General features: G+C 42.0%; 64 protein-coding genes, 1 tRNA gene and 1 other RNA gene (2 of these 66 only partly in view). 50 read left to right on the forward strand and 16 right to left on the reverse strand.

Annotated features, from left to right (window positions below; genetic code table 11):
- Nucleotides 1-523 carry the 5' end (the start) of an extracellular solute-binding protein gene (locus NF418_RS02245; RefSeq protein ID WP_256778259.1) on the reverse strand. The gene continues 734 nt to the left of window position 1, outside the view, so 523 of the gene's 1,257 nt are visible here — the first part of the coding sequence; it begins with the start codon at nt 521-523; the stop codon falls past the left edge of the window.
- A gap of 327 nt (nt 524-850) precedes the next feature.
- Here NF418_RS02245 and malQ point away from each other — a divergent pair, with 327 nt between their 5' ends.
- The 7 genes from malQ to NF418_RS02280 all read left to right on the forward strand — a co-directional run bounded on the left by malQ (nt 851) and on the right by NF418_RS02280 (nt 7,065).
- Nucleotides 851-2,389, forward strand: coding sequence for a 4-alpha-glucanotransferase (gene malQ / locus NF418_RS02250; protein WP_256778260.1), 1,539 nt, complete (start codon nt 851-853; stop codon nt 2,387-2,389).
- Nucleotides 2,390-2,468: 79 nt separating this feature from the next.
- Nucleotides 2,469-3,380, forward strand: a complete 912-nt coding sequence (locus NF418_RS02255; protein WP_256778261.1) for a helix-turn-helix domain-containing protein — start codon at nt 2,469-2,471, stop codon at nt 3,378-3,380.
- A gap of 13 nt (nt 3,381-3,393) precedes the next feature.
- Nucleotides 3,394-4,293 (forward strand): helix-turn-helix domain-containing protein, encoded by a 900-nt coding sequence (locus NF418_RS02260; RefSeq protein WP_256778262.1) that lies wholly within the window; start codon nt 3,394-3,396, stop codon nt 4,291-4,293.
- Between the two features lie 375 nt (nt 4,294-4,668).
- On the forward strand, nt 4,669-4,932 hold the full coding sequence (locus NF418_RS02265; RefSeq protein ID WP_306172649.1) for a hypothetical protein: 264 nt from the start codon (nt 4,669-4,671) through the stop codon (nt 4,930-4,932).
- 54 nt (nt 4,933-4,986) lie between these two features.
- Nucleotides 4,987-5,601 (forward strand): ABC transporter ATP-binding protein, encoded by a 615-nt coding sequence (locus NF418_RS02270; RefSeq protein WP_256778263.1) that lies wholly within the window; start codon nt 4,987-4,989, stop codon nt 5,599-5,601.
- Nucleotides 5,601-6,752: a hypothetical protein gene (locus NF418_RS02275; RefSeq protein ID WP_256778264.1), complete on the forward strand. Its 1,152-nt coding sequence runs from the start codon at nt 5,601-5,603 to the stop codon at nt 6,750-6,752. The genes NF418_RS02270 and NF418_RS02275 overlap by 1 nt, the downstream gene beginning before the upstream one ends.
- Nucleotides 6,753-6,765: 13 nt before the next feature.
- Nucleotides 6,766-7,065, forward strand: a complete 300-nt coding sequence (locus NF418_RS02280) for a hypothetical protein (RefSeq protein WP_256778265.1) — start codon at nt 6,766-6,768, stop codon at nt 7,063-7,065.
- A 39-nt stretch (nt 7,066-7,104) separates the two neighbouring features.
- On the opposite strand, the gene NF418_RS02285 is transcribed toward NF418_RS02280, so the two are convergent.
- Nucleotides 7,105-7,299, reverse strand: a complete 195-nt coding sequence (locus tag NF418_RS02285; protein ID WP_256778266.1) for a hypothetical protein — start codon at nt 7,297-7,299, stop codon at nt 7,105-7,107.
- A 128-nt stretch (nt 7,300-7,427) separates the two neighbouring features.
- Here NF418_RS02285 and NF418_RS02290 point away from each other — a divergent pair, with 128 nt between their 5' ends.
- Complete coding sequence (locus tag NF418_RS02290; RefSeq protein WP_105108747.1) at nt 7,428-7,949, forward strand: ABC transporter permease; 522 nt, start codon at nt 7,428-7,430, stop codon at nt 7,947-7,949.
- A gap of 49 nt (nt 7,950-7,998) precedes the next feature.
- Here the strand turns inward: NF418_RS02290 and NF418_RS02295 are convergent, their stop codons facing one another.
- Nucleotides 7,999-9,783 carry an SH3 domain-containing protein gene (locus tag NF418_RS02295; RefSeq protein WP_256778267.1) on the reverse strand — a complete coding sequence of 595 codons (1,785 nt, stop codon included), beginning with the start codon at nt 9,781-9,783 and terminating at the stop codon, nt 7,999-8,001.
- A gap of 139 nt (nt 9,784-9,922) precedes the next feature.
- Nucleotides 9,923-11,611 carry an arginine--tRNA ligase gene (gene argS / locus NF418_RS02300; protein ID WP_256778268.1) on the reverse strand — a complete coding sequence of 563 codons (1,689 nt, stop codon included), beginning with the start codon at nt 11,609-11,611 and terminating at the stop codon, nt 9,923-9,925.
- Between the two features lie 106 nt (nt 11,612-11,717).
- Here argS and argR point away from each other — a divergent pair, with 106 nt between their 5' ends.
- Both argR and mutS read left to right on the forward strand, forming a co-directional pair.
- On the forward strand, nt 11,718-12,158 hold the full coding sequence (gene argR, locus NF418_RS02305) for an arginine repressor (protein ID WP_256778335.1): 441 nt from the start codon (nt 11,718-11,720) through the stop codon (nt 12,156-12,158).
- Nucleotides 12,159-12,172: 14 nt separating this feature from the next.
- Nucleotides 12,173-14,713, forward strand: coding sequence for a DNA mismatch repair protein MutS (gene mutS, locus NF418_RS02310; protein WP_256778269.1), 2,541 nt, complete (start codon nt 12,173-12,175; stop codon nt 14,711-14,713).
- 78 nt (nt 14,714-14,791) lie between these two features.
- Here the strand turns inward: mutS and NF418_RS02315 are convergent, their stop codons facing one another.
- On the reverse strand, nt 14,792-15,229 hold the full coding sequence (locus NF418_RS02315) for a MarR family winged helix-turn-helix transcriptional regulator (RefSeq protein WP_256778270.1): 438 nt from the start codon (nt 15,227-15,229) through the stop codon (nt 14,792-14,794).
- 134 nt (nt 15,230-15,363) lie between these two features.
- Between NF418_RS02315 and NF418_RS02320 the strand changes: the two genes are divergently transcribed.
- From NF418_RS02320 to NF418_RS02390, 15 genes are all read left to right on the forward strand, one after another.
- Nucleotides 15,364-16,044 (forward strand): type 1 glutamine amidotransferase domain-containing protein, encoded by a 681-nt coding sequence (locus NF418_RS02320; RefSeq protein ID WP_172080956.1) that lies wholly within the window; start codon nt 15,364-15,366, stop codon nt 16,042-16,044.
- A 12-nt stretch (nt 16,045-16,056) separates the two neighbouring features.
- Nucleotides 16,057-17,400: a dihydrolipoyl dehydrogenase family protein gene (locus tag NF418_RS02325; protein WP_256778336.1), complete on the forward strand. Its 1,344-nt coding sequence runs from the start codon at nt 16,057-16,059 to the stop codon at nt 17,398-17,400.
- 15 nt (nt 17,401-17,415) lie between these two features.
- Complete coding sequence (locus NF418_RS02330; protein WP_256778271.1) at nt 17,416-18,042, forward strand: nitroreductase family protein; 627 nt, start codon at nt 17,416-17,418, stop codon at nt 18,040-18,042.
- A gap of 45 nt (nt 18,043-18,087) precedes the next feature.
- Nucleotides 18,088-18,741 carry a DUF998 domain-containing protein gene (locus NF418_RS02335; protein ID WP_256778272.1) on the forward strand — a complete coding sequence of 218 codons (654 nt, stop codon included), beginning with the start codon at nt 18,088-18,090 and terminating at the stop codon, nt 18,739-18,741.
- Nucleotides 18,742-18,862: 121 nt separating this feature from the next.
- Nucleotides 18,863-19,306, forward strand: coding sequence for a LytTR family DNA-binding domain-containing protein (locus NF418_RS02340; protein WP_256778273.1), 444 nt, complete (start codon nt 18,863-18,865; stop codon nt 19,304-19,306).
- A complete protein-coding gene (locus tag NF418_RS02345) occupies nt 19,303-19,743 on the forward strand; it encodes a DUF3021 domain-containing protein (RefSeq protein ID WP_256778274.1) in 441 nt (146 codons plus the stop codon). The genes NF418_RS02340 and NF418_RS02345 overlap by 4 nt, the downstream gene beginning before the upstream one ends.
- Before the next feature lie 33 nt (nt 19,744-19,776).
- Nucleotides 19,777-19,950 (forward strand): hypothetical protein, encoded by a 174-nt coding sequence (locus NF418_RS02350; protein WP_029179621.1) that lies wholly within the window; start codon nt 19,777-19,779, stop codon nt 19,948-19,950.
- Nucleotides 19,951-20,092: 142 nt separating this feature from the next.
- Nucleotides 20,093-22,264 carry an anaerobic ribonucleoside-triphosphate reductase gene (gene nrdD, locus NF418_RS02355; protein WP_256778275.1) on the forward strand — a complete coding sequence of 724 codons (2,172 nt, stop codon included), beginning with the start codon at nt 20,093-20,095 and terminating at the stop codon, nt 22,262-22,264.
- A 103-nt stretch (nt 22,265-22,367) separates the two neighbouring features.
- Nucleotides 22,368-22,502 (forward strand): hypothetical protein, encoded by a 135-nt coding sequence (locus NF418_RS02360; protein ID WP_256778276.1) that lies wholly within the window; start codon nt 22,368-22,370, stop codon nt 22,500-22,502.
- 1 nt (nt 22,503) lies between these two features.
- Nucleotides 22,504-23,850: a bifunctional metallophosphatase/5'-nucleotidase gene (locus tag NF418_RS02365; protein ID WP_256778277.1), complete on the forward strand. Its 1,347-nt coding sequence runs from the start codon at nt 22,504-22,506 to the stop codon at nt 23,848-23,850.
- Nucleotide 23,851: 1 nt separating this feature from the next.
- A complete protein-coding gene (locus tag NF418_RS02370; RefSeq protein ID WP_256778278.1) occupies nt 23,852-24,343 on the forward strand; it encodes a GNAT family N-acetyltransferase in 492 nt (163 codons plus the stop codon).
- Nucleotides 24,344-24,357: 14 nt separating this feature from the next.
- Nucleotides 24,358-24,930 carry an anaerobic ribonucleoside-triphosphate reductase activating protein gene (nrdG, locus tag NF418_RS02375; RefSeq protein WP_256778279.1) on the forward strand — a complete coding sequence of 191 codons (573 nt, stop codon included), beginning with the start codon at nt 24,358-24,360 and terminating at the stop codon, nt 24,928-24,930.
- A 166-nt stretch (nt 24,931-25,096) separates the two neighbouring features.
- Entirely contained in the window at nt 25,097-25,999 is a 903-nt protein-coding gene (locus NF418_RS02380) for an ABC transporter ATP-binding protein (protein ID WP_256778280.1), read from the forward strand.
- 2 nt (nt 26,000-26,001) lie between these two features.
- Complete coding sequence (locus NF418_RS02385; RefSeq protein ID WP_256778281.1) at nt 26,002-27,234, forward strand: hypothetical protein; 1,233 nt, start codon at nt 26,002-26,004, stop codon at nt 27,232-27,234.
- Entirely contained in the window at nt 27,225-28,307 is a 1,083-nt protein-coding gene (locus NF418_RS02390) for a hypothetical protein (protein ID WP_105128634.1), read from the forward strand. The genes NF418_RS02385 and NF418_RS02390 overlap by 10 nt, the downstream gene beginning before the upstream one ends.
- A 212-nt stretch (nt 28,308-28,519) precedes the next feature.
- On the opposite strand, the gene NF418_RS02395 is transcribed toward NF418_RS02390, so the two are convergent.
- The 5 genes from NF418_RS02395 to NF418_RS02415 all read right to left on the reverse strand — a co-directional run bounded on the left by NF418_RS02395 (nt 28,520) and on the right by NF418_RS02415 (nt 31,953).
- Nucleotides 28,520-28,592, reverse strand: a tRNA-Lys gene (locus tag NF418_RS02395).
- Between the two features lie 7 nt (nt 28,593-28,599).
- Nucleotides 28,600-28,793: non-coding RNA, 6S RNA (ssrS, locus tag NF418_RS02400), on the reverse strand.
- Nucleotides 28,794-28,935: 142 nt separating this feature from the next.
- Nucleotides 28,936-29,958, reverse strand: coding sequence for an IS30 family transposase (locus NF418_RS02405; protein ID WP_079851277.1), 1,023 nt, complete (start codon nt 29,956-29,958; stop codon nt 28,936-28,938).
- A gap of 221 nt (nt 29,959-30,179) precedes the next feature.
- Nucleotides 30,180-30,596, reverse strand: a complete 417-nt coding sequence (locus NF418_RS02410) for a hypothetical protein (protein WP_105108732.1) — start codon at nt 30,594-30,596, stop codon at nt 30,180-30,182.
- 76 nt (nt 30,597-30,672) lie between these two features.
- Nucleotides 30,673-31,953, reverse strand: coding sequence for a replication-associated recombination protein A (locus tag NF418_RS02415; RefSeq protein WP_256778282.1), 1,281 nt, complete (start codon nt 31,951-31,953; stop codon nt 30,673-30,675).
- A 69-nt stretch (nt 31,954-32,022) separates the two neighbouring features.
- Here NF418_RS02415 and NF418_RS02420 point away from each other — a divergent pair, with 69 nt between their 5' ends.
- The 7 genes from NF418_RS02420 (at nt 32,023) to NF418_RS02450 (ending at nt 37,486) form a co-directional block, all read left to right on the forward strand.
- A complete protein-coding gene (locus NF418_RS02420) occupies nt 32,023-32,358 on the forward strand; it encodes a MazG nucleotide pyrophosphohydrolase domain-containing protein (RefSeq protein WP_256778283.1) in 336 nt (111 codons plus the stop codon).
- 1 nt (nt 32,359) lies between these two features.
- The gene (locus tag NF418_RS02425) at nt 32,360-32,830 is read left to right on the forward strand and encodes a DUF3013 family protein (protein ID WP_256778284.1); all 471 of its coding nucleotides are present in this window, start codon (nt 32,360-32,362) and stop codon (nt 32,828-32,830) included.
- 1 nt (nt 32,831) lies between these two features.
- Entirely contained in the window at nt 32,832-33,185 is a 354-nt protein-coding gene (locus NF418_RS02430) for an ASCH domain-containing protein (RefSeq protein ID WP_256778285.1), read from the forward strand.
- Nucleotides 33,186-33,782: 597 nt separating this feature from the next.
- Nucleotides 33,783-34,736, forward strand: coding sequence for a 50S ribosomal protein L11 methyltransferase (gene prmA, locus NF418_RS02435; protein ID WP_256778286.1), 954 nt, complete (start codon nt 33,783-33,785; stop codon nt 34,734-34,736).
- 1 nt (nt 34,737) lies between these two features.
- Entirely contained in the window at nt 34,738-35,484 is a 747-nt protein-coding gene (locus NF418_RS02440) for a 16S rRNA (uracil(1498)-N(3))-methyltransferase (RefSeq protein WP_256778287.1), read from the forward strand.
- 13 nt (nt 35,485-35,497) lie between these two features.
- Nucleotides 35,498-36,757: a hypothetical protein gene (locus tag NF418_RS02445; RefSeq protein WP_256778288.1), complete on the forward strand. Its 1,260-nt coding sequence runs from the start codon at nt 35,498-35,500 to the stop codon at nt 36,755-36,757.
- A gap of 12 nt (nt 36,758-36,769) precedes the next feature.
- Nucleotides 36,770-37,486 carry a DUF554 domain-containing protein gene (locus tag NF418_RS02450; RefSeq protein WP_256778289.1) on the forward strand — a complete coding sequence of 239 codons (717 nt, stop codon included), beginning with the start codon at nt 36,770-36,772 and terminating at the stop codon, nt 37,484-37,486.
- Nucleotides 37,487-37,508: 22 nt separating this feature from the next.
- Here the strand turns inward: NF418_RS02450 and NF418_RS02455 are convergent, their stop codons facing one another.
- Nucleotides 37,509-38,033 carry a GNAT family N-acetyltransferase gene (locus NF418_RS02455; protein WP_256778290.1) on the reverse strand — a complete coding sequence of 175 codons (525 nt, stop codon included), beginning with the start codon at nt 38,031-38,033 and terminating at the stop codon, nt 37,509-37,511.
- Between the two features lie 59 nt (nt 38,034-38,092).
- Complete coding sequence (locus NF418_RS02460) at nt 38,093-40,588, reverse strand: bifunctional 2',3'-cyclic-nucleotide 2'-phosphodiesterase/3'-nucleotidase (protein WP_256778291.1); 2,496 nt, start codon at nt 40,586-40,588, stop codon at nt 38,093-38,095.
- Between the two features lie 263 nt (nt 40,589-40,851).
- Between NF418_RS02460 and NF418_RS02465 the strand changes: the two genes are divergently transcribed.
- The 16 genes from NF418_RS02465 to NF418_RS02540 all read left to right on the forward strand — a co-directional run bounded on the left by NF418_RS02465 (nt 40,852) and on the right by NF418_RS02540 (nt 51,262).
- Entirely contained in the window at nt 40,852-43,053 is a 2,202-nt protein-coding gene (locus tag NF418_RS02465; RefSeq protein ID WP_256778292.1) for a RelA/SpoT family protein, read from the forward strand.
- Nucleotide 43,054: 1 nt separating this feature from the next.
- The gene (gene dtd / locus NF418_RS02470) at nt 43,055-43,498 is read left to right on the forward strand and encodes a D-aminoacyl-tRNA deacylase (protein WP_256778293.1); all 444 of its coding nucleotides are present in this window, start codon (nt 43,055-43,057) and stop codon (nt 43,496-43,498) included.
- A gap of 62 nt (nt 43,499-43,560) precedes the next feature.
- Nucleotides 43,561-43,746, forward strand: a complete 186-nt coding sequence (locus NF418_RS02475; protein ID WP_002941993.1) for a hypothetical protein — start codon at nt 43,561-43,563, stop codon at nt 43,744-43,746.
- Between the two features lie 301 nt (nt 43,747-44,047).
- On the forward strand, nt 44,048-44,122 hold the full coding sequence (locus NF418_RS02480; RefSeq protein WP_238596331.1) for a hypothetical protein: 75 nt from the start codon (nt 44,048-44,050) through the stop codon (nt 44,120-44,122).
- Nucleotides 44,123-44,337: 215 nt separating this feature from the next.
- Nucleotides 44,338-45,075, forward strand: coding sequence for a response regulator transcription factor (locus tag NF418_RS02485; protein WP_256778294.1), 738 nt, complete (start codon nt 44,338-44,340; stop codon nt 45,073-45,075).
- Nucleotides 45,075-46,409, forward strand: coding sequence for a sensor histidine kinase (locus NF418_RS02490; RefSeq protein ID WP_256778295.1), 1,335 nt, complete (start codon nt 45,075-45,077; stop codon nt 46,407-46,409). Before NF418_RS02485 ends, NF418_RS02490 begins: the two co-directional genes overlap by 1 nt.
- A gap of 161 nt (nt 46,410-46,570) precedes the next feature.
- Nucleotides 46,571-46,729: a hypothetical protein gene (locus NF418_RS02495; RefSeq protein ID WP_002942002.1), complete on the forward strand. Its 159-nt coding sequence runs from the start codon at nt 46,571-46,573 to the stop codon at nt 46,727-46,729.
- Between the two features lie 40 nt (nt 46,730-46,769).
- Nucleotides 46,770-46,931, forward strand: a complete 162-nt coding sequence (locus tag NF418_RS02500; RefSeq protein WP_002942006.1) for a hypothetical protein — start codon at nt 46,770-46,772, stop codon at nt 46,929-46,931.
- 73 nt (nt 46,932-47,004) lie between these two features.
- Entirely contained in the window at nt 47,005-47,172 is a 168-nt protein-coding gene (locus NF418_RS02505) for a hypothetical protein (RefSeq protein WP_172043978.1), read from the forward strand.
- A gap of 483 nt (nt 47,173-47,655) precedes the next feature.
- On the forward strand, nt 47,656-47,838 hold the full coding sequence (locus NF418_RS02510; RefSeq protein ID WP_256778296.1) for a hypothetical protein: 183 nt from the start codon (nt 47,656-47,658) through the stop codon (nt 47,836-47,838).
- Between the two features lie 957 nt (nt 47,839-48,795).
- Complete coding sequence (locus NF418_RS02515; RefSeq protein WP_256778297.1) at nt 48,796-49,005, forward strand: hypothetical protein; 210 nt, start codon at nt 48,796-48,798, stop codon at nt 49,003-49,005.
- Nucleotides 49,006-49,115: 110 nt separating this feature from the next.
- Nucleotides 49,116-49,346: a hypothetical protein gene (locus NF418_RS02520; RefSeq protein ID WP_256778298.1), complete on the forward strand. Its 231-nt coding sequence runs from the start codon at nt 49,116-49,118 to the stop codon at nt 49,344-49,346.
- A 27-nt stretch (nt 49,347-49,373) separates the two neighbouring features.
- A complete protein-coding gene (locus NF418_RS02525; protein ID WP_024377601.1) occupies nt 49,374-49,556 on the forward strand; it encodes a hypothetical protein in 183 nt (60 codons plus the stop codon).
- A gap of 34 nt (nt 49,557-49,590) precedes the next feature.
- On the forward strand, nt 49,591-49,800 hold the full coding sequence (locus NF418_RS02530; protein ID WP_172046304.1) for a class IIb bacteriocin, lactobin A/cerein 7B family: 210 nt from the start codon (nt 49,591-49,593) through the stop codon (nt 49,798-49,800).
- Nucleotides 49,801-50,344: 544 nt separating this feature from the next.
- Nucleotides 50,345-51,046 (forward strand): CPBP family intramembrane glutamic endopeptidase, encoded by a 702-nt coding sequence (locus NF418_RS02535; RefSeq protein ID WP_256778299.1) that lies wholly within the window; start codon nt 50,345-50,347, stop codon nt 51,044-51,046.
- Between the two features lie 21 nt (nt 51,047-51,067).
- Nucleotides 51,068-51,262, forward strand: coding sequence for a hypothetical protein (locus NF418_RS02540; protein WP_172099169.1), 195 nt, complete (start codon nt 51,068-51,070; stop codon nt 51,260-51,262).
- Between the two features lie 94 nt (nt 51,263-51,356).
- Here NF418_RS02540 and NF418_RS02545 read toward each other — a convergent pair whose 3' ends face one another.
- Nucleotides 51,357-51,698: a type II toxin-antitoxin system RelE/ParE family toxin gene (locus NF418_RS02545; RefSeq protein ID WP_024377605.1), complete on the reverse strand. Its 342-nt coding sequence runs from the start codon at nt 51,696-51,698 to the stop codon at nt 51,357-51,359.
- Entirely contained in the window at nt 51,688-51,975 is a 288-nt protein-coding gene (relB, locus tag NF418_RS02550) for a type II toxin-antitoxin system RelB/ParD family antitoxin (RefSeq protein ID WP_024398776.1), read from the reverse strand. Before relB ends, NF418_RS02545 begins: the two co-directional genes overlap by 11 nt.
- A gap of 225 nt (nt 51,976-52,200) precedes the next feature.
- Here relB and NF418_RS02555 point away from each other — a divergent pair, with 225 nt between their 5' ends.
- Together NF418_RS02555 and NF418_RS02560 are read left to right on the forward strand one after the other, a co-directional pair.
- Nucleotides 52,201-52,851, forward strand: coding sequence for a CPBP family intramembrane glutamic endopeptidase (locus tag NF418_RS02555; protein WP_256778300.1), 651 nt, complete (start codon nt 52,201-52,203; stop codon nt 52,849-52,851).
- Nucleotides 52,852-53,112: 261 nt separating this feature from the next.
- A complete protein-coding gene (locus NF418_RS02560; protein ID WP_256778301.1) occupies nt 53,113-53,787 on the forward strand; it encodes a CPBP family intramembrane glutamic endopeptidase in 675 nt (224 codons plus the stop codon).
- A 624-nt stretch (nt 53,788-54,411) separates the two neighbouring features.
- Here NF418_RS02560 and NF418_RS02565 read toward each other — a convergent pair.
- The gene (locus NF418_RS02565) at nt 54,412-54,921 is read right to left on the reverse strand and encodes a hypothetical protein (RefSeq protein WP_256778302.1); all 510 of its coding nucleotides are present in this window, start codon (nt 54,919-54,921) and stop codon (nt 54,412-54,414) included.
- A 7-nt stretch (nt 54,922-54,928) separates the two neighbouring features.
- Nucleotides 54,929-55,252, reverse strand: partial view of a hypothetical protein gene (locus tag NF418_RS02570; RefSeq protein WP_172021755.1) — the 3' portion only. The gene runs 195 nt beyond the window's last position; 324 of the gene's 519 nt are visible here — the last part of the coding sequence; its start codon lies beyond the right edge, outside the window; it ends in the stop codon at nt 54,929-54,931.

The raw sequence follows: 55,252 nt of genomic DNA on the forward strand, positions 1-55,252 counted from the left end.
ATGCATACTTGCTATCTTTAGCCAACTCTTCCAATTCAGCAAATGTTTTTGGTGCTGCAGAAACAAGGTCTTTGTTGTAGTAAGCAACCAATGTTTCGATAACAGCAGGTGAACCGTAGACTTTACCACCAGTAGTTACCAGTGTCTCAGTAGTGTCATCTGTCTTGCTTGTTTCAGCGAGTTTCACTTCTGAAAGTTGACCTTCTGAACCAAGGCTACCTACGCGGTCGTATGGTGCCATCATAACGTCTGGAGCTGAACCGGATTGGTTATCAAGTGACAAGTTGTCCAAACCTGTAAGAGCGTCACCAGTTTTAACGGTAACAGTAACGCCTTCATTTTCTTTTTCAAAGGCAGCTTTTGCTTCGTTGACGTATGCTTCGTATTGTGCATCGATATAGATTGTCAACTCTTGACCAGCATCCGTAGATGAGCTTGAGTCAGATGATGAGTTTGAGCAAGCAGCCAATACAGCAGTAGACGCAGCTAGAAGAGCAACGCTCTTAAGTAGTTTGTGTTTCATATTCTTCCCTCCAAGAATAAATGGTTTATTGTGAAACGCTCACTAGCGCAAACGTTTTCCTAAGTTGAATATATTATACACCATTATGAATCCGTTTGCAAGCGTTTTTATAAAAAATATTAAAAAAATTTTTAGGTCAATATAAACTGTATAAAAGCATTTTTGATAAATTTTTGATATATAATGAAGAAACCTGTAAAAATTGCTGAAATTGTCTGATATTTTTGTGAAAAAAACTTGATTTGTTACCGTTTTCATTATATAATGATAAAAAGCAATCGTTTGCATCCTATTTATGATTAATTAGAAAGATATGGGGAAGATTTTATGAAAGAACGCCAAAGTGGAGTGCTTATGCACATTTCATCTTTACCTGGAAAATACGGCATTGGTTCTATGGGACAGGCTGCCTATGACTTTGTTGATTTTTTAGAAAGAACCAAGCAACGCTACTGGCAGATTTTGCCTTTGGGAACGACTAGTTATGGTGACTCGCCTTACCAGTCTTTCTCTGCCTTTGCGGGTAATACTCACTTTGTCGACTTTGATTTTCTGATTGAAAAGGGCTGGTTGACCGAGGAAGATCTAGCTGGAATTGACTTTGGCGAAAAGGATACAGAAGTGGATTATGCCAAGGTCTTTTACGGTCGACGTCCTGTCTTGGAAAAGGCTGTAAGGGCGATAAAGGCAGAGGGGTTGCCAGAGGATTACTGGTCTTTTGCTGAGGAAAATGGCTTTTGGTTGCACACTTTTGCAGAGTACATGGCTATCAAAGAGCATTTTGACAATAAGCCCTGGATTGATTGGGAGGATCAAGGAGCTCGCCTGCGCTATCATGATACATTAGAGTATTACCGTCAGCTCTTGGCGGAGCAGATGGATTACCACCGCATCACCCAGTATTTGTTCTTCAGTCAGTGGCATGCTTTGAAGGCTTACGCCAATGCCAAAGGTGTTGAGTTTGTTGGGGATATGCCGATTTATATAGCGGCTGATTCTGCGGATATGTGGGCCAATCCACACTTCTTCAAGACAGACGAAGAAGGCAAGCCAAGTGTGGTTGCCGGCTGTCCACCAGATGCCTTTTCAGAAATTGGTCAGCTCTGGGGCAATCCAATTTATGACTGGGAAGCTATGAAGCATGATGGTTTTACTTGGTGGGTGGCTCGTTTGCGTGAGTCCTTCAAGATTTATGATATGGTGCGGATTGACCACTTTATTGGCTTTGCTTCTTTCTGGGAAATTCCAGCAGGGGAGGAAACAGCGGTTAATGGCTACCGTGTGGAAGCACCAGGTTTCGAACTCTTTGAAACTATCAAGTACCACTTGGGCGACCTGAATATCATCGCGGAAGATTTGGGAACTGTGACAGATAAAGTTATTCAATTGCGTGAAAGGACTGGTTTCCCAGGCATGAAAGTCTTGCAGTTTGCCTTTGACCCTGAGGGTGACAGCATTGAAATGCCGCACAACCACCGCAACAATGTCGTAGCCTATACTGGCACCCATGATAATGATACCATTCTAGGTTGGTATGAGAGCGAACTGTCTGACGAAGGTAAGGAATTCTTAGACAAGTACAGCAATCGCCGTGAGGATGAAGGGGTTAGCCATGCTCTGTTCCGTTTGCTTTTCGGCTCACCTGCCTTTATGGCTGTGGCTACCATGCAGGACTTGCTTGGTCTGGATGGGTCAGCTCGTATGAACCTGCCAAACACCCTTGGTGGTAACTGGACTTGGCGGATGACTGCCGACCAGCTCACCCCTGCCATTGAGGCAGACTTGCTTGATTTGACAGTGACCTACCGCCGTGAGAATGCCATTGTCAAAGCAAAAGAACAAGAAATGACAGAACCATCAGCCTAGGCTGGTGGTTTTTTGTAAAGGCTTGCAAGATGTGGTATACTGTTTAGGTAAGGATAAATAGGTGCAGTGGGGGACTGGTATGGATTTAGGACAAAAAATCGAACGCTTACGATTAGAAAAGGGACTGAGCCGTCCAGATTTTTGTGGAGATGAATCCGAGTTGACGGTACGGCAATTAGCTCGGATAGAAAGTGGTCAATCGCAACCTTCTATTCCAAAGCTAGAGTACATTGCCCAGCGTTTAAGCATTCCAGCCTATAGCCTGATGCCAGACTATAAGGAACTGCCACAGGGCTATCTGGAACTCAAGTACAAGTTGCTGCGGGAACCGATGTATAATAAGGTTGAGGTGTTGGATAAAAAGGATGGGTATATCGAAACCATATATAATACCTATTTTGAAGAACTACCTAAGACTGAGCAGCTTATCTGTGAGGCTATGCAGGCTATAGTGGACATGGTGCGGACCAATCAACCAGATTATGCAGTAGCTCTATTGACAGAAAACTTGCCACTTCTTATGGCAAAGGAAGTATGTGATGTCAACGATTTGATACTGATTCGGCTCTTTTTTGTCCAGCAAACAATAGGAGAGAATACAGTCAGTAGAGTTCAAAACAACTTTGAATCTATCTCCTATTTAATGAAAAAACTAGCCAGCAGTCAGACATTTGTTCGATTAGAAGATACTTTTTATTTAAGAGATGCGATTATCTCAGGGCTTGCCTGCTTTGAACTGATAGAATATTATGACGATGCCCCTATCTATATTGATTGTCTTCGTGGAATAATGGAAGAGACGCAAGATTATCAAAAGAAACCTCTCTTGTTTATGCTGGAATGGAAAGCGGCTTTGAAATTAGAGGGGAATTATGAAAAAGCTGAAAAAGTCTACCAGTCAGCCAAATCGTTTGCTCAGGTCATTGGAAATGACTATCTGGCACAGAAATTGACAGAAGAGTGGCAAGAAGATTTGAAAAAATATTTGTAGGAGGAGGGGTGACATGACTTTAGGACAAAAAATCGAACGCTTACGATTAGAAAAGGGACTGAGCCGTCCAGATTTTTGTGGAGATGAATCCGAGTTGACGGTACGCCAATTAGCTCGGATAGAAAGTGGTCAATCGCAACCTTCTATTCCAAAGCTAGAGTACATTGCCCATCGTTTAGGCATTCCAGCCTATAGCTTGATGCCAGACTATAAGGAATTGCCACAGGGCTATCTGGAACTCAAGTACAAGTTGCTGCGGGAGCCGATATATCAAAAAGAAGGTATTATTGAACAAAAAGACACCTATATAGAGAAAATTTATGCTCTATACCATGATGAATTGCCAGAGGAAGAGCAACTTACTTGTGAGATTATACAGGCAATGCTAGATACGATTAAAACAGGTCGACCGGAATATGCTGTTCCATTACTGGAAGAATACCTCCCAAGCCTTGAAAGTAAGTCTGTTTATTTTATGAGCGATGTCTTATTGGCTAGGCTATATTTTCTGCAAGCATCAAGAAAAAGTACCAATGCATCAAATGTAGATAATGTGGAAAAATTGATGTTAAAAGTAATGGAACAAATTCCAATCAACCGAATTGAAGATTACTTTATTATAAGAGATACTTTGGTAGTAGGTTTGTGTTTTTTTGAAAAAATTGGGCACTATGATTACTTTGATACCTATCTTGATTGTCTACATGCTATCATGGAAAAAACAGAAGATTATCAGAAGAAACCTTTAATTTTAATGCTGTCATGGAAGCAAGCTTTACGGAAAGAGGGGGGATTTGAATTCGCTGAGCCGATGTTCCAATCAGCTAAAACTTTTGCACAAATTATCGGAAATGACCATCTGGCACAGAAATTGACAGAGGAATGGCAGAAGGATTTGAAAAAATATTTGTAACTATAATTTATCGATGACATAAATGTCATCGCTGAAAGACCTAAGAGATATGATTGTTCGTCTTTTAGGTCTTTTTTTTTTATCTCTTTATTGCTTTTTAGGGGCTAAAGACTATATTTTGATGACATTGCTGTCATTGGTGATTTTGTGAAAAGAGGATATACTAGGCACATAAAAAGTTATATGTAAGAAGGAGATAAGAGATGCTTAAATATTTTTTTGGCAAGCTAGGCGATGTTTGGTGGACATTTTAATCACTTTTAGAAAGGTAGGTAAGTAACATGAGATGCATTTTGAAAAGGTCTATATTCCGTGAAAGGAATCAGACCTAAAAAATAAACAATAACATATAAGAAACAAAAGGAGAAAATTAAAATGAAAAAAATTGGTAAATGGTTGGCACTTGGTGCTGTTGTCGCTGGTATTGCAGTAGCTCCTTCAGCATCTGCTGTTACAGTTGTAAAATCGTATCGCTATGATGTAAACAAGTATACTGGTGGTGGAAGTAATTACCATGGTTATCAATATGTAAATATTCCAAACTGGTCACGTTACACTGGTTCTAGCCGTATCTTTGTCAGTCAAGGTTGGAACTACACAAGGTATCAACACATTAACTACTATTCAGGTAGATACTAAGATTTTCGGCAGGAGAGAAAATCTCTCCTGCACTTTTTATGAGAGGTGAGGATAATGACTTTAGAGATTAAAAACATGACCATTGCGACACGGCATCCTGTTTTGACGAATTTTTCCTATCAATTCCACAAGGGGAACCTGTACGGCATTGTAGCTACCAACGGTTCTGGAAAGACAACATTTTTCAGAACGGTGGCAGGCTTGCTGGCTCCACTTGCTGGTCGGTCGAGTTGGTCTAGCACTGCTGGTCATCCAAATAGGGACTTGTTTTACTATGAAACGAGCGAATGGTTTGAGGGAAATCTTTCTGGTCTGGACTATTTACGATTTGTCAAACAAACTTGGCAGTCTTCGGTGGACATTGATGCGGTTATTTCCTATTGGGAAATGGAGGATTATGCCCACCTACCTATTCGCCAGTATTCACTGGGGATGAAACAGCGGGTCTTGATTGCCATGTATATGGTCAGCGACGCGACCTATCTCTTGATGGACGAGATTACCAATGGTTTGGATGAAACAAGTCGGAAGCTTTTCTTTAAAGCCTTGCACCAACTTTGCCAAGAAGACAAAATGATTATTTTGACCTCTCATTATAAAGAGGATATTGAAGAATATTGCCATGTGACCTTGAAACTGGTCAATGAAACCATGCAGGAGGTAGACTGATGACTTACAAGAAATTTCTATTTGCTCAATTAGTAAAAAATAAGTTGACCTATGTACCTCTAGTGCTATTGTTGTTTGCTTGTTTGGGAACCTTGTTCCTCAATCATCAGGCTTCACAAACCAATAACCTAGGGGCACAAATTCGACAGAATCAACGGACCAATGCCCAAGCTATCGAGGAAAATCAGGCTCGTTTGGAGAGTTTGGAACCAGAATCGGAGGAATACCTTTATGTTTCAAAAAGTATAGAAGATGGGCAAGCAATTATTGCCTCGGATGAAGAGTTTCTAAAGGCTTTTACAGCTGGTCAATGGGACCAAGTCTATGACCGTCAGCTAGATTATCTGTCGTCTGCCAAGGCTTCCTTGGAAGCTCATAGTCCTGAAAAGGATGTTTTGGAGGCATTGGATAGGGAGATTGCGTATTATACGGCTCTTTCTAAGATTGATTTACCGTTTGAGGACACCCATTTCCCACATACAGCCTTTCAATTTCTCCCGTCCTTGTTTACCTACATCTTCCCTGCCCTTCTTCCTGTTGGAATCGCCTTTGTCTTGACCAATGTTTATGGAGGTGCCTATGCTGGAAAATTGGACAAGTATCGGATGTTGCCCCTGTTTAGAGGACAACGTATGGTGCAGGAATTAGCAGTTGGCTTTGTTTTTTCTCTTTTGCTATTTGCCTTGGTTTCTCTAACGTCTTTCTTAGTGGCAGGTTTGGTATTTGGTTTTGGAAGTCTTCACTATCCGACACTTTCTTATAGTTTGAATAGTTTCCAGCTTTCCTTTGTTAGTATTGGCTCTGTCCTCCTGCCGACCTTGCTTCTCCAAGTCCTCTCCCTTGTCTTCATTAGTAGTCTTGTCTATCTGATTAGCTTGGTGACTAAGAATCGCATGACAGCCCTCTTTTTGTCCACAGTTACCTTGTTTTCGATGGTCTGGCTACCAAGTCTGCTCAATCCCCTCTTCAAAATTGCTCATCTGCTCCCGACGACCTATATGAGAAGTTTTGAAATTGCAACAGGTGTCTTCCAAAAAAGCATTGAAAACCATACATTGAGCTGGGGCATGGGAATTCCTGTTATTCTAGTCTGGACTGGACTTATTATTGGTCTGTCCTATGTGTTTTTGGGAAGAACAGATAAGATATAGAAGGAGATTGGACATGGATAAAAAATTTAGGTATTATCGCAATCCAGACTATACGATTGGGCGTAGAAAGCTGGACATGTTGGTCATTGAAAATTTGACGGATAAGTTGATGCTGTATCAAGTTCGGGTAAATGGTTACTTGCTGGACTTTGTCAGTGCAGAGGGGCACGTAATCAGACGTTATAGACTGAAGGATTTGCCCTTGGATGTCGAATTAACCGTGGCAGATGTGGAAGACGATGTGGATTTGACCTTACCAGAAAATCTGACCTATCGCCAATTTGACTTTTTCCAAAATCTTGCCTCTAAATAAAAATGATCTCCTCTAGGTCGAACTTAGAGGAGATTGTTCTTATTTCTTCTGTTTACGGACATAGAGCCAGTAGGAAATCCAGTAGTAGATAGTATAGAGCAGGGCGACAACAAGGCTCCAAAAACCGATAGCAGCTAGGATATCAGTGAGGTCAGGGAAGAGTAATTTTGCAAATTGATAGAAAAGCAGATACAGGAAACAGTATTGCCAGTAGTATTTTTTGAAATGTTTCATCACTTTTCCTCCTTGTTACTTTTCTTTATTATAGCATTTTAATATATATTTTTCAATTTGTTCACAAAATCACATTGACAAAGCATGTTTTTTGGAGTAGAATAAGACTAAAATTAGGAGGTGTTTATATGAAAAGACCAATTCATCTGTATATTTTTGTGATACTATCTAGTATTGCCAGTATCTTGAGGCTATTCAGTGCCTTTGTTTCGACCTTTAACGAGGAGCAACTTCGTGCGTCTATGCAGGGAGCTGCAGGGATTAATGTGGAAGAGTTAATTCTTGTTTCGCGCGAAACAGCCAATCTCCAGACTAGCATGATTCAGAAGATAGCAGCTATAGTCATGTTTGGTCTACTGATTGCAGTCATTGTTTTCCTATTCATGAAGAAAAATGAGCTGGCCTCCTATCTTTACATTGGCTATCTATTTTCAACCTTGCTACTGAACACCTATAACTACCTAGCAGGTAAAGGTGTTGCTCAACTCTACTCAGATGCAGCCTTTCGTGATGTGACAGCAGCAACTATGTTAGGGGGCTACATCATCAATATTGTCTTATTTGCTATTTATTTTGGTGTGACGGTGTTCTTCCATTTACGTAAGCCAAAGGAGCAGCCAAGTACTGCTATTAATTCCACAGATATTTAATCATCTAAAAAACTGCACGGTTCATAGTGACCCTGCAGTTTCTTTGTTTTTATGGAATGGCAATGTAGCGACGGGCTCCTGAATAGCTGACATAGCTGATCCATTGGCGTCCCTCAGCAGACACAATACTATCATAGCGTACACTTTGTCCAATACCATAGTAGGCTAAAATGGGAGCTGAGCTACTTGGATTACTACGAATAGCTAGTCTTGATTTAAAAGTATAGGTTCCAGATTTAGGTAGATTGCTCGTTGGAGTAGTTGGTGTAGGAGCTGCGGAAAGTTGAGTTGTTGTCCCGGTTACAAAATCAAGTTTACCTGAGGAATCTGTGTAATAGACATGGATGTGGTAGAGCCCTCGGTCATTTTTATGTTTACTTGCTTGGAGGTTTACCTTGTAACTGCCATCACTTTGCCGCTGAGCAGCATACCAGATAATGTCATCTTGTCCGTTATTGTCGGACCAAATTGGTACTTGTACAGTCTTGATATCTTTTGGTGCTGCTACACCTGTTAGAACAACATCAAAACTTCCATTGGACTGGTTGATATTGCGAATGTGTATAGTGCCTTCTGGTTTGGTAATTGGGGTTGTAGGAGTATTTGGAGTTTGTGGAGTAGTAGGTTTGGCGACTGGTGCAATCGGGATGTATCGGCGATTGCCTGCAAAAGTTAGATAGCTAAGCCATCTATAACCATCAGCTTCTACAATACTATCATAGTTTACTGTGTTTCCAGCTTGATAGTAGGCTAAGGTGGTGCTAGCTTGTTTTGGCTCCGCCTTAATGGCTGCTTGTCCAGTAAAGGTGTAAGTACCACTTGAAGGGAGGCTGTTATTTGCTGTTTGGTTTGTAGGAACAGTATTGCTTGGGCTAGTTGTTGTTCCGCCTGCTAGGTCTTTAAAGTGGATATAGCCGCTGACAGAATTTTTAGGAATCCAACGTCTATTGTAATTTGTTGTATAGTTAAAATTATATTCTTCGATTTCAACGCGATCGCCGTCTATTGCTGTAACCCAAGCCACATGCATGGTATTCCACCAAGCGACAGCTCCTAAGGCGGGAGTCATATCGACTCGATAACCTTCACTTCTGGCTCTGGTTCCCCAGACATCTGCATTACCATAGGCACGAGGAAGCGTGAAACCGTTGACAGTACTTAATCGATAGGCTACAAAGGATGTGCATTGGCGAGTATACATGCCCCAAGGATCAACCTGCCACCCTACTTTATAGGGGTAATTATCCCCCAGAGCGATAGAACCAGTAGTTGAGGATCTTGTGTTAGATGTCTGGACACTTGTGGTGCTAGCTTGATTACTTATACGATGTTGACCAGTGCTAGTGATTGTTTGACTTGTTGTCGTTTTGGGAATAGCAGAGCTACTTGTTGATGAAGTATTAGTTTGACTTTGGTTGGTACTTGTTTGTCTAGTCTGGTTTTGACTTTGCTGTGAGGAAGATGTTGTTTGTTGAGAACGCGTTTGACTAGCTGGACTAGTTGATGGAGTGGTTGTTTGAATGGGTTTAATTGCTGACGTTGCTATACTCGTAACATTTTTTTCTTGCGATATTTGTTCTGTATTGGATTTAGTGGATGGTGTAGTGTTTGTTTGGTTTGTACTAGATTGACTAACTTGATTGTTTTTTTGTTCAGTAGTGCTACTTGTTGTTTGGGCTATAGTTGGGCTTGTAGATGGACTAGTTGTCGTATTGGCACTAGCTACTGGTCCAGCTGCCAGGCAGGCGTGGGCTAGTAGGACAGAAGCGGCACCGAGTGAGTAGGTGCGGATAGAAAAACGAGGTTGGTTTGCTGTAAGTGATGTTTTTGTCATTCAGACTCCTTTGATGATTTTTTGTAGGGGGTTATTCCCCCTCGCTACATCTATTCGCACTTGTCTGATAATTTTTGAGAATTTTTTTGTTGCTGATGATAAAAAATCCTCAACCATTAGGATTGAGGATAGGGAAGTATTACATTTTCTCGGGAGCTTTTACACCAAGAAGACGAAGGGCTTCTTTTAGGACGACACCAGTTGCGTAGGCAAGTGCCAAGCGGCTGTCACGCTCTGGGCTTTCATCCAAGATACGCGTGTGGGCGTAGTATTTGTTGAAGGATTGAGCTAGGTTGATAGCATATTTAGCAATGAGGGAAGGGTCAAATTTATCACCAGCACGTTCAACAACGTTTGAGAAGTTTTGAATGTGCTTGATGATTTCCCAGCTTTCTGCGTCAGCTAGTTTGTAGTCATTTTCTGTGTTTGGTATAAAGTTTGCCTTGCGCAGGATAGACTGGATGCGGGCGTATGCGTATTGTACATAAGGACCTGTTTCACCCTCGAAGGAAACCATGGCTTCCAAGTCGAAGTCGTAGCCGTTGTCACGGTCGGTCTTGAGGTCGTAGAACTTAACAGCGCCTACACCAACTGCGTGTGCCACTTCTTCCTTGTTTTCAAGGTCAGGGTTTTTAGCTTCGATTTGAGTAAGGGCACGAGAAATAGCTTCGTCAAGTGTTGGTTCGAGCAGGATGATATTTCCTTTACGAGTGGATAGCTTTTTCTTATCCTTGGTAACCAGACCGAAGGTGATATGAGTCATATCGTCGCTCCAGTTGAAATCCATTTCTTTCAAAACGGCTTTGAGTTGCTTGAAGTGGTTGATTTGCTCCTGACCAACGACATAGATGCTTTTCACGAAGTCATAGGTTCGCTTGCGGTACATAGCTGTTGCCATATCGCGCGTGATATATAGGGTCGCACCGTCAGTTTTTCGGATGAGAGCTGGTGGAAGATTGTAGTTTTCAAGATCAACGATTTGCGCACCTTTAGACTCTTGAAGAAGTCCTTTTTCTTCTAAGATTTGGATACCTTCGTCCATCTTGTCGTTGTAGAAAGCTTCGCCATTATAGCTGTCGAAAGTTACATCGAGTTTGTCGTAAATACGGTTGAATTCAACCAAGCTTTCATCACGGAACCATTGCCATAACTCATGAGCTTCTGGATCGCCGTCTTCCAATTTTTTGAACCATTGGCGTGCTTCTTCGTCCAACTCAGGCTTTTCTTCCGCCTCAGCATTGATACGGACATAGAGTTTGAGCAATTCTGAAATAGGATCTGCTTCGACCGCAGCTTTATCTCCCCAAAGTTTGTAGGCAACAATCAACATACCAAATTGTTTGCCCCAGTCACCCAAGTGGTTGATACGGATAGGATTGTAGCCAAGCTTTGCATGGATGTTGGCAAGGGCATCACCGATAACGGTTGAGCGCAAATGTCCGACTGAGAATGGTTTAGCAATGTTTGGGCTAGACATGTCGATGGTTACATTGCGTCCTTGACCGATGTTGACTTGACCGTACTGCTCTTTTTCAGTGATGACATCTGTCAAGACTTGATGGGAAATAGCAGCCTTGTCCAAGAAGAAATTGACGTAAGGACCGGTAGCTACAACCTTCTCAAAGCCAGTAGTGTCTAGTTTTTCAACGATGTCTGCTGCGATAGCCTGTGGAGCCTTGCGCTCTACTTTGGCAAGTGAGAAGGCAGGAAAGGCTAGGTCGCCCATTTCTGATGATTTCGGTTTTTCTAATAGTGCAGAGATGGCGTCAATTTCCAAGTTTGGAAGAATGGCAGCCAGTCTTTCAGCAATGATTTGTTTTTGATTCATTAAGGAGCTCCTCCAAAGTTATTCATTCTATTTTATCACATTTCCAAGTCAAGAGTGGCGAAAAGTGATATAATATTTCTATAAATATACATTCTGAGGTAAGATGATGAATAAGGTAGGACGACATGAATTGATAAAGAACATGATTCGTCAGGAAAAAATTGGACGTCAAACAGATATTCAACAAGCTTTAGAGGCACATGGAGTAGTGGTAACCCAAACTACATTGTCTCGGGATTTGCGAGAATTGGGTGTGATAAAAATTTATGAAAATGGGCAATCTTTTTATTCCTTGGCAGTTGAGGATGAGGGAGGTAGCTTTATCCAATTGTTGGCACAATATACATATAAAGTGGACAGAGCTAGTTTCATCCTAGTTCTCCATTCGGAACTCGGTGAGGCAGCCTTGATGGCCAATATTATCGACGCTGAAAAGCCAAAGTCAATTTTAGGCACTTTAGCAGGTGCAGATACACTATTGGTTATCTGTCGAGATGAAGAGGCGGCCCAGCAGGTTGAGGCTGAAATAAATTATTATTTGAATTAGAATTGAGAGAAAGAATGGCAACAGAGAAAATTTCTCCAGGCATGCAGCAGTATCTGGATATCAAGGCAAACTATCCAGATGCTTTTTTGCTGTTTCGCATGGGTGACTTTTATGAATTATTTTACGAGGATGCGGTAGAGGCTGCGCAGATTTTGGAACTATCCCTGACCAGTCGGAACAAGAATGCGGAAAATCCTATTCCCATGGCAGGCGTTCCTTATCATGCAGCCCAGCAGTACATTGATACTCTGGTAGAGTTGGGGCACAAGGTGGCGATTGCTGAGCAGATGGAGGATCCCAAGCAGGCAGTTGGTGTGGTCAAGCGGGAAGTAGTACAGGTCATCACACCTGGTACGGTTACGGATTCCTCAAAAATGGGAGCTGACAGTAACTACCTGGTCACCATTGACCGTCAGGGCGTACAATTTGCCCTTTCTTACATGGATGTGTCAACAGGTCAGTTTTTCGTGACCAGCCTAGATGATTTTACCAGTCTTTGCGGTGAAATTCGTAACTTGCGGGGGCGTGAATTGGTTATCGGTTACGCTCTGTCGGAGGAAGAAGAGCAGGTCTTTTCAAACCAGATGAACCTCCTACTCTCTTTTGAGGATGAAGTAACGGAAGATGTTCAGCTAATTGATAACTCCCTGACAGACTTGGAAAAGGCTGCGGCCGGCAAACTTCTTAGCTACCTACATCGGACACAGATGAGGGACTTGAGTCACTTGCAAAAGGTGGTCCACTACGAAATCAAGGACTATCTGCAAATGGACTATGCGACTAAATCCAGTCTGGACTTGCTTGAAAACGGTCGGACAGGTAAGAAGCATGGTAGTTTGTACTGGTTGTTGGATGAAACCAAGACAGCCATGGGCATGCGGCTCTTGCGGGCTTGGATTGATAGACCACTGATTGACCTCAAGCGGATTGAAAGTCGGCAGGCTGTTGTGCAAGTCTTTCTGGATTACTTCTTTGAGCGGAGCGACTTGGTGGAGGCTCTAAAAGGTGTTTATGACATCGAACGCTTGGCCAGTCGGGTGTCTTTCGGAAAAACTATGCCCAAGGACCTCTTGCAGCTCTCTCAGACCCTTGGAAATGTCCCTGCTATCAAAAATATCCTGCAACAAATGGACCAGCCTGCTCTGACTAGCTTGGTGGCAGGTCTGGATCCAATCCCAGAACTACACGCTCTTATCAGCTCTGCTATTGACCCAGAAGCCCAAGGGGCTATTACAGATGGGAACATCATCCGCACGGGCTTTGATGAGACCTTGGACCAGTATCGTCTGGTCATGCGTGAGGGTGCGGGCTGGATTGCGGAGATTGAGGCCAAGGAGCGTGAGGCGTCTGGTATCAACAATCTCAAGATTGATTACAACAAAAAAGACGGTTACTATTTCCATGTGACCAATTCCAATCTGGGCAATGTGCCGGACCATTTTTTCCGTAAGGCGACCTTGAAAAACTCGGAGCGCTATGGTACGGAAGAATTGGCTAAGATTGAAGGGCAGATGTTGGAGGCGCGTGATAAGTCGTCTAACTTGGAGTACGAGATTTTCATGCGGATTCGCCAAGAGGTTGAAAAATACATCAGCCGTTTGCAGAAGCTGGCTCGGACCATTGCAACCATCGATGTCTTGCAGGCTTTTGCGGTTGTGGCGGAGCAACAGCACTGGGTCTGCCCGAGCTTCAATGCGGATAAGCTGTTGGACATTGAGCGCGGACGGCACGCGGTGGTCGAGAAGGTCATGGGCAAGCAGACCTATATTCCCAACTCTATCCAGCTGGATCAGGCGACGACCATGCAGCTGATTACAGGACCTAACATGAGTGGTAAATCGACCTATATGCGTCAGCTGGCAGTTATCGTCATTCTGGCACAGATGGGTTCCTATGTACCAGCGGACCAGGCAACCCTGCCAGTCTTTGACGCTATTTTCACCCGTATCGGGGCGGCAGATGACCTGGTCAGCGGTCAATCGACCTTTATGGTGGAGATGATGGAGGCCAACAAGGCAGTCCGTTTGGCGACAGACCAGTCGCTGATTCTCTTTGATGAGCTGGGGCGGGGGACAGCTACCTACGACGGCATGGCGCTAGCCCAGTCTATCATCGAGTACATCCACGACAAGATTGGGGCCAAGACCCTCTTTGCTACCCACTACCACGAGTTGACCGAGCTAAGCCAGACTCTGTCAGGCCTTGAAAATGTCCACGTATCGACCTGGGAGGAGGACGGCCAAGTGACCTTCCTCCACAAGATTGCTCCAGGTCCAGCCGATAAGTCCTACGGGATTCATGTGGCTAAGATTGCGGGAATGCCAGAGGAGTTATTGCAGCGGGCGGACAGGATTTTGCAGACGCTTGAAAACCAAGCTCCTACTGCACCAACTCACCCAGCTCCGTCAGTAGTAGAAGAGCCGTCTGGTCAAATCGACCTCTTCGCAGATACGCCTTCTCACCCAGTCCTTGATGAGCTGGAGAAACTGGACATCTACAATATGACCCCGATGGAAGTCATGATGGCAGTAGCGGAGTTGAAGAAAAAAATATAAGACAATGAAAGTCAGGACTCTTGTTCTGGCTTTTTGCAAATAAAAAAACTGCTTCCATGGAGAAAAGCAGGGGATATATTAGTCCAAATAGCTCTGTAAACTCTCGATGAGTTCTTGATTGTACTTGACGTACGATTGTTTTTTTTCTATAGTCAGGCCATCGAGTTGGCGAAAGCAGGAAAGTAACTTGTCTTCAAGAATGGCTTGGAGCTTTTGGCCCTCTTCGGTGAGCTGGACAAGGAGGTGTCGTTTGTCTCCCAGAGGAATACTTCGTTGGATGTAGCCTTTTGCCTCAAGTCGCTTTAGGAGTGGCGTCAAGGTGTTGCTGGCCAAATCTAGCTTTCCACCGAGTTCTTTGAGTGTCAGTGGAGCTTTTTCCCAGAGGACAACAAGCACGAGGTATTGGGTATAGGTTAAGTCAAATTCCTTGAGATTTTTCAAATAAAATTGATTGAAGAGTTTGTTGACTTGGTAGAAGGAATGGCAGAGCTGTTTTGAATAATGATAGTCGGACATGGTCTCTCGCTTTCTAATCGTGCACGATAAAAATATCTTATCAAAATTCTATTACCTTGACAAATCAAATGAATAGGGATAGACTAGACACATATCAAAAAAACAATCGCGCGCGATTAAAAGTAGGAGGTAGTATGAAGAAAGTACTGATTGTCCTAACCAATATAGAACAATATGGTGAGCATGAACGCCTGACAGGTCTATGGCTCAGCGAGCTAACTCACTTTTATGATGAATTGGTCAAAGTTGGTTATGAAGCGGATTTTGTCAGCCCAAAAGGTGGTTACGTGCCCCTAGACCCACATAGTTTGACCACGATGGATGATGTAGACCGCACTTACTATAAGGACGCTGATTTTCGCAATCGTGCTCTCGGTCAGACCTTGCGACCTGAAGAGGTTAAGGCGACGGACTATGAGTTGATTTACTATACAGGTGGTCATGGGGTCATGTGGGATTTCCCAGAGTCTGTGGAAATAGCAGAGCTGGCAAGCCAGATTTACCAAAACGGAGGTCTCGTCACAGCAGTTTGTCACGGTGTAGCAGGGCTCTTGCCAATCAAAGATGAGGTCGGTCAAGCCCTGATTGCAGGAAAAGTTGTCACAGGCTTTACCAATCAAGAAGAGGAGTTAAACGGCACCACAGGCTTGGTACCATTTTTAACGGAGTCAGCCCTTCGTGAAAAAGGGGCTAAGGTTGAAATTGGAACAGCCTTTTCCCCCGTTGTTCGCCAGGATGATCGAATCTTGACAGGTCAAAATCCCCAATCTGCTCGTGCCCTAGGCCAAACTGTTGTTTCTATGTTGACAAATTAAGGAGGAAGAATGATGTATCAATACGATGTTACCTTTATCGGCTCAGGACATGCCAACTGGCATGCTGCAGTTGATTTGGCAAAAGCAGGTAAGAAAGTAGCTATTGTCGAAAAAGATATCACAGCTGGAACCTGCACAAACTATGGTTGTAATGCCAAGTTTTTACTAGAAAGTCCCTTTGAGTTTATGGATGGTTTGGCACGGTATGAAAAAGCAGGGATTGCCAAAACAGGAGAAATTTCTTGGAAAAAATTGATAGCGTATAAAAAAGAGGAGATTCCTACTTATTCTCCCATGTTAGAAGGTATGTTTGCCAGCCTGTCAATTGACCTGTTAAAAGGACATGGTCAGTTAAAAGACCTTCACACAGTGATGGTTGATGATAAGGAAATTACCACAGACTTTATCGTGATTGGTACAGGTCAACGCCCTGCTCGACTAAATGTCCCTGGGAATGAATGGTTCCAAGACAGCCGTGCCTTTCTTGATATGGATCACATGCCAGAAAGAATCGTCTTTATCGGTGCTGGGATTATCTCGCTGGAGTTTGCGACAATGGCTTCGCTACTGGGTTCAGAAGTTCATATTATCGAGTTTGCAGATCGTGCTTTAGCAGCCTATCCTGAGCAAATGGTAGCTAGTGTCATTGATAAAATGACCGCCGATGGTGTTAGCTTCCATTTCAATCAAGCGGTTGTTTCAGCTGAAAAAACAGCAAGTGGTCTTCTTGTCAAAACGGCTCAGGGCTTAGAAATCGAGACAGACACCATTATTGACGCCACAGGCCGTGTCTCAAATGTAGAAGGTCTAGGCTTAGAAGAGGTTGGAGTGGATTTTGATCGCACTGGCATCAAGGTGAATGAATTCATGCAGACAAGCCAACCTACTATCTACGCGTCTGGTGATGTGGTTTCTAAAACGATTCCTCGCTTGACACCGACTGCTAGCTTTGAGTCTAGCTACATTGCGGAGCATATTTTGGGCAATCCAGCTCCGATTGCCTATCCAGTTGTTCCAAATGTCGTGTTCACGCTGCCTCGTCTGGCTCAAGTTGGTGTTACGGTTGCAGAGGCCCAAGCAAATCCTGAACAGTACAAGATTGTTGAGATTCCCTTTGGTCAACAATTGAAATTCCAGACTAAGCTAGAAACAGAAGCTCACTTTACGCTGATTGTAGGAAGTGATAAGACCTTGAAGGGTGCAGCTTTGTTGGGACACGAAGCGGGAGAAATGATTAACTTGCTGACTTTGATTATTAACCAAAAGCTAACAGCAAAAGATCTAAATCGTATGATTTTTGCTTTCCCCGCAACAACCTATGCTCTACTTTCCCATGTAAAAACAGCGCTAATGTAAGGAAGATAATCGTGTATGGTAACTAATGATTTTAATGAGATTATGTTTGGTCGCAAATCTATCAAAGTATATGATGAGACTGTGACGATTGACCACGAAGAAATGCTTGAAATAGTAAACAAAGCTATTACAGCCCCGTCTGCTGTGAATTTACAGCCTTGGTATTTTGTGATTGTTGAAAGTGCGGCTGCTAAGGCTAAGTTGCGTCCCATGGTACGCTTTAATACCAAACAAGTCGACACTGCTTCAGCGGTGATTTTAATCTTTGCAGATATCAAGCCCCAGGACCGCACAGAAGTTATCTATGACCGAGCTGTAGCCGAAGGAAAGATGCCCCCTGAAGTCCGAGACTATCAGGTGCCTGTGATTAAGAGTATGTATGACAACTTGTCGCCAGCTACGATGAGAGAGGTCGTCAAAATGGACGCTAGTCTAGCTGCTATGCAGTTGATGTTAGTAGCCCGTTCTCACGGTTACGATACTAATCCTATGTCAGGTTTTGACCCTGAGGAGATGGCGGCGACTTTTGAATTGGATCCAAACCGTTATATTCCCGTTCTGATGGTTTCAATTGGAAAAGCCAAAGAACCAGGATTTGAATCTGTTCGTATTGAGGCAGAAAAAATTACAGATTTTAAATAAGTCTAGTGGCAAAATACCAAGAGAAAGTAATAAGGAAAGAAAAAGATGAGAGTACAAAATCTACAAAAATGGGGAGCCATTGGCTTTCTAATAAATGCCAGTATTTACCTTGGGACCGAATTGATTGCAGCTATTGGAACAGGCTATCCACTTAGCTATGTCTATAGTCGGCAATTTATCTCGGCTCTTGGAGTATACAATGGTCAACAGGTAGCTGGTGTACCAGAAAACTTTTCGAATTGGGCGATTGTCATGAATAGTGGCTTTATTCTAACTGCAGTGGGCTTTTTCCTCTCCTATGCTCTGCTTATTTTTCCTAAAATAAGGCGGAGACGTCCAATTTTGGCAATCCTTATCCTGCTGATCGTCATCCTTTTTGGTTTTGGAAGCCTTCTAGTCGGTCTTTATCAAGGTGGTGTACCTGGTCAGGACGGTTTGCATGGACTTGGAGCTCGTCTGTCATTTATGATGGGCAATAGCACCTTGCTTTTGACAGGTCTTTTCCTGCCCGATCAAAAAAAGGTTTATCGCTCCATTAGTATTTTTCTCGGATTGTGTGGTTTTGTCGCTGCAGGATTGTTGCAGACTGCTATCTTGGAAAATCAAGTGGCGGTAATGGCCATTTATGAACGCTTAACCGTCTATCCTATCACAGCTTGGCAGATAGTGACGGGGCTAACTTTTCTAAAGAATGACTAAGTCAGGACAACTGTTCTGGCTTTTTTGCCGTTTAGTGATGGAAAACGACCACATAGCCAAAAGCCCTTGAAACCAGTACAGAAATGGTGTTTAATAGGGGCAGAAAGAGAAAGGAGAGAATATGAAAGTAAAACTAGCTATTTCACCAGACATTGTAGAAGACTTAGTAACTATTGAAGCTCAAACTATGTCTGAGCAGATTACTCATCTAGTATCCTATATTCAAAACTTGGATAAGCAGAGATCCAGTCTAACTGTCAAAAAAGGGGAACAGGTTTATCTTGTGGAACATGATGAGATTGTCAGGCTCTACTTGGAAGATAAGGTCTTGCAGGTGGAAACAGTAGAAACTACCTATACTTCCAACCTACGCTTGTATCAGGTCAAGGAGGACTTACCGGCAAACTTTTTACAAATCTCTCAGTCGGAGATCATTCACATCAAGCAACTGGACCACCTCAAACTGACTTCTAACGGTCTGGTCAAACTGGTCATGAAGAATGGCTCGGTCACCTACTCCTCCCGTCGCTATCTAAAAGTTATCAAAGAAAGGTTAGGACTATGAAAAAATACATCTTATCAGCCAGTTTAGGCATTGCCATCGGAACCATTATCTCCATTATCACATCAGCCGTCTTCGGACAGGGAACCTATTTTCCTCTAAATCCCTTTTCAACCATGGGTGCTTACTACCTGAGCAACTTTAATCAAGTAACTATCATGCTGATTTGTGTAGTCATTTGGGCGGCAATCGGTCTCTTGTTTCAGCTGGCAGACAAAATTTTTGAACAGGACTGGAGCCTTTTGCGAATGACGGCAACGCATTTTGGCATCACAGCTTTAGGCTTTACACCGCTAGGCATTTTGGCTGGTTGGTTTCCCGTGAAACTTGGGGCTCTTCTCTTTTTCTGGTTTATCTTTGTCTTGATTTACGCTTCTCTCTTTTTCCTAAACCATCGGAAAATGGAGCGGCAAATCAAGGACATTAACAGTCGTTTGTAGTATAATAGCACTATCATTTTGTTGGAGTGTTTTATGAAAATTATACTGACGATTGTCTATAGCTTGGGAGTGGTGTGGAATATCCTCTTTCTTGCGGTAAATGTTGGCAGAATTCCTGTCATCAACTTGCTTTGGCCTGCTGTGATTTTAGTGGCCTGTGCCATCAATTTGTACTTCTTATGGACCAGAAAACAAGAGTCAGATTAGGCTCTTGTTTTCATTTGTTTTTCAGAAATGAATTCTATATTTAGTGTAAATTTGTCACTTTTATATTTTTTGGCACAAGATATTGATTTTTAATTTGTGAAATGTTACACTAATAGAAGTGAATGTTTTGGAGGCCAGTCAGATGAAGGTGCGAGAAAATGATGTAGAAAAACTGAATTTAGTCGTCTTGAAGCGGGACGGCCGAACGGTGTCCTTTGATGAGCAAAAGATTTTTTCTGCTCTTTCTCGTGCCAATCAGGAGTTAGAACACCAAATGTCAGAGACTGGTCTGCAGCTGGTTATAGAGGCAAGCTTGCAAGAGATTGGCCGCCGTTTTACAGGAGATATCCAGATTTATGAAATCCAGACTATTGTGGAGCAGGAGTTGCTTAAGGCTCATTTGTATGAGCTGGCAGAACGGTATATCCAATACCGGACCCAACGGGACTTCCGACGGCATCAGGCGACCGATATTAACTTTGAAATTCACAAGCTGCTGAGCAAGGATCAGGCCTTGGTCAATGAGAATGCCAACAAGGATGCGGATGTTTTCAATACCCAGCGGGATTTGACAGCGGGTATTGTCGGAAAATCTATCGGGCTCAAGCTCTTGCCTGCCCATGTGGCCAACGCCCACCAAAAAGGTGACATTCATTACCACGACTTAGATTACAGCCCTTATACTCCTATGACCAACTGTTGCTTGATTGATTTCAAGGGGATGTTGGCTCAGGGCTTCAAAATTGGGAATGCAGATGTGGAAAGTCCCAAGTCAATTCAGACCGCTACGGCACAGATTTCGCAGATCATTGCCAATGTGTCCTCTAGTCAGTACGGAGGCTGCTCGGCGGATCGGATTGATGAGGTGCTAGCTCCTTATGCTGAACTCAATTATCAGAAGCATTTGAAAGAAGCCAAAGACTGGGTCTTGCCTGACAAGCAGGAGGAATACGCTCGTGTCAAGACGCAAAAGGATATCTACGATGCCATGCAGTCCTTGGAGTATGAGATTAACACCCTCTTCACATCCAACGGGCAAACGCCTTTTACTTCACTGGGCTTTGGTCTGGGAACCTCCTGGTTTGAGCGGGAGATTCAAAAGGCTATTCTCAACATTCGTATCAAGGGTCTGGGACGCGAAGGTCGGACGGCGATTTTTCCAAAGCTGATTTTCACAGTTAAGCGGGGCTTGAACTTGGAGCCAACTTCACCCAACTACGACATCAAGCAGCTGGCGGTGGAATGTGCAACCAAGCGGATGTACCCAGATATGCTGTCTTATGACAAGATTGTTGAGTTGACGGGTTCCTTCAAAGTGCCAATGGGTTGCCGTTCCTTCTTACAAGGTTGGCAGGATGAAAACGGTCAGGATGTGACATCTGGGCGGATGAACTTGGGTGTTGTGACCGTCAATCTGCCACGGATTGCCCTCGAAAGTGGTGGAAGTCAGGAAAAATTCTGGGAAATCTTTGCAGAACGCATGGCCATTGCTAAGGACGCCCTAGTTTACCGTGTGGAGCGGGTCAAGGAGGCGACACCTGCCAATGCACCGATTTTGTATCAGTATGGGGCTTTTGGCAAGCGACTGGCCAAGACCGATGCGGTGGATGAGGTTTTCAAACATCGCAGAGCGACCATTTCGCTAGGCTATATCGGACTTTATGAAGTAGCAGCAGTTTTCTACGGTGGTCACTGGGAGTCCAATCCAGAAGCCAAGGAGTTTACGATTGCCATTATCAAACGAATGAAGGAATTGACAGAGGCTTGGTCGGATCAATACGGCTATCATTTCTCTGTTTATTCGACCCCATCGGAAAGCCTGACAGACCGTTTCTGCCGCATGGATACAGAGAAGTTTGGATTGGTTGAAAACATCACCGACAAGCAGTATTACACCAATTCCTTCCACTATGATGTGCGGAAAAATCCGACTCCCTTTGAAAAATTGGATTTTGAAAAGGTCTATGTGGAGGCGGGTGCCAGCGGTGGTTTTATCCACTACTGCGAATATCCTGTACTGCAACAAAATCCAAAGGCCTTGGAGGCTGTTTGGGACTATGCTTATGACCGTGTCGGTTATCTGGGGACCAATACCCCGATCGACCATTGCTATGCCTGTGGTTTTGAAGGGGATTTTGAGCCAACGGAGCGTGGCTTCAAGTGTCCAAACTGTGGCAATAGCGACCCTAAAATAGTTGATGTGGTCAAGCGGACCTGTGGTTACCTAGGCAATCCTCAGGCCAGACCCATGGTTAAGGGCCGCCACAAGGAAATCATTTCCCGTGTCAAACACATGAATGGGTCTAGTTTATAAAGAATGGACATGAGGGCTTCCGTAGTTTTGAGGAACTACGGAAGTTTGTTATAATAGGGAGAAAAATGTAATAGCTCTGCTATGTTCAAAAAAGGAGAAAACAATGGGAAAATACCAACTAGACGATAAGGGCAAGGCCTTGGTGGCACGCTATCACGAGAAGAATTCCAATGTGAAGCAGGATAAGAAGGCGCGTGTGCAGGAATTACTCAAGCAATCCAGGAATAAGAAGAAATAGTATGGATTTTACAGATATCAGCATTCTCCATACCAATGATATGCATTCTTACATGGAGAATTTTCCAAAGAAAGCTCAGCTGATTGCGGACATTCGGGCTAGGAATGAAAAAGAGGGTGTGCCGACTTTTGTCTTTGACAGTGGGGATCTTTTTTCGGGCAATATTTTCTTTAATATGTACCGAGGAATCAAGGAAATCGATTTGATGAACCGAATCGGTTGCCAGGCCATGACCTTGGGCAATCATGAATTTGACCACGGAGATGAACTGCTCAGTCGCTTGGACGACTTTGCCCAGTTTCCAATTGTGTCCTCCAATCTCCGCTACCGTGACGAGGAGGCGGCTGATGAATTGGTGCCGCTTGAGGATGTCCTTGAATTTGATATAAATGGGAAAAGCCTCTATGTCCTCGGTTTGACAACCTTGGAAACCCAGGAGGTTGCTTCGCCGACGGATAAGGTGCTTTTTGAAAATCCACAGCAGGCTCTACGACGACTGGTGGACCAGATTATGAAGGGCAATCCTCAGGCTCATCTGGTTTTACTCAGTCACATGGGCTACGATGAAGACCTTGCCTTGGCCAAGGAATTTCCAGAAGTCAATGTCATCTTGGGTGGACACACCCACACAATCTTGAAAGAACCAACTCAAGTAGGTAGCGTCAGCATTTGCCAGGCAGGTCAATATGGTCGCTTTGTCGGTCATCTATCCCTGCGGTGTTATGCAGACGGGCGACATGAAGTCCTAGCTTATGACTTGATTGAGGTGGAGAAATTGACCGATGAAGACAGGGCGGTTAAGGCCGTTATCGACCAGATGAAGTCGGAACGGGACGCAGCTTTTTCCCAGCCAATAGCAACTCTGCCGGAGGCACTAGACGGAGAGCGAGACAGCATTCGTCAAGGCATGTCCAGTCTAGCTCCTGTCATCTGTCAGGCTCTTTTTGAGCAGGCTGGCCAGCTGGGCTTGCAGGCGGACGGTGCAGTCATCAACGGCTTCGGCATTCGGGCTTCCTTGTCGGCGGGACCAATTTACTATTCGGACTTGGTCAAGGTCCTGCCCTTTTCTAAGCGTGTGCTCTTGGTTGCTATCAAGGGGAGCGATTTGGTAGCTAGCCTCAAGACAGGCCTCCACCCTCAGATGTGGGGCATTGTCCAAAGCGATGAGGCTCTTTTGGTCAATGGCAGAGCAGTCGAGCTAGACAAGGTTTATCAGATTGTGACCAATTCTTTTGTTTGGAGCGGTAAGGACAACTATGACGATTTCCACAAGGCAGAAATTGTGCAGGATTTAGGACTGGATACGGACATCATTAGCGAATTTTTCAAAAGACAGTATGGAGGATAGAATGGAATTAAGAAGACCAACTGTGGCGGATAAGGAAACGATTTTGGAGATGCTAGCGGAGTTTGAAGCGGTAGGATCTGCTATGGACGGAGGGTTTATCTCCAAAGATGTAGACTTTGAAGACTGGATTTTGAGAAACCAAGACTATGAGGCAGGCATCAACCTGTCAGAAGGTTTTGTTCCCTCTATTCAGTATGTATCATTTGACCAGACTGGTCGAGCCCTTGGTTTTCTCAGTCTACGCCTACGGCTCAACGATTTCCTGCTCAATAAAGGCGGGCACATTGGTTATTCCATTCGCCCGACGGAACGTGGCAAGGGCTATGCCAAGGACCAGCTGCGACTTGGTTTGCAGGAGGCGGCTAGTAAAAATATCACAAAGGTCCTCGTGACTTGCTCGACAGACAATGAGGCTAGTCGCAAAACGATTGTTGCATGTGGTGGTGTATTAGAAGATATCAGAGAAGGAGTAGAGCGTTACTGGATTGGATGAGAAAGGAGGCAGCTATGACGGAACAGAACTGGAATAATCCCAAGCCAGGCGAGTGGAAGAGCGAGGAACTCAGTCAGGGACGGATTATGGACTACAAGGCCTTTAATTTTGTGGACGGTGAAGGCGTTCGCTGCTCCCTCTATGTCAGCGGCTGCCTTTTTCACTGTCCAGGCTGTTACAATGTCGCCACCTGGTCCTTCAAGGCTGGGATTCCCTACACCAAGGAACTGGAAGACCGCATCTTAGCAGACTTGGCCCAGCCCTATGTGCAGGGGCTGACCCTCTTGGGTGGAGAGCCCTTTCTCAATACAGGGACCGTCCTCCCACTCGTCAAGCGGGTGCGGGATGAATTGCCAGACAAGGACATTTGGTCCTGGACAGGCTATACATGGGAAGAATTGATGTTGGAAACGCCAGACAAATTAGAACTGCTCAGCCAGTTGGACATTCTTGTAGATGGCCGCTATGACAAAAGCAAACGCAATCTCATGTTGCAATTCCGAGGCTCTTCCAACCAACGCATTATTGATGTGCAGAGGTCCCTCAAAAAAGGACAGGTAGTTATTTGGGAGAGGTTGGAGAAATGATGGGTATTCATTTCATTTATTTCCCAGATACTTGGAGTGAGTAGCAAAATTAAGGTAAATAAAAGCATAGTTCTAGGGAGGCAGTTGCCTCTTTTTACTTGCCTTTCCGCAAAAAAAGATTATAATAATATTCAAAGTACATTATATTGAGAAAGTGAGGCAATCTATGTTAGTGGTGAAAATTGACCAGTTTTCTTACGGTAAAAAGCTCATTTTCAAAGATATTCATATGGAAGTCCCGTCCTCGAAAATCATCGGTCTGGTTGCACCTAACGGGACAGGGAAGTCAACCTTGGTTCGAATTATTTCTGGGCATATTACTGGATCAGGGATAGAAGTGAACTATCATGGAAAGAGCTATCAAAAGGACAAGCAATATATGCGTCAACAAATTGTAAAAATGCCTGACCAGGCAGATTTGTACGACGAACTAACTGGCTTACAGCACTTGGAATTTTACGCTGCCATGTGGGGAGTAGATGTCACTTATCCACAAGAAATAGTGACGGTCTTAAATATGGGGACCTATATTCATAAAAAAGTTGGGACCTATTCATTGGGAATGCGTCAGCGCTTGTGTTTTGCTTTGGTAGTAGTGACTCAGGCTAGCTACATGCTCTTAGATGAAGTCATGAATGGTTTGGACCCAGACAATGTAGAAATGATTTCAAGTTTATTGAAAGACTTGCGGGCCCAGGGAAAGACCATGCTTATTGCTTCTCACTTGTTAGATAATTTAGACAGTATTGCTGACAGTATTTACTTTATCAAGGATGGTCATTTTTCAGTTGTCTACCACCCCCAGGAGCAGGCTTTGGAAACCGTATTGCTTTCCTTTTCATCTAAAAATGTAGTGCAGGAATTTTTAGCCTTAAAGCCGCACTTTACTTGTGTGAATAATGAGGAATGTCAAGCCACTATTCAACTGGATGAGCTGGGGGGAAGTCTTTCTGATTTTTTGGATTGGGCAATTCGCAACCTAGATGATGTGAGAGAGATAAAGGTCGGTCGAAAAGGTAGTTATCTCATATATAAGGAATTATATGGGACCGAGGAGGAGGGAGGCTAGTGGTGCGGACTTTGAAAACACAATTCCTGCTCATCATCAACAATCGTTTATTGAAGATGCAGGCTATCGGAATGCTTCTCTGCTTGCCAATGTTGATCTTGTTCCTTTTTAGCTCTTTGGAAAATCAGTCGATTCAGTATGCTGAAGATGTAGCTAGACAGAGTGAATATGCGCAAGAAGATATAGAGTGGATGAAAAGGACCTATGATGCGTCCTTGCAAGAAAAACATGCAAAAGAAATCCAGTTAGATAGTATGGTGGTACAAAAGGCAGAGTATTTTGCAAAGGGACAGTATGTCAGTTATCTACAAGAAGCAGTCAATAGCTGGAAATTATATTTCTCCCTCCAGAAGGTGAGAGGCTACAATATAACGGAAAGTCAATTTCCTGCACTTCATTATGGAACAAATATGGCCTTTGATGATGTTAAGCGATCTACTTTAAACAGCAATTTTGCTAGGCAAAGAGTGGCCATTTTCGAAGGAATGCTAGCTTCTACCAAGGAGGTTACAATCAATGAACTTGTTGGTATTACTGCCAGAGGGCAATTTTATCGCTGGTTGGGTCACGCAGGCCCTGAGGTTTTGTATCTGCCCCTATTTTTCCTGCTGACACTTTTGTTTTCAAGTCCCATTTTTTTAGATGATAAGCAACATGAGAGCCTCTTGGAAGTAAAACCGCTTAGTCACTTGAAGTATTTATTGGATAAAATCATTAGTTACTGGTTGCTGATCAGCGGTTTTGAAATCTTCTTGCTAGCCATCATTCTTTTTGCTATCAGTAGCAGGTTTGGAGCTGGCGATTGGACGCTAGGCATTTTGACCTTCGTGGGGCAAGAAGAAGTGCAGATTTCTTCAATGGAGTTTTATGGAAAAGCAGTTCTATTTTTCCTTTTAATCAATTTTTTTCTGATTACATGTTTGGCTTCTTGCAATAAGATTTTCTCCAACAAGCCCCTGACGGTCTGTCTAAGTGGACTTGTCCTATTTTTAGAACCACTTTTGCGTTTTTTGCAGATAAACTTTTTGGGGCAAGATCTTCTCCCTAGTTATTACATTAGTTTTGGTCCAGTCTTACATGGTGTGAAAGATTATTTTTTCTATAGAGGAGATTTTTCGGTTGAAAAAGGATGGATTGTTCTATCTCTTTGGACGCTTGTTCTATTTACAATGATGTATCTTAGTGTTCTTGTAAGGGAAAGGTTTCGACAGGAAAGAGGGAGAATATGGGGATAACAAAGATAGATTGGAATTTCTTGTGTTCAAAAAATTTTATTTTAAAGGCAATGTTATCAATCGGCTTCTTATTTTTGCTATTTGTAGGCTATAGTCTTTTTTTCCCAAGCCCAAGTCCTCGAGACTTAGTTGATCGCCAATTCAAAGTAATGGATAGTTTAGTGACCATTTATAAAAGCGACACGGAGCTGACTGCTGAAAGAAAGGAAGAAATAAGAAAACAAACCAACCGTATTTTTCAAAATTATGCCCAAGAAGATATGGTATATGTTTCAAATGATTCGGTTGAAAAATTAGTCCCAATCTTTGAAGAGCGCATGACATTACTGGAGGAGTATGAACAACTATTTCCAGAATATTATCAAGAATATTTGCCAGATAAGAAATATGTAGAGCAAGAATTTATGGTGGTGCAATTTCTTGTTAAGCGTCATCAAGATTATACAATTTATAAGCTCTATGGTCCCTTCTTTGAAAAACTCTTGATCTTTTTGGGTTATGGGGGCAGTCTGCTGATTTTTACTTTATTGACTGGCTCCTATTTTCAGAGAAAATATGCTCATTATACTTTGTTGGAAATTCTTCCTGTCACGAGAAAAAGAGAAGTTCTTATAGAACTCCCTTACACAATCGTATTGTTTTATCTATTTCCGACATCCTTAATTTTTTTGTATGCTGGGCTGTACTCCATTTTCATAGCTAAGACCAATCTGTTTACCTATCCCGTCTATCAAATGAGGACCGAAGGACAAGTATTATTGTCCATGGCTGAACTTTCTATCACCTATCTCTTATTTCCATTTCTATCTTGTTTACTGATTTATATTTTACAAGATTATTTAATCGGGTGGATGAAAGATAGTACGGTGACTACCATTCTAATTTATGCGATTTCACTACTGTCCATATGGAATAAACACTTTTGGTCACCCTTGTTCCACATGTTTCCCTTGCCGATTTTACAGTCGGATACAAATATGTGGCTAAGCCTTGTAATTCTTTTGATAACGACTCTTGTTTTGCTTATAGGGAGAGAATATTTGTCGGTTAGGTCATTCCTCTTTCCAAACTAGTATAGCGTCTAGGCTATTCTAGCGGGAGTATTTTGACTGCACTGTTTCTAACCTCCAGCGATCTCCCAGATAATTTGAGTTAAAAGCAAACAATATAAACCAGTTGTCCTCTTTGCCTAGGTAGCTGGTATTTTTTTGACCAAAGATGACCAAATCATTTTCTGGACACACAAAAAGCCTTGTAGTACAAGGCTTAAGGAGATATATGAAAATCCTCCCTGTAGGGATCGAACCTACGACCCACGGATTAAGAGTCCGCTGCTCTGCCAGCTGAGCTAAGGAAGGGCAAAATAAAAATGCTGTATTGGTACCGGTTATTCATGAATTGTATTGATCCCGCACGCTAGAAGCAGGTGGGTGACGTGTTTCTGACTTAGTTGCTTCTGGGTGTACCAGCCTGCATACTGCCAAAAGATCTTTGTCTCCCTAGTAATACAAAAATAGTCGGTCAACACATAGGTATGAATTCGTATACCACAGCAGTTCTTATTTATGATTTAATATTACCACATTTTAAAAAAAAATCAAGAGAAAATCGGCAAAAATATGAAAACGTTATCAAATTTTATTTTTCCCCCACTTGTCAAGTCAAGTGCAACAAGTTCATTGATAACTAGAGTTCCAGAGGTTAAGCTGTTTGGGCTAGCCCAAACAAAATATTTGCGGTTTTATACTTGTGAAGTCGTCTAGGTCTGTCATTGATAGCAGAGACGTAGTGATTGAGTTCTTCTGTCGTTAGTGAGTTAAGAGAGACACCTTTTGGGAGAAACTCTCTCAAGAGACCATTGAAATTTTCATTTGTTCCTCTTTCATGAGAAGCATAAGGATGGGCAAAATAGACTTCCACACCTTTTAAGTCTGACAAGCTACTGAACTCTGAGCCATTGTCCGATGTGATAGAGCGAATAGGGTACTGTGATAGTAGGCTCTTAACAGCCCTATTGATAGTTTCTGCTTGTTTATTAGCCAGTTTTACAGCGATGGCAAATCGTGTTTGACGCTCTACTAGAGTCATGACAACAGCTTCCCCTTTGGTCTTCTTGCCAAGAACCAAATCAATCTCCCAATGTCCAAATTCAGAGCGATTAGTAATAGTTTCTGGACGTTCTTCAATGGATTTTCCTAAGATTTTCTTCGTGGCCTTAGGCCTTACTTTAGACCGTTTTCGGATGCACACCATCTTAGGTAAATCAATCGGTTTAACCCTCAACAGTCCGTCTTTGATGTACCGATACACTGTCTTGGTGGAAGGGATAACTTCCAGTGGATGTTTTTCTCGGTAAGTTTGAACAAAGCTATCAACACTGTGACAACGAGGTTTCGTTTTCAGGGCTTTCTCAAGTTCCTTGAAGAATGTCTGGGAGCAGTATGATAGTTTATGATAGGCACTTTTTCGACGATTGATTTCATAAACACGTTGACCACTATCTGGAAAGTAAACCGTTGAGTAGATTCGTTTCCCGTTCTTATCTTGAACCTGAGAAACACTTCCTCGTTTGATTTCACGACTGATGGTTGAGCGATGACGCCCAAGCAGACGAGCAATCTCAGAGGGGTTCTTACCCATCTTGAGATAGGCGCTGATTTCTCCGCGTTCAGAGGCTGAAAGGTGTGAGTATAACGATTTTTTGGTAGAATGATTAGTGGACATGTTCATCTGCTTTCTATACTGAGTTGGGGAATTCTAGTATATCAGACGAGCATGTCTTTTTTGTTGCACTTCATTTTACAACACGGGAAATTTTATTTTTCTGAAGAAAAGCACTACAATTTATGATACAGGACGATATTGTGTTCAGTTCATTTATTACCCATATTTCTCCCATTCCTTATTGATAAGCGTTGTAAAATCAGGAAGTCCCTGTGTTTCTCTTACTCACCTATTTGGTACAGCATTTTTCCTGAATAGAAAATATTCATTAGACAGGTTACAGGAGTAGCACCAGTCCATAACCACCCCTGAAATACAGCTCGACTCCAGTTGTAGGTTTCCACAATTACTTCAAATTCACTATCTTGGTACTTTTTCTGGTATTCTTTCAGTCCAATACAAGTTCCTGAAAAATCTCCTGTAACAGTATCTTCGAATACGAAAAACTCGACATCCTCTTTATCAACCTGTTCAAACAGGATGGTTGCTTTATGAATCTGTTCAGTTTGATTATCAGTATAATAAAACAGAGAATCCATATGCAGTATCAGCTGATTATCCAGGTGTTCAATCTTCGTAATTCTTGCATCATGCATCGAATACGGAAAGCCCTCGCCAAAATTCCGTTCTATTTTCATTGGAATACCTCATTTTAAGATTTCTACAAACAGTTTGATGGTCTTTGGTTCATAATCAATAGAAACTAGTCCTACATTACACATTTTTCTTATTCTGTTTTAGCTGCTTGATTTTTTCTTGGGTCATGCCCAAGGCACGCTCATATTTGCCGGTGTCGTTGGCAGTGAAGTAGTCCGCAGCCAGTAACTTGTCGGGTAGGTATTGCTGGTCCACCCATTTTTCAGGATAGGCATGCGGATACTGGTAGCCAATAGCATTGCCCAGCTCCTTACTACCAGCATAATGGCCGTCCCGCAGATGATTTGGTATAGGCAGATGACCGTTTTTTCGCAAATCGGCCAGAGCTGCATCCATAGCCAGATAGGCAGAATTGGACTTGGGAGAAAGAGCCAAATCGACTACTACATTGGCAATCAAAATCCGTGCCTCTGGAAAGCCGATTTTCTGGGCAGCTTCAAGGGCGGTCACCGTATGAATTTGTGCCTCTGGATTGGCCAAGCCGATGTCTTCGTAGGCGATGACTGTCAAGCGACGAGCCAGACTAGGCAGGTCTTCCGCCTCAATCAAACGAGCGGCGTAGTGGAGGCTGGCATTGACATCGCTACCCCGAATAGATTTTTGCAGGGCGGAGAGGATGTCGTAGTGGGCATCGCCATTCTTGTCCATACTGATGTAGGATTTCTGTAAGCTATTTTCCACAGCGTCTAGGTCAATGTGGCGACTGCCCTCGCTTTCCTTGGTAGAAAGCACAGCTAATTCCAGCGAATTGTAGGCAGCACGCAAGTCGCCGTTGGTCGCATTTGCCAGAAAATCCAGAGCCTCAGGCTCAGTGGTGACTGGGAAGTCAAAACCACGTTCACTGTCTGTCAAAGCCAGCTCCAAGGCCTGTCGGATATGGCTGGTTTTTAAGGGTTGTAATTCAAAAATCTGCACCCGACTGCGAATGGCGGGCAAAATAGAGAAAAATGGATTTTCTGTCGTCGCTCCAATCATGATGATATTGCCGTTTTCCAAGAGAGGAAGCAGGAAGTCCTGCTTGGTCTTGTTAAGGCGGTGGATTTCATCGAGCAGGAGAACCAGACCACCGGAAAACTTAGCCTCTTCAGCGATTTCCTGCAGGCGTTTTTGGTTGTCGGTCGTGGCATTAAAGGTCCGAAAGGCATACTTGGTTGTGCCAGCAATGGCAGAGGCAATCGAGGTCTTGCCAATCCCTGGCGGACCGTAGAGAATCATGGACGACAGCATATTGGCATCAATCATGCGGCGGATAATCTTTCCAGGACCGACCAGGTGTTCCTGACCGATCACTTCATCAATGGATTTGGGCCGCATACGAAGGGCGAGATTGGCTGGCATAGGCTTCCTTTCAGTACATTTATGGTATAATCATTATACTACAATTTTAGGATTTGGAGAGAAACGAAGATGGCGGAGTTGACGGTGAGTGTTTTGGAAGAATACTTGCGTGACCACTATGGGACGACCGTTCCCGAGCAAAGTCTCTTTATGAAATTAGTGGAAGAAATTGGTGAAGTAGCAGAGCTTCTGAACAAGCGTGCAGGCCGCAAGATGATGGATAGCGAAGACGACAGCTCTGCTCGTCTGGCAGAAGAATTAGCTGACGTTATTCACTATGCTGTAGCCTTAGCAGCAGTGAATCAACTAGATTTAACCAAGTCCATTTTGGAGAAAGACGAGCGGGCTTCCGTCAAATATGGTCGAGAAATAAATTTATTGGAATTTATAGAAAAGAGGAAATAGAATGGCAAAACATGGCTTTTTAGATGTGCTGGAAGCAGCACTGGATAAACATTTTACCTACGATTACGAGCTCAACTGGGACAAGAAAAACCACGCAGTTGAGTTGGCTTTCATCTTAGAAGCACAGAACGCGTCTGGGATTGAAACGGTGGACGACGAAGGCAATGCGTCTTCTGAGGATATTTTCCTGGAGGAGTATGTCCTTTTCTACAATCAGGACAAGTCTCGCTTTGACGCGGAAGACTACCTGGTCGCTCTGCCATTTGACGCCAAGAAGGGCTTTTCGGCAGAGTTTTTGACCTATTTCGCAAGCTTTCTCAAGGACACCGCAGACCAAGGCCTAGATGACCTTATGGACTTTTTGGCGGACCCAGAAGCCCAAGAATTTGCGATTGCTTGGGATAGCGAGGCTTTTGAAAAAGGCAGAGCGGACTTGGTGGAAGGGGAATTTTACCCATATCCGAGGTATTGAGATGGTTCATGAAATGTTACTGGCTCCAAAACCTTTTGAAATGATGAAGTCCGGTCAGAAGACCATTGAGCTACGACTTTATGACGAGAAGCGCAAGTATATACGCATTGGAGATTTTATTCGTTTTTATTGTACAGAAAATCAGACACAAACGATCGAGGTGCAAGTATTAGATCTTCACATATTTGATAATTTTGCTCAGTTATACAAAGAACTGGATTTATTGTCTTGTGGGTATACGCAAAGCAGTATCAGAGAGGCGAAACCAGAAGATATGGAAGTTTACTATTCGCAAGAACAATTAGAACAATATGGTGCAGTGGGTATAGAATTGAGGGTAATAGATTCTATTTGACGTTCCGATTTCTCTCTTGCTTGACTGCAGGCGAAACTTTTGCTATTATAAAAATAGAAAAGGCGTTGAGTTCCAGCTCAACGCCCAGACAGGACCGCTAAACGGTGGTTCAGTTCGTTAGATTAAATAACCGTCAGAACTGTGTCAAAGTTTGCTGACGGTTATTTTTTATCTCGAATAGCTAAAATGATGACGATTATCAAGCTCAGCATTTCAACAAGCAGACTTGATAAATCTAAATCCAGAGATCTCCGACGTGAGAGTTTTGAAACGATATTTTTCAAAACTCGAGCTAGTGCGTGCCCTAGACAAATCTTATAGGATTTGTCGTTGCCAGATGAGTAAGTTTACTTACCATCTGGCATGGGCTAGCCTTTCTAGCAGATTTGCTGTCCACTTTCATGGGCATCACCTCCGTTCAGAAACTTGGAACCACCGTCTCAAACTTTCCTACACATGTTTATTCGCAGTGCGATTAGAAAATTTTCGAAAAAGTATTATTAGGGTTCCATCGCGCAACATTAACTTGTAAAAAAGGCTAGAAATCGGTACAATAATACAGTGATTGACGCATAGAAAAGAAAAGGAACAACAAACATGAACTCATGGCAAGAATTAACGATTCACGTGCATCGTGATGCAGAAGAGGCAGTTTCAAATCTAATGATTGAAACGGGCAGTCAGGGAGTGGCGATTAGCGACTCGGCTGACTATGTGGGGCAGGAGGACCGTTTTGGTGAACTCTATCCCGAGGTGGAACAGTCGGATATGATTGCGATTACGGCCTATTATCCTGATACTGTAGATATTGAGGAAGTTAAGGCAGACTTGGCGACTCGCTTGGCGGATTTGACAGGCTTTGGCTTGGAAACAGGTCAGGTCAGCCTAGAAAGTCAGGAATTGGCAGAGGAAGACTGGGCGGACAACTGGAAGAAATACTATGAGCCAGCCCGTATTACCCACGATTTGACCATTGTGCCGTCTTGGACGGACTATGAGGCAACGGCTGGTGAGAAAATTATCCGCTTGGACCCAGGCATGGCTTTCGGGACGGGAACTCACCCGACGACCAAGATGAGCCTTTTTGCTCTTTCTCAGGTCCTTCGTGGTGGCGAAACGGTGATTGATGTCGGTACAGGTTCAGGCGTCCTCTCCATTGCAAGTTCTCTCTTGGGTGCCAAGGAGATTTACGCCTATGACTTGGACGAGGTGGCGGTGCGTGTGGCCCAGGAAAACATTGACCTCAACGCCAATACTAGCAATATTCATGTTGCAACGGGCGATTTACTTCGTGGCGTTGACATTGAAGCGGAAGTTATCGTTGCCAACATCTTGGCTGACATTCTCATCCATCTGACTGAGGATGCCTACCGTCTGGTCAAGGAGGAGGGCTACCTAATTATGAGCGGCATCATCGCGGATAAGTGGGACATGGTGCGAGCATCGGCGGAGGCGGCTGGCTTCTTCCTTGAGACCCACATGATCCAGGGCGAGTGGAATTGCTGCGTCTTCAAGAAAACAGCTGACCGCTCAGGTGTGATTGGAGGCTAGGATGCAGCAGTATTTTGTCAATGGCAGAGCACCGCAGGGCATTTTCCAGATTAGCGATAAGGACACTGCCAAGCACATGTTTTCTGTTATGCGCTTGCAGGCAGACGACCAGATTGTCCTGGTCTTTGACGATGGGATCAAACGCTTGGCGCGTGTAGTGGACAGCCAAAACCAATCTGTTGAAATCATCGAAGAACTGGTAGATAATGTTGAATTACCCGTTTCCGTTACCATTGCCATGGGCTTTCCAAAAGGAGATAAGTTAGAATTTGTCGCCCAAAAGGCAACGGAGTTAGGCATGGCAGCTCTTTGGGCCTTTCCAGCGGACTGGTCTGTGGTCAAATGGGACGGTAAAAAACTGGCAAAAAAAGCAGAAAAGTTAGAAAAAATCGCCCAAGGAGCAGCCGAGCAAAGCAAACGCAATCGGATTCCAGCAGTTCGTTTGTTCGAGAAAAAAGGCGATTTCCTATCCCAGCTGGCAGGTTTTGACCAGATTATCTTAGCCTACGAAGAATCCGCCAAAGAGGGCGAACAAGCCAATCTAGTGAAAATCTTGTCTGGCTTAGAAATCGGCCAATCAGTCCTTGTCATCGTTGGTCCAGAAGGTGGCGTGTCGCCTGAGGAAGTTGTAGCTTTTGAAGGAGCAGGAGCGGTCAAAACAGGTCTAGGTCCTCGCATTCTCCGAGCGGAAACAGCTCCGCTTTATGCTCTTTCTGCTATTAGCTACGCAACGGAATTGTTGAAATAAGGAGAGTCTCAAGATGAATGAACTAAAGTCAAAGGAACAAGGAGAACTAATTGTATCTGAGAACTGTTTTGCCCTCATTCAGGAAATGGATGCGTTGGCATTACCGACATATCAAAAACATGAAATTACAAATCCGAAAGTTTTGGCTCATGTTGAAAAGATAGTTCGACCAGCAATCAACCATCATCTTAAGAAAGCCGGGCAGGCTAATATTCCTAAGGGATTGTTCAAAGTGGATTTGCCGATAGGCGATTTGCACAAAATCAAAGGGGAAACGGATAAGTATCGTGCTTTTGTTAAAGGTGCGGAAGGAAAATTTAAGGCTCATGCAATACTAACTCCTGCTCAAGTTGAAATTGCAAAAGGAGCAAAAGCTGCAGCTGCTGTTTCAGGAGCTATGCAGGTCGCTGCTATGGTAGTTGGTCAGTATTATATGGCTGAAATCAATGGTCAGCTTGATTCAATGAAAGAAACGTTGAACGATGTTAAGGATTTTCAAGTAAGGGAATTTAAAGGGACTGTTCGCGCTTTGATAGTTAATATTTCTCAACTATCAAAATTTTCAGCAGACTATGTCGAAAATGCTGAACTTGCAAGACTAAAGTTGATGGAGTGTGCTAACTTCCGTGCTGAAGTAACCAAGTTACTAGAACAGGTCAATCTAGCTATTGAAGAGAGTCTCACTAAGGGAAAAGAATTATCTTTTGAAAAGTATGAACAGTTAATTGATAAGTTAAGTACTAATTTATCCTATCAACAAACCTTGTTGAGATTATTAGCGGAACTTAGTAAGCTAGATCTAGCCTTCTCGCAAGGAGTGATGTCAGAGGATAGTAGTTACTATGTGTATGAGTACTATCTAAACAATTGTAATAGTCTAGGTGAAAAGATAGCCAATTGGCACAAAGATAAGATAAAATTTTTCCAAATTGACACTAAGCGCAATAGACGTACCCAAGAGGGTCCTATGAAAGTAGTTGCAGATATTGCAAAAGAGTTGGATAAGAATGCCCATGTTGCTGCTGGAGTAGGCTTTCTTGGAGGTATCGTAGGTGCAGCAGCAGGTTTTGGAATTGGTAAAGCGGCTGGAGAGCTAAATAAGGCCATTCGTTACATTGATGTTCGAAAACGGACAGTTAAGCTAATTTCAGAACAAAAAGCTGTTTTCTACCAATCTAGTAAGCAATTGTCTACTAACAACTACGGTGAGAATGTGGAATTGTTGCTGGAAGATGGAAACATTTATTATCTGTTGCCAGATGGTAGAGAATGATAGAGGAGAGATATGTTTGCCTTAGGAACAATTATCAATACAGTGGCCATTGCCCTAGCAGGTTTGCTAGGGTCTTGGTTTGGTCATATGCTGAAAGAACGTCATCAATCAGGACTAACGGTGGCGAGTGGCCTAGCTGTTTTGTTTCTAGGAATTTCAGGTAGTTTGGAAGGCCTGCTAACAGTTGTTGACGGTCAACTCAAAAGTCAAAATAGCATGCTTTTGGTCCTTAGTCTAGCCTTGGGGACCTTGATTGGGGAAGTACTCCATATCGAAGGCTGGTTTGAAAGGCTGGGTGTTTGGCTCCGTGAAAAATCAGGAAACAGCCAAGATGGTCAATTCTTAGATGCTTTCCTAACAGCCTCTTTGACCGTTTGTATCGGCGCCATGGCCATACTAGGAGCCATCCAAGATGGATTGATGGGTGATTATCGCTTGTTGGCTGTTAAGAGTATTTTGGACTTTATTATCATTTTGATTATGACCTCGAGTTTGGGCAAGGGAGCAGGCTTTTCAGCAGTACCGGTCTTTCTCTTTCAAGGAACAATCACGCTCTTGGCTCGTTTGATAGAGCCTCTGATGACGGATCAGGCTCTTGCCAACCTTTCCTTTATCGGCTCGGTACTTATTTTCTGCGTCGGTGTCAATATCATCTGGGACAAAAAGATTCGTGTGGCTAATATGCTGCCTGCGATTCTTATCGCGGTTGTTTGGAGCTATTTTGCATAAAAAACCAGGATTTCCCTGGTTTTTACTGTTTTCGTTCAAATTGCAAGAGACTGACCTGTCCCAAGCCCTTCCAGCCCTCCTCGACTAGCCCGACCTGTTGAAAGTCATTTTTCAGGAGAACTTGCTGAGAAGCTTGATTTTCTGGCAGGACAAAGGCGGCGATTGTTTTTATCGGACATGCTTCTAGTAGGAAATGGCAGAGCAGACTGACTGCTTGGCTAGCCAGACCTTGATTCCAGAAGGCATGGTTTATCCGATAGCCAATGGTCACCGACGCAGATCGTTTCTTGTAGTCGAAAACTTCCAAAACGCCAATCAATTTCCCTTGGTGCTCCAGCCCCAAGAACAAACGTTTTTTCTTATCAAAATCCCTCTGAAAATGCCCAATGCGTTTGCGGAGGGTTTCTTTGTTTTGCGTGAGAGTGTTGGGTGTCATCTGAAAATGAATGGGATTGGAGTAGATTTCCCACAAGTCATCAAGGTCTGTTTCCTCGATTTTCCGCAGTTGGAAGGAGGCGGCTTGTAGAGTAGGGAAGGTGTTAAACATGGTCGTCCTTTCAAAAGACAAGAGCTTGGTAGACCCAAACTCTCGACTTTTATCTATGTTTAGTTTTCATTTTTCTTGTGGAAAGCACCGACAAGGCCCATCAAACTGAAACCAATCAGGCTAAGCATAGAACTTGCCTCACCAGTTGCAGGGAGTGTTTTTTGTCCTGTTTGATTTGTTGAGGAGGAGGTGCTTGTCTTAGCTGTAGTAGCAAGTTTGTGTTTTGGTGCTGGTGTAGCTGGCTTGTCTGCTGGAAGGGTAACGACCTGACCAGATGGCAGTGTGATTTGAACGCCAGTTTGACCTGTAGCTGAGTTAGTATTGGTATCTGTTTGACCAGTTGGAGGTGTTACCACTTTTGGTTCAGTGTAGACAAATTTGAATTCGCCAAATCCTTCGTTTTCAGTAGAGGCTTGGATGTAAACCAGACCTTCTTGATTAGCCAACAGGTCTTTTGCACGATCGGCTGTCAAGAAGCGGAGGTCTAAGCCCTTGATGCTATCTGTAAAGGTCCAGTTATTGTCTGCAGTTGGGTTGATGACCTTTTCAGTGCTAATGTAATTGATGATAGCTTGGCGATTTTCCAGATTGAGCAAATAGTTGACAGAAGCGTCTTTGACACCTGGGAAGGTACCGTTAGCACGGTAGTTGTTGGTTACAACGATGAATTCTTGTTCATCTGTGACAGCCTGGCCATTGTATTGAAGGTTACGGACACGACTAGCAGTTTCGTTGACTAGCTTGCCACTGCGATCGTACTTGTTTGGCTGGGTGATGTCGTATTGATAGGTTACGCCATCAATGACATCGAAGTTATAAGTCCGGTAATCTGTATTGACCAGGTTTTGCGGTTCAGTAGAGTTTGGATCTATTTGATTGAACTGACCAGCGGACATTTCCAACCATTCTTTGAGTTGGGCACCGTTGACCTTCAAAATAGCCGTCACATTATCGTAGAGGTAAAGATCTGCCACGTTCTTGATAGCAATTGGACCGGCAGGAATGTCTGTGTAGGCAGTTGCATCACCACGAGTACCAGCCTTGAAAGGCGCTGCTGCAGAAAGGATTGGCAGGCCTGCTTCAGGTGTTCCTGCAAGTTGCTGTTTAGCATACCAGATTTGAGCATTGTTTACAATCTGTACAGAAGGATCATCTTGAACAAGGGCAAAGAAGCTATTGATTGGTGCCGTTGTTTCACCGACTTGCTGGCGGACATAGTTGATAGTTTCAGTATGAGCTTCTTTGGCAAGGTCAATGATGCGACTGTCTGCTACAGATGACTTGGTGTCAATCTTGCGGATGGCTGCCTTGCTAGAAGTCGTAGTCCATTTACCGTCTGTGTAGGTCAAGTTGAGGTCGATCACACCAAGGTGGTCACCGTATTTTCCAGCCATAGTGACAGGCGTACCGTTGATTTTACCATTTGTGTCGTCCACGCCAGCATATTTAGCGTAGAAGCTTGGTTTTTCGGCAGTTCCTGGGAATTCTGCGTGGGAGTGGCCTGTGATGACCGCATCAACTCCAGCTAGGCTGGCGATTTGGTAACCGACATTTTCTTCGCCGACTTCATACTGGTCATCACCGATACCTGAGTGAGAAAGAACCAAAACGATGTCAGCGCCATTTTCACGAATAACAGGAACAATGTCACGGACTGCTTCAACCGCATCGCGCACGATGACCTTGCCTTCCAAATAGGCTTTGTCCCAGTTGAGGATTTGTGGCGGAACGATTCCTGTGATCCCGACTTTCAGGCTGACAGCCTTGCCAGTCGTATCTGTGAAGGTCTTGTCAATGATCGTATAAGGCTGGTAGAGGAAGTCTTTGGTTGTAGGATGTAAAACGTTGGCATTGAGAAGGGGCATGCCAGCAGTTGAAATCACCTTGCGGAGATAGTCTAGACCGTAGTTGAACTCATGGTTTCCAAGGGTACCAGCATCGAAACCGAGCGTGTCCAAGGCAGTGTACATAGGGTGTTGCTCACCTTCTTCAATCGGATCAATGAGAGACTTGTAATTGCCAAGCGGTGTTCCTTGGATGGTGTCACCGTTATCCACAAGCACAATATTTGAATTCTCAGCTTTTGCCTCTTCGATTAGGACCGCCGTTTTAGCCAGACCGAGTGTTTCCACAGGCTTGTCTTGGTAGTAGTCGTAGTTGACCAAGTTGGTATGGAGGTCCGTTGTTGCTAGGATACGGACATCAACAGACTGGCCTTCGATAGGAGTTGTTGTTTCCGTCGCGGCTGCGCGTGTTTCAGTTGCAGGAGTAGTTGTTTCGCTACTAGCGGGAGTGCTACTTTCAGTTGCAGTTTCGGTGCTCGCTGGATTTTCAGTAGCTGGGGCAGACTCAATCGCTGTTGAGACAACTGTTTCAGAAGGAGCGGTTTCAGTCCCAGTTGTGACAACGGAGCTGCTCGTTTCTGTTTGTACTGCTTCAGCATTTAAAACAGGGGTCTCTGTGCTGGTTTCTTCAGCAGAGACAAGGGCGGTGTTGGTGCTAGCCAGTAAAGCTAGGCTGAGGGCTAGGGCACACTTACTAAAACGAAATTTCATGAGAACCTCCATTTGATATAATCTCAAGAATATTATACATATTGAAAACGAAAACATCAACAGTTTTTACGAAAAAACAAAAGAAAAATAGAGAAAAATTTTCAGAAAAACAACAAAAAAACGAACGATGACTAAAAAATGTTTGGTTAGTTTTCTTTGTTTATCGTCATTTTGAATGATATAGTATGGATGAATTACCGCTTTCCTTTTTCTTTTCCAGTGAAAATGGTAAAATAATAGGAAATAGTTAGGGAGAGAAACAAATGAAGGAAATCAATTTTACAGGAGAAGAGGTTGTTGGGCTGACTGCTACCTACCTTCCAACCGAAGATGTTGCTTTTGTTCAGAAGGCCTTGGATTTTGCGACGGAAGCTCATAAGACACAATTTCGAAAATCAGGTGAACCCTATATTGTCCACCCTATCCAAGTAGCAGGTATTTTAGCAGGGCTCAAGCTAGATGCGGTAACCGTAGCTTGTGGTTTCTTACATGATGTGGTTGAAGATACGGATGTAACATTGGATGATATGGAGGCTGAATTTGGTCCAGAGGTTCGGCATATTGTCGGCGGGGTGACCAAGCTGGGTAAGGTCGAGTACAAATCTCATGCGGAGCAGTTGGCTGAAAACCACCGCAATATGTTGATTGCTATGTCTCAAGATATGCGGGTCATTCTGGTTAAATTGGCAGACCGACTTCACAATATGCGGACCCTCAAGCACTTGCGCAAGGACAAGCAGGAACGGATTTCACGTGAAACAATGGAAATCTATGCACCCCTAGCCCACCGTCTGGGTATTTCTTCTATCAAGTGGGAATTGGAAGACATGTCTTTCCGTTACCTCAATGAAGTTGAGTTTTACAAGATTACCCACATGATGAGGGAGAAACGACGCGAACGGGAAGAGTTGGTCAATGAAGTCGTCGACAAGTTGAGAGAATATACAGAGGAACGTCATCTGATTGGACAGATTTATGGTCGTCCCAAGCATATCTACTCTATTTATCGGAAGATGCACGATAAGAAAAAACGCTTTGATGAGCTATACGACTTGACTGCTATTCGCTGCTTGATGGATACACCAAGTGATGTCTATGCTATGCTGGGCTATATCCATGAACTCTGGAAACCTATGCCAGGCCGGTTCAAGGACTATATTGCCAGTCCGAAAGCCAATGGCTATCAGTCCATCCATACGACTGTTTATGGGCCAAAAGGTCCAATCGAGTTCCAAATTCGGACGGTGGAAATGCACCAGGTTGCAGAGTACGGGGTTGCGGCTCACTGGGCCTACAAGCGTGGTGGTAAGGCAACTGCTTCTGAAAAAGAGCTGCGTTGGATCAACAACCTGATTGAACTTCAAGAAGGGGCAGGAGATGCCCAATCTTTCGTTGATTCAGTCAAAGAGGATATCTTCACAGAGCGGATTTACGTCTTTACGCCAGATGGTGCGGTGCGTGAATTGCCTAAGGACTCCGTACCCATTGACTTCGCCTATGAGATTCACACCAAGGTTGGCGAGCGGGCGACAGGTGCCAAGGTCAACGGCCGTATGGTGCCTCTGACGACCAAGCTCAAGACAGGTGACCAGGTGGAAATCATCACCTCTGCCAACTCTTTCGGTCCCAGTCGTGACTGGGTCAACCTGGTTAAAACTCACAAGGCCCGCAACAAAATCAAGCAGTTCTTCAAGAATCAGGACAAGGAATTGTCTGTTTCTAAGGGGCGTGAAATGCTCCAGAACCTGCTCCAAGAGAACGGCTACGTTCCCAACCAATACCTGGACCGTCGCCACATGGACGAAGTCCTGCAAAAGACTAGCTATAAAACCGATGAGGCTCTTTATGCAGCGGTTGGTTTTGGGGAAATCTCTGCCGTGTCTGTCTTTAACCGCCTGACAGAGAAAGAACGCCGTGAGGCAGAGCGGGCTAAGGCCAAAGCTGTCGCGGACGAATTGGTCAACGGTGGCGAAGTCAAACACGACAACAAAGATAGTCTGAAAATCCGTCACGAAGGTGGCGTGGTCATTGAAGGGGCGTCAGGCTTGCTGATACGGATTGCCAAATGTTGTAATCCAGTACCTGGCGATGAGATTGTCGGCTACATCACCAAGGGTCGTGGGGTAGCGGTTCACCGTGTAGACTGTATGAACCTCAAGAGCCAGGAAAACTACGATGTTCGCCTGATTGATGTCGGTTGGGAGGATGAAAATTCGACCAAGGAATACATGGCAAACATTGATATCTACGGGCTCAACCGCTCAGGTCTGCTCAACGATGTTCTCAAGGTTTTGACCAATGCCAGCAAGAACATTTCTTCGGTCAATGCCCAGCCAACCAAGGATATGAAGTTTGCGACTATCCACGTTTCCTTTGGCATTTCTAACCTGGCAACCTTGACCAGTCTGGTGGACAAGATCAAGTCGGTGCCAGAAGTTTACTCAGTGAAAAGGACCAACGGATAAAATGAAAATTATACTACAACGTGTATCGCAGGCCAGTGTGACGATTGGCGGAAGCATCCATGGACAAATTGATCAGGGACTTTTGCTCCTAGTAGGTGTGGGGCCAGATGACAGCCAGGAAGACCTGGACTATGCTGTTCGTAAAATTGTCAACATGCGGATTTTTGCAGATGAGGCAGGCAAGATGAACAAGTCTGTTCAAGATGTAGCGGGCAAGATTTTATCCATTTCCCAATTTACTCTTTTTGCGGATACAAAAAAAGGCAATCGCCCTGCCTTTACAGGAGCGGCAGCTCCTGCCCTAGCCAGCCAACTCTATGATGCCTTTAACCAGGCTCTGTCAGCCTTTGTGCCCGTTGAAGTGGGCGTTTTCGGGGCGGACATGGCGGTCAGTCTGGTCAATGATGGGCCGGTGACCATTGTGTTAGATACCAAAAATCGCTAGACCTCTATACTTTTTGTGTCTATTTTGATATACTAAAAGTGAATTAGATGTGGAGGTGTGCCATGAAAAACTTACTGACCAATCATTTTTTCTACCTAGTGGTAGCATTTACCTTGATTTTGGTGATTTACTTTAGTGGAATTGACAAGCGCTGGATTATTCTGGCAAGTTTTCTCTATTTTATCCCTTCGCAGATTTTATACCGTCGTCGCCTTAAAGAGCGGCTACAAGAAGACCAGCCCAAGTAGGCTGGTTTTTTGATGTGTAAATTGGACTACAATTCTTTATTAAATATGCTATAATAGTTTTTGCAGAAAAGTAAAGACGGTGGCTCTAATTTCTGAAAGGTAGGTGGTGCCTATGGGCAAATCATCAAAATCTAACAGAAAGGCTAGCCCAAGCCAGCTGGTAAGTGAACTTACTCATCTGGCAACGACAAATCCTATAAGATTTGTCTAGGGCTCGCACTAGCTCGAGTTTTGAAAAATATCGTTTCAAAATTCTCACGTCGAAAGTCTTAGCTTGTCAACCTTTGAGGTCTTAACACTCATGTTTGTAGCTGGTAACTTTGTTATCGCTCTCGTGATGTTAGTTCTTGAATTGGTAAAATCGACAAAAAAATAACCGTCTATAACTTTGGCAGGTTAACGGTTATTTTTTAATAATTTATAACAAGCCACCGTCTTAAACGGTTCTGCAAGGGGTAGTTGTTTCCAGCAACTACCTTTTTCTATGTTTATTATACATCGGTGGGTCTATCAAGTCAAGTTGGACATTTATCTTTTGCTGAAATATGCTATAATAATGATTATTACTTACAAAAAATGTAGGAGATTTCTATGCTTAATATTTTTGTATTAGAAGATGATTTTTTTCAGCAGAGCAGGCTAGAAAATGCTATTAGGCGGTGTGTTGAAGAAACGTCAGTAAGGTATAAATTCCTAGAAGTTTTTGGTAAACCGAATCAATTATTAGAATCAATTGAAGAAGCAGGCAATCACCAATTTTTCTTTTTAGATATTGAAATTAAAGGCGAAGAAAAGAAAGGAATGGAAATCGCTAAAGAAATCCGTGCTCGCGATCCCTATGCTGTTATTGTCTTTGTAACAACTCACTCAGAATTTATGCCGGTAACGTATCGTTATCGGGTTTCTGCTTTAGATTTTATAGATAAAGGCCTGGAGGATAGTGACTTTCAAAAGGCAGTATCAGATGTGTTAGTGCATGCTTTTGAAAATATTGATCATACTATAGCTGAAAATTCTTTTATATACAAAACTGAAACTGCTCATATTCAAGTCCCTTTTAGTGACATCCTTTATTTTGAAACATCATCAACAATACATAAAGTTATTTTAAAAACCAAAACAGGTCAGACTGAGTTTTACGGGAAAGTATCCGATATAGCTAAAGCTGACGAACGACTTTACCAGGCACATCGTTCTTGTGTAGTGAATCCATTAAATATAACCAGATTGGACAGAGCAAACCATATTGCCTATTTTGAGAATGGAGATTCTTGTTTTGTTTCTCGTTTGAAGCAGAAGAAACTTGCAGATTTGTTGGAGATTGATTGATGAATATTTTTATATCTCCATTTTACGACACTGTATTCTTTATTGACATGCTGATTCGTTTGATGATTCTTCAACAAATCAGTGGTTTATTTTTGAGCAAGAAGAAAAAATGTTGGATTGCTTTTCTTTTAACTGGTTGTCAAATAGTTTTTTATGACATATATCTGTTATTAGAGCCTTTTTCTTTTTTGGTTATTATTCCTTTTTTAAAAACAAATTGGAATGGAACCCAGAAACTATTTTACGGCTTATTGCCATTTGTAATAGGGGATATGTTTCAACGTATCATAAGTCTCTATTTAAGATTTGTGTTTCAATTGGATTATTTCAGTTTAGGTTTATTTTTCGATATTATTTTAACCTTGTTGCTTATACCGTTCTATACTCTCTTTTTTAAAGGGTTGAGAATTGAAGCTAAGTATTTAAAAGTTGATACACTTGATAGTGATTTTAAAAATATATTTCTCAGTTTGAATATTTCATTCATTGTCTATTTTCTTTTTGTCAGAACTACAGTTCTAATTGAAAGATGGGTAGAAATGAAAGTAATATCAGTTAATTGGGATCCTTATTATGTTCGTACCAATATAGTATTACTTTATTTTGTTCTTTTTACAGCAAGTTTATTATATCTGAATTACAGAAATAAAGAAAAGCAAGACAAAGAGATCCAGGAGTTGAAGGACAAACAATTAACAGATTTAAGCCGTTATAGTCGTCATGTTGAGTCACTTTATAAAGAAATTCGAAGTTTTCGACATGACTATACAAATATTCTCGTTAGCTTGAATGAAGCAATTAAGGAAGAGGATATTGTTGCGATTCGAACGATTTATAGTGAGGTTATTGCAGATTCTGATAGAAAATTCTATGATGGAAAGTACGATATAGCTAGATTATCCAATATACAAAATCCTGCTGTGAAGAGTTTATTATCATCTAAGATGTTGGAGGCACAAAAAAAGGGGATTGCAATTTCTGTGGAAGTAGATGCTGAAATTGAACCACCTGCTTTAGAGTTGATAGAATTCATAACGATTCTATCTATTTTATTAGATAATGCTATCGATGCTGCAGAGCAGTGTACAAATGGAAATATTGTATTCGCCTACTTCCAGGAATATGACCGAAAAATTGTGGTTGTAGAAAATACTACTGTCGAAGATAAGGTATCCACAAGTCATATTTTTGAATATGGTCATTCGACAAAAGGAGATAATCGAGGAATTGGCTTGGCTAATGTAAAAACTATTTTAGATAACTATCCTAAATTTTCTATATCAACGAACAGTAGCAATCATCGATTTGTTCAGGAGTTGGTGTTTTTGGAATAAGATTTATAGATGTAAGTCCAGTCGAAAGGCTGGATTTTTTTGCATTTTCTCGAAAAAATGGTCATTCATTACAAAATAACGACCGTTCATGACATGGATGAAAAAATAGGGCCGAGTTGACTTATACTAAGAGTGTAAAAAATAAGAACAAGGAGAGGAACATGAATACTTTAAAAACATACTTCAAAGGAAATAAAAAAACAATCTACATGGTGTTGATTATTGTTGGCTTATTGACCATTTATCCGCCTATTTTTCAAACCATTTACCAAGCAGGTAGAGATTTTGGGCGTAGTTTTGTGAATGCAGTTTTACCGTAAATATGTTGATAGGATAGGAAATTTTAAAGGAGAGAAAGCGATGAAAAAAATGAAAACTGTTAAGGATAGTCAACCGTGGTCAGAGCGTGAAAAAGTTTTGCTCTTGTTACTTTTGGTTAGTGTGATTGATATTCCGTCTCTCATTGATACCCTATATCAAATTGGTTATGAATTTGGTCAGGCTCTTGCACTTTGGTTTTAGTAAATGATGAGATGATTTTACGGAATGTGTTTGTCGGTGCATTTTATACGCGTATCGTAGGAGGAATAATTTTATGATTTGGCTTATTAAACTTCTTTTGATTGTTGTGATTTCTATTCCTGTAACAAGTATTTTACAGCCTCTTCACAACCATTACTTAAATGGAGTCACGGTTGCGGTCATTTCCGTCATTGTGTCCCATTTAGTGGATAAATATGGGAAAGGTGGGGATGAAGTATGAGTAAAGAGCTGAAAAGGATGTTGAAACTCGGGACACTTTTCCTTGCCTTATTTATCTTTAATATGTTTTTTCTTAAATGGTTGTCTGTTATAGGATTTGTTATTCATTTTAGCGAAATTAGTTATTTGGTTCCACCGCTGTTTTCAGTCATCGTTCTATCGATGATTGAAAAAAGAGAAGCATGAAAACGACTTAATGAAAAAATGGTCATTCATTACAAAATATCGACAGTTCATGACATGGATGAAAAAATCGGGCTGATTTGGCTTATACTAAATGTGTAAAGAAACAAAAAAGGAGACACGAACATGAATACTTTAAAAACAATTGTTAAACACCGGCATTTCCACTCCCTACTTGTAGGACTCGGAGCAGGAGCTATCATTGGTCTATGGGGAGTGTATTATGGAATGATTTACCTACTCAGTTACCTTGTCATTAGAGGGTTGAGTTCTGTGGTTAAAAAATAAGGAGGAAAATAAGATGAAAATGACGAAAATGATGAAAACTATTTTAGCCGTACTATTCTATTTTTGTTTAGACTATGTAATGAGAGAGTGGCTTGGCTTTGGTAGCCTTGGTTACTGGGCTCTATCCGTTCCAAACTTTTTGCTTCTAGTGATGTTGCTCAAACGTAACTATCAGGAACACAAGCAAGTACACTGAAGTTGACTGGCTGGCTTGAAAGGAAATTGGTTATGGATAATCTAAAAATAATTAAAAATGGGAGAAGTGAGCAGATTATTTCTTTTGCTAATCAATGGAGGCCTGGTATTGGTTTGTCCTATTGCGAGATTGGTCAACAATACTACTGTTAATTAGGTTCATAGGATGACACCTCGAATAGTCATTTGGGGTGTTTTCGTTTGCTAGAAGAAATTTAAAATATTGGAGGCTGATGTTGACTAAATCGCATCAAGTCAATGCTTCTAGTCAGTTTGTACGAGATACAAAGGAGGTCATTTTTTGCATAAATATATTAGGAACTTATGAATCGACACTTGAGAGATTTAGAGTGGAATTCTCGGAGGTTATTGATTACAAGCATTGTAAATGCCTTTGTGGATAGCTGATGTTTTATGTTTATGAATAAATAGTTTGAAATTTGTTTAAAATCTGCTATACTAAGTTAGAAAGATGTAGTGCAAAGCACACCAAAGCCCTTAGAAATTGCAGTTTCTGAGGGCTTTTTTACGTTCTCTAGTTTGAGAGATTAACGGGTGTGGTTTGGGCTAGCTGTGGTCGTTGTACTTGCTATCTAGCCACTTGCAAATGCAGTATGCAGCTACATTTGCCCTAACAGCAAGTAAGAGCTCTAAGATGTAATGCAATGCTATTCACCCCCTTTCACGAACTCCTATTGAAGAACGCAATCGGTTACCGACAGCAATATTATTTCATCATAATATATATGGTTTTTATGTAGAAATCATAGTTCAAACTATTTTAGTTGATTTTACAATCTGTCACTTTCAACTCCAGTCAAAAGGCTGGATTTTTTTGCATTTTCTCGAAAAAATGGTCATTCATTACAAAATATCGCCCGTTCATGACATGAATGAAAAAATCGGGCTGATTTGGCTTATACTAAGAGTGTAAAAAATAAGAACAAGGAGAAACGAGATGGCAGTGAAAAAGAAAATTGCTATGACAGAAGAACAATTGCTACATATCGCTATGATAGTCTATACCTTGTATGTGCTGTACTTACTTGTCACCAAGAATTTTGTACCACGCTTCATAACTCCCTATGGACTGTACCTATTTGTTCTCGTTGAAGAAAAATTAGAGAAATTTTGCAAAAAACTATATCACAACTTAATGAATCGATAAAAAATGGTCATTCATTACAAAATAACGACCGTTCATGACATGGATGAAAAATTTGGGCTGAGTTGGCTTATACTAAGAGTGTAAAGAAAACAAGAACAGGAGAAACAAAGATGAGAGAAAAAAAGGAAATTATTATTACAGGGAAACATGTATTACACACAACAATGCTTGTATTACACACAACAATGCTTGTATATACCTTCTTTATTGGATTTGCATTCATTAGACAGGATCTTGAGTTGCCGATGTTGATACCATACGGATTCTATCTACTTACCCTTATTCTTGAAAAAATGGAAAAAAGTGGCAAATCGTTATTTGAAATCAAAATTGAGCGTTAAGGAAAATGATAGTGAGGAGAATTGAAGATGAAGAATAAAAAATTTTATGCAGTATTGATTGCTATTGCACTATGTTTGGTGTTTAAGATTAGTGCGAACGTGTCAGGCGATAGCCTTAAAGATTTTTTCAATGTTTTGGCAGTTAGCATCCCAGGTTCAATCATTACTTTTACTGCTTTAACGAATAAGGAACAAAACAAGGAAAAGTAAGTTAGTAAAGAAAACAAGAACAAGGAGAAAATATATGACTAAATTTGAAACAATGGATAAAATGAATACAAACTTTGGAGCACTAACAGAAGAAGAATTGATGAATGTTGATGGAGGTCTATTACCTGTTGTTGTAGGTGGAGTTGTGGTTGGCTGGAAAGTAGCTGCTGGGGTTACTGCAGCAGTTATTGCAGGAGGTGTAGCAATTGGAGCTGCTGCAGGATATTTTGCAAATCGTCCTTAAAGGGGTATTGAATTATGAAGTATTTACCTGAAGTTGTAATATTTAGTGCCGCTTTATTACATTTTACTTCACTGGTTGTCAGTGATGTTTTAGGAATAAAACTACCTAGTGTATTGACGGCGCCGTATGTGCCTTTTATTATATTGTTAGCATTATTGATGCTTGTATTATACAAAGACTGGAAAGAAGGATAGGATATGAATTGCTAACTATTATAAACATTTATAATTTGTAAAAATTATATTAGGTGTATCGGAGAGAGATTTATATCATATATTCCGCTACCTTTTTGAGCTTTACGGGAAGGAGAAATAAAAATGGAAAACAAACATCAAATGATGACTATCAAAGAAAGAATAAAATTATGCAGTTCTTGCAAGGGCTTGTTGAAGGAATTTTGGTCACTGCCGTTCTTATTCACCTAGTGGCTTGGCTTGTTCTTGGAAAAACAGTAGATGTTTTATCATATAATTTCTATCCAATGCTCTTTATTGCATTGTATTTCCTAATGAAAGTGAGTAAGACTAAAAAGGAGGACTAGCTTATGAAACGTGTTAAAAATATTTTAAAATTTATTGGTTTGATTTTTGTCATCGTTGCGATTAACATAACTCCGATGCGATTTATTGCCATACAGGATTCGATGTCAGGTGCCATGCAGTGGGTTTCTGGCATTGGCTATCTAGTCATTGCGACAGCTATTGTGGTGTGGACTTGGAAACGGTATAAGAAAGGTCTACCTGACCAGCAAAAACGGTTCACATTTACTTGGAAAGATTTTGGGTTTGCTCTGCTATTTTTCTTGGCCGGACGAGTTATCGGTATTGGCGGAACGTTATTGACCCAGTTGGTAACTGGTAATGCCACCACGGCCAACGATGCAGCACTTTTGGCTACAAATGAGCAATTGGCGAAGATGTTTCCGCTATACTTTATTGCCTTTCATATTGCAATAGGCGTTTTTGCTCCTTTTATGGAAGAGCTCGTTTTCAGAGGTTTGTTTAGCAGATATTTCTTCAAAGAACATCAAAAATGGCTAAAATTGATAATCAGTTCAGCTGTCTTTGCTCTTCTTCATGCGATTCATCCAATTGAATTACTACTTTACTTCTTGCTGGGGGCAGTCTGCTATTTGGCTTATGCTCGCCGTGGCAATATTGTGGATGCGATTCTTGTTCATATCTTGAACAATAGCTTGATGGTTATCTTTTCAATTATTGGTTACTTATTGGTACTGTTTGGTTAGTGATGTTAAAGGAGTTCGGTTATGACAATGATGGAAACATTAGATAAAAAATACCAAGAATTTGAAACAGCTTATGAGTCTTCCCCGTTTGCAATGAAATTCTTGGTCTGGGTAGGAGTAGCTCTGACCTTGATGACACTTGGATCAGTTCTTGTACCAGCGATATATTCAGCAGGGCAAGATTTCGGGGAATTTCTATATTCTGTTTTTGGATGAGAGAGTGGTAGAAAATAAAATGAAAAAAGCTGAGCAATCAGCTTTTTGTTTACACTCGTTTCGTTAGACTTGTTGAAGGTGGGGGAGTTGCTCCTTATTTGAGGGTTTGCTTGAATAGATTGTCTAGGTTGTTTAGATAGTCTGTCCTTGCTCCTCTAATGCGAAGGACATCTACACGTGAGCCACGAATCAAATAGAAGATGAGGTGCTGTTTTCCAGGAATCATCCTTGTTTTTCCTTCTGGGAATAATGCTTGTCCCAGACGAGCGTCAAGGTCAATATATCCCTCTGGAAATATTTCTAAGGTCAAGATAGCTGTGCTTAGAGATGCAAGCACCTTTCGAGCACTTGATTCTGAAAATTCACGGACATAATACTGGTAGATTTCCTCTAAATCTTGTTCGGCTTTAGCAGATAAATGTACTTCATAGACCATATTTGGCGAATACCTCACGAGCAGGTGTCGTGTGTCCTGATAAAACTTCTTGGTAGCCTTCATCAAGCTCTGCAATCAACTCATCTAGAAAAGCCTCTGCACGCGCCTCTTCTACTGTTTTTATTGGCAAATCTTGCTCTTCAACCACCCTTTCTACAAATAAATTAAGAGCATCAGAAAGGGTCATATCTTTTTCTGATAAGATTATTTTTGCTTGTTCCAATAATTGTGCATTTACTCTAAAATTATATTGTCTATCCCTAACCAATCCTGCCATTGTCTTCAACTCCAAATTCTAATATGTATAACAATAGTGTAGCTATTTGTTTTACATCTGTCAAGCGATAATCTGGTACTGAATATCTTGGATAAGATTCGGTGACTTCGAAAAAATGGTCATTCATTACAAAATAACGACCGTTCGTGACAGGGATGAGAATAGTGTGTTGATTTGCTATATACTAAGTTCATAAAAAGATTGGATTAGAACGGGAGAGTAGCAATGGTTCATTGGATAAAAAGCATAGTACAGGTTTTATTGTTAACCTTAGTCATACAAGTCCCCTTCATTGCTGAGATGAGTTGGGGGAATATAGATGAACACCTACTTGGTTATATCCTACATGTGTTTTGTTGGATTCTTCTCACTCTTTTCGTTTTTAGGTTATTGGAAACTCTTCGGAAAAACTGTCGTGACAATAGTTTAGAGGCAAAAGGCTATAGCTATGGTAAATTGTTTGGATTGGTTATTTTGGTAATCATTATTAAAATTTTACTATTAAATGTTTCCTTGCGATTATCTGGCTCGACGGTTGATAATAGTAGTATGTTGGAGCTATTTCAGTCGAAATATGGCTGGATGGCCTTGCTCAGTACAAATATTCTCTCTCCTATCCGAGAAGAGTATCTCTATAGGGAAATCTTTCAGGAGAGAATAAGGAGTAAGCCCTATCCAATCATTAGCGTGTTAATTACAGCCATTTTATTTGCTTTTGTACATAGTTATGAAATTTCTTTTAGTTTCTGGTCGGCACTTTTTCCAGGATTTTTGTTTTCTTGGATTTACTATAAAACGAACGATCTCAAATATCCGATAGTGGCACATATTTTGTCGAACAGTATTGTGACCGTTTTAAATGTTATAAGTGTTTAAAGGTGTGAACATTGTGAAAAACAATTGAGTAGCCTATAAATGACAATGGAAAGGAGAGAGAATATGAAAATGCTAAAATTGATAACTATTATTCCCTTGTTTGTACTATTAATGATGGGAATACTAAACTTGTTTCGAGTGACAGACTGCTTGCGATATATTTTAAATATACTGGGGTTAGTAGGAATATTAATTCTAAGTTATCATACATATAAAAAGAACACTCGGAATTAGTTGTAATAGATAAAAAATGAGTAGAATATGAAAATAATAAAATCCATCGGTTTAGCAGTGGGTACCGTGTTACTCACTTTGCTCATTCAATTTCCAGTTTATGTGGGGATAACAGCCTTTCAAGAGAGTATACTTTTAAAACTTGCAGTCATGATAGGGCTTGGTCTTGCAATATTGGCACTACTTTCTGTCATCAGACGAGGAATGGTAAAGAATCAAGTCTTTTCAAGAGAGAAGCTGAATGTTTTAAAAATAGTCGGAATGACAGCACTGGTATTTACGGGTCAAACTTGCCTGAACCTCCTTTGGCAGTATTTGGGGTTTAGTCTTAGTGATTCTAACGCCTTGGATATAGTCAATCAGTTAAATTCGGACAATTTTGGGGTGATGGCTCTCTCAGTTGTCTTGTTTGCTCCAGTTTTAGAAGAATTTCTTTACAGAGGAATTTTGTTAGAAAAGACAGCCCAGTATTTTCCTAAGTATCCTCAAATGGTCATCGTATTTTCTGCCCTTCTATTTGCTTATTGTCATACCTGGAACTTTTCAGTGGCATTTTTAGGTCACTTTATAACAGGGGCTTATCTGGGCTATCTGTATATGTGCAATAGACGAATGACGGATACTATCCTTGCACATAGCTTCTATAATGCCTCCATTTTATTCCTCCAAATTTTATTTGGTTTGGTGCAGATTGGTGGATAAAAATTGACAGTAGACATTTTGCGGAAATGCCTGTGTACTGAGAGGAAACGAGGCTGGGCAAAAAGCCCGCTTCTCAAGGTTAGTGTCAACATCTCAGCGCAGTGGTTGATTGGCAGATTTGTTCGTGTTTTACACTCCAAATCTGACCTAATCAACTGTGCGGGGGTGGGAAGACGAACTCTTCTATGAATGGTCGAGTTCTTTCCCACTCCCACTATCAAGTGCAGAGGTGAGCAGGAATATGAGAAAATTTTTTCAAGACCTTAATCAAGAATATCTGGAAACCAGAAGTTCAGTTGGAGAAGATAGGCTGGAATGGTTGATTCAGAGAAAGATGACCTGGGGTATGCGGTGGGGCTTGGTACTCGTGTTCATGTTTGTCCTGCAGCCTATAACCTACAATCCTTTCTTTCTCTTGGGCTGTTTTTATCTAGGTTCTTTTTTGGGTATGGTATATATCCTAGGGCAAGTGTTTTTTGCAACCAGATCCATTTTCCGTAACATGAAGAAAAAATAATCGCTCAGCTTATTAGGCTGGGCGATTGGTTTTGAAAGAGAATAGAGGAGATTGGATACTCAATGAACAGCAAAAATAGCCCTCTATACCTGATTTTAACTGCATGCTTATTCATTAAACTGCTTATAGTACTTCTCGTTAAATAGTTTTTGAAGGTTGATTTTAGGTTTAGGTTGTGCTTCTAAGATAGGGGGCAGGATTTTATTGAGAAGTAATTCCGCCTCTTTTTGATATTGTGAATCATATTTTTTGTTATCAATATCATTAGTGTAATAATAAGAAAATTTTCCAGTCATATCAAAATGATACTTTTCATTTTTAGTACTATTCCAGAGTAAGAAATCTATCCCGTAGGCTAACACCAAAGATTTATCCAATAAAACTGCACCATTCCCATCAAGGTCATAGGATAATTTATTGGTCGAAGGTCTTTCCATACTGTCCAAATGAGTTAAAATGATGACCAACTCAGGATTCGTCCCCTCTTTCCGAGGCAACTGTTGGACATAGTACCCTGCATAGTGAGATAGATTATATGCGATATACAGCTTTCCGATCCCCCAAAGCAGGAGGCTTATGAAGGTTAGGATAAGGGCAACAAGTAATTTCTTTTTCATAGATAGCTTATTCATTAAACTGTTTGTAGTATTTGTTGTTAAATAGTTTTTGAAGGTTGATTTTAGGTTTAGGTTGCGCTTCTAGGATAGGAGGTAGGATTTTATTGAGGAGTTTTTTGGCTTCTAGCTCCTTGGGCTTACTATTATCCTTTTCTTGAAAATTAAGATTTTTGATATGATAGAGAAATGATCCATTTTTGACATCTAATATATAATTTTCACTACCTTCTGTTGGATATAAATTAAACATATCTGTCCTGTAAGAAAGAATTAATTGATTATCTACAATAATTGCGCCATTTCCATCAAGGTCGTAGGATAAGTTATTGGT

It is taken from the genome of Streptococcus suis (assembly GCF_024509555.1).
In the GTDB taxonomy this organism is placed as follows: domain Bacteria; phylum Bacillota; class Bacilli; order Lactobacillales; family Streptococcaceae; genus Streptococcus; species Streptococcus suis_AD.

What these genes read in the sequence shown, in the direction of transcription:
- NF418_RS02335 (WP_256778272.1), top strand. Translation starts at nt 18,088, where the DNA reads ATGAGAGTACAAAATCTACAAAAATGGGGAGCCATTGGCTTTCTAATA.
- NF418_RS02410 (WP_105108732.1), bottom strand. Translation starts at nt 30,596, where the DNA reads ATGAAAATAGAACGGAATTTTGGCGAGGGCTTTCCGTATTCGATGCAT.
- NF418_RS02405 (WP_079851277.1), bottom strand. Translation starts at nt 29,958, where the DNA reads ATGTCCACTAATCATTCTACCAAAAAATCGTTATACTCACACCTTTCA.
- NF418_RS02545 (WP_024377605.1), bottom strand. Translation starts at nt 51,698, where the DNA reads ATGGTCTATGAAGTACATTTATCTGCTAAAGCCGAACAAGATTTAGAG.
- NF418_RS02560 (WP_256778301.1), top strand. Translation starts at nt 53,113, where the DNA reads ATGAAAATAATAAAATCCATCGGTTTAGCAGTGGGTACCGTGTTACTC.
- NF418_RS02255 (WP_256778261.1), top strand. Translation starts at nt 2,469, where the DNA reads ATGGATTTAGGACAAAAAATCGAACGCTTACGATTAGAAAAGGGACTG.
- NF418_RS02430 (WP_256778285.1), top strand. Translation starts at nt 32,832, where the DNA reads ATGGTTCATGAAATGTTACTGGCTCCAAAACCTTTTGAAATGATGAAG.
- NF418_RS02420 (WP_256778283.1), top strand. Translation starts at nt 32,023, where the DNA reads ATGGCGGAGTTGACGGTGAGTGTTTTGGAAGAATACTTGCGTGACCAC.
- NF418_RS02280 (WP_256778265.1), top strand. Translation starts at nt 6,766, where the DNA reads ATGGATAAAAAATTTAGGTATTATCGCAATCCAGACTATACGATTGGG.
- NF418_RS02295 (WP_256778267.1), bottom strand. Translation starts at nt 9,783, where the DNA reads ATGACAAAAACATCACTTACAGCAAACCAACCTCGTTTTTCTATCCGC.
- NF418_RS02415 (WP_256778282.1), bottom strand. Translation starts at nt 31,953, where the DNA reads ATGCCAGCCAATCTCGCCCTTCGTATGCGGCCCAAATCCATTGATGAA.
- NF418_RS02390 (WP_105128634.1), top strand. Translation starts at nt 27,225, where the DNA reads ATGGGGATAACAAAGATAGATTGGAATTTCTTGTGTTCAAAAAATTTT.
- NF418_RS02340 (WP_256778273.1), top strand. Translation starts at nt 18,863, where the DNA reads ATGAAAGTAAAACTAGCTATTTCACCAGACATTGTAGAAGACTTAGTA.
- NF418_RS02505 (WP_172043978.1), top strand. Translation starts at nt 47,005, where the DNA reads ATGATTTGGCTTATTAAACTTCTTTTGATTGTTGTGATTTCTATTCCT.
- NF418_RS02370 (WP_256778278.1), top strand. Translation starts at nt 23,852, where the DNA reads ATGGAATTAAGAAGACCAACTGTGGCGGATAAGGAAACGATTTTGGAG.
- NF418_RS02360 (WP_256778276.1), top strand. Translation starts at nt 22,368, where the DNA reads ATGGGAAAATACCAACTAGACGATAAGGGCAAGGCCTTGGTGGCACGC.
- NF418_RS02365 (WP_256778277.1), top strand. Translation starts at nt 22,504, where the DNA reads ATGGATTTTACAGATATCAGCATTCTCCATACCAATGATATGCATTCT.
- NF418_RS02555 (WP_256778300.1), top strand. Translation starts at nt 52,201, where the DNA reads ATGGTTCATTGGATAAAAAGCATAGTACAGGTTTTATTGTTAACCTTA.
- NF418_RS02485 (WP_256778294.1), top strand. Translation starts at nt 44,338, where the DNA reads ATGCTTAATATTTTTGTATTAGAAGATGATTTTTTTCAGCAGAGCAGG.
- NF418_RS02325 (WP_256778336.1), top strand. Translation starts at nt 16,057, where the DNA reads ATGTATCAATACGATGTTACCTTTATCGGCTCAGGACATGCCAACTGG.
- NF418_RS02290 (WP_105108747.1), top strand. Translation starts at nt 7,428, where the DNA reads ATGAAAAGACCAATTCATCTGTATATTTTTGTGATACTATCTAGTATT.
- relB (WP_024398776.1), bottom strand. Translation starts at nt 51,975, where the DNA reads ATGGCAGGATTGGTTAGGGATAGACAATATAATTTTAGAGTAAATGCA.
- NF418_RS02535 (WP_256778299.1), top strand. Translation starts at nt 50,345, where the DNA reads ATGAAACGTGTTAAAAATATTTTAAAATTTATTGGTTTGATTTTTGTC.
- NF418_RS02265 (WP_306172649.1), top strand. Translation starts at nt 4,669, where the DNA reads ATGAAAAAAATTGGTAAATGGTTGGCACTTGGTGCTGTTGTCGCTGGT.
- malQ (WP_256778260.1), top strand. Translation starts at nt 851, where the DNA reads ATGAAAGAACGCCAAAGTGGAGTGCTTATGCACATTTCATCTTTACCT.
- NF418_RS02450 (WP_256778289.1), top strand. Translation starts at nt 36,770, where the DNA reads ATGTTTGCCTTAGGAACAATTATCAATACAGTGGCCATTGCCCTAGCA.
- NF418_RS02345 (WP_256778274.1), top strand. Translation starts at nt 19,303, where the DNA reads ATGAAAAAATACATCTTATCAGCCAGTTTAGGCATTGCCATCGGAACC.
- NF418_RS02510 (WP_256778296.1), top strand. Translation starts at nt 47,656, where the DNA reads ATGAAAATGACGAAAATGATGAAAACTATTTTAGCCGTACTATTCTAT.
- NF418_RS02495 (WP_002942002.1), top strand. Translation starts at nt 46,571, where the DNA reads ATGAATACTTTAAAAACATACTTCAAAGGAAATAAAAAAACAATCTAC.
- NF418_RS02315 (WP_256778270.1), bottom strand. Translation starts at nt 15,229, where the DNA reads ATGTCCGACTATCATTATTCAAAACAGCTCTGCCATTCCTTCTACCAA.
- NF418_RS02440 (WP_256778287.1), top strand. Translation starts at nt 34,738, where the DNA reads ATGCAGCAGTATTTTGTCAATGGCAGAGCACCGCAGGGCATTTTCCAG.
- NF418_RS02270 (WP_256778263.1), top strand. Translation starts at nt 4,987, where the DNA reads ATGACTTTAGAGATTAAAAACATGACCATTGCGACACGGCATCCTGTT.
- NF418_RS02515 (WP_256778297.1), top strand. Translation starts at nt 48,796, where the DNA reads ATGGCAGTGAAAAAGAAAATTGCTATGACAGAAGAACAATTGCTACAT.
- argR (WP_256778335.1), top strand. Translation starts at nt 11,718, where the DNA reads ATGAATAAGGTAGGACGACATGAATTGATAAAGAACATGATTCGTCAG.
- NF418_RS02460 (WP_256778291.1), bottom strand. Translation starts at nt 40,588, where the DNA reads ATGAAATTTCGTTTTAGTAAGTGTGCCCTAGCCCTCAGCCTAGCTTTA.
- nrdD (WP_256778275.1), top strand. Translation starts at nt 20,093, where the DNA reads ATGAAGGTGCGAGAAAATGATGTAGAAAAACTGAATTTAGTCGTCTTG.
- NF418_RS02455 (WP_256778290.1), bottom strand. Translation starts at nt 38,033, where the DNA reads ATGTTTAACACCTTCCCTACTCTACAAGCCGCCTCCTTCCAACTGCGG.
- NF418_RS02530 (WP_172046304.1), top strand. Translation starts at nt 49,591, where the DNA reads ATGACTAAATTTGAAACAATGGATAAAATGAATACAAACTTTGGAGCA.
- nrdG (WP_256778279.1), top strand. Translation starts at nt 24,358, where the DNA reads ATGACGGAACAGAACTGGAATAATCCCAAGCCAGGCGAGTGGAAGAGC.
- NF418_RS02380 (WP_256778280.1), top strand. Translation starts at nt 25,097, where the DNA reads ATGTTAGTGGTGAAAATTGACCAGTTTTCTTACGGTAAAAAGCTCATT.
- NF418_RS02490 (WP_256778295.1), top strand. Translation starts at nt 45,075, where the DNA reads ATGAATATTTTTATATCTCCATTTTACGACACTGTATTCTTTATTGAC.
- NF418_RS02260 (WP_256778262.1), top strand. Translation starts at nt 3,394, where the DNA reads ATGACTTTAGGACAAAAAATCGAACGCTTACGATTAGAAAAGGGACTG.
- NF418_RS02525 (WP_024377601.1), top strand. Translation starts at nt 49,374, where the DNA reads ATGAAGAATAAAAAATTTTATGCAGTATTGATTGCTATTGCACTATGT.
- NF418_RS02425 (WP_256778284.1), top strand. Translation starts at nt 32,360, where the DNA reads ATGGCAAAACATGGCTTTTTAGATGTGCTGGAAGCAGCACTGGATAAA.
- argS (WP_256778268.1), bottom strand. Translation starts at nt 11,611, where the DNA reads ATGAATCAAAAACAAATCATTGCTGAAAGACTGGCTGCCATTCTTCCA.
- prmA (WP_256778286.1), top strand. Translation starts at nt 33,783, where the DNA reads ATGAACTCATGGCAAGAATTAACGATTCACGTGCATCGTGATGCAGAA.
- NF418_RS02350 (WP_029179621.1), top strand. Translation starts at nt 19,777, where the DNA reads ATGAAAATTATACTGACGATTGTCTATAGCTTGGGAGTGGTGTGGAAT.
- NF418_RS02500 (WP_002942006.1), top strand. Translation starts at nt 46,770, where the DNA reads ATGAAAAAAATGAAAACTGTTAAGGATAGTCAACCGTGGTCAGAGCGT.
- NF418_RS02520 (WP_256778298.1), top strand. Translation starts at nt 49,116, where the DNA reads ATGAGAGAAAAAAAGGAAATTATTATTACAGGGAAACATGTATTACAC.
- NF418_RS02465 (WP_256778292.1), top strand. Translation starts at nt 40,852, where the DNA reads ATGAAGGAAATCAATTTTACAGGAGAAGAGGTTGTTGGGCTGACTGCT.
- mutS (WP_256778269.1), top strand. Translation starts at nt 12,173, where the DNA reads ATGGCAACAGAGAAAATTTCTCCAGGCATGCAGCAGTATCTGGATATC.
- dtd (WP_256778293.1), top strand. Translation starts at nt 43,055, where the DNA reads ATGAAAATTATACTACAACGTGTATCGCAGGCCAGTGTGACGATTGGC.
- NF418_RS02475 (WP_002941993.1), top strand. Translation starts at nt 43,561, where the DNA reads ATGAAAAACTTACTGACCAATCATTTTTTCTACCTAGTGGTAGCATTT.
- NF418_RS02275 (WP_256778264.1), top strand. Translation starts at nt 5,601, where the DNA reads ATGACTTACAAGAAATTTCTATTTGCTCAATTAGTAAAAAATAAGTTG.
- NF418_RS02565 (WP_256778302.1), bottom strand. Translation starts at nt 54,921, where the DNA reads ATGAAAAAGAAATTACTTGTTGCCCTTATCCTAACCTTCATAAGCCTC.
- NF418_RS02540 (WP_172099169.1), top strand. Translation starts at nt 51,068, where the DNA reads ATGACAATGATGGAAACATTAGATAAAAAATACCAAGAATTTGAAACA.
- NF418_RS02320 (WP_172080956.1), top strand. Translation starts at nt 15,364, where the DNA reads ATGAAGAAAGTACTGATTGTCCTAACCAATATAGAACAATATGGTGAG.
- NF418_RS02445 (WP_256778288.1), top strand. Translation starts at nt 35,498, where the DNA reads ATGAATGAACTAAAGTCAAAGGAACAAGGAGAACTAATTGTATCTGAG.
- NF418_RS02330 (WP_256778271.1), top strand. Translation starts at nt 17,416, where the DNA reads ATGGTAACTAATGATTTTAATGAGATTATGTTTGGTCGCAAATCTATC.
- NF418_RS02285 (WP_256778266.1), bottom strand. Translation starts at nt 7,299, where the DNA reads ATGAAACATTTCAAAAAATACTACTGGCAATACTGTTTCCTGTATCTG.